Genomic DNA, 53,509 nt, shown 5'->3' on the forward strand with positions numbered 1-53,509 from the left:
GGGTCGACGCTGGCAACTGCTGCACAACTTCGTCTATCTTGTCGCGATCCTCGCCCCTATTCATTACCTGTGGTCGGTGAAGATTTTATCCCCTCAGCCGGTCATCTACGCCCTGCTGGCCCTGGCCCTTTTAGCGTGGCGTTACAAGAAGTTCCGCCAGTGGTTGCGATAGTTCACGAAACTGTGCGTTTTCCCGCAGATTATTTATCAACCGCGAATCTTTTTCGGATAGCGGTTGATAATCTTCCCTGATAAGACCAGTATTTAGCTGCCAAATGCTACGAAATCGTTATAATGTGCGACTTCGGTTTTCCGGACAGGGGTTTTAGGCCTCTGAAAGGGTGACAATTGCGCTTTGAGGGTATATGTTGTTTTTTACCCGAAAATCGCAGGAGATAGCGGCACAATGGCTGACAAATTCCAAATTTTAGTATTGAACGGTCCGAACCTGAACATGCTCGGCACCCGTGAGCCAGAGAAGTACGGCACGCTGACATTGAGCGAAATTGTTAACCGTCTGAGTACGGAAGCAGCCTCGCTGAATGTGGATTTGGACCATTTTCAGTCAAACGCGGAGTACGCAATCATCGACCGTATTCATCAGGCTAAAGACACTGTGGACTATATCCTGATCAATCCGGCCGCGTTTACGCACACCAGTGTTGCTATACGCGACGCACTGCTCGCGGTGAGTATCCCGTTTATCGAGATCCACCTGAGTAACGTGCACGCCCGAGAGCCGTTCCGCCACCATTCCTACCTGTCAGATATCGCCGCTGGCGTGATTTGTGGGCTGGGTGCAGACGGCTATTCATACGCTTTACAGACAGCGGTAAAACGCTTGTCACAATCACACTAAACAAGAGTACGGAACCCACTCATGGATATTCGTAAGATTAAAAAACTGATCGAGCTGGTTGAAGAATCAGGCATCTCCGAACTGGAAATTTCTGAAGGCGAAGAGTCTGTACGCATCAGCCGTGCAGCCCCGGCCGCTAGCTTCCCGGTAATGCAGCAAGCTTACGCTGCGCCAGTGCAGCAGCCTGCGCTCTCCGCAGCCGTTGCGCCAGTGGCAGCAGAAGCGGCACCTGCGGCTGCAACAGAAATCAGTGGTCACATCGTACGTTCCCCAATGGTTGGTACTTTCTACCGCACCCCGAGCCCGGACGCGAAGGCGTTCATCGAAGTGGGTCAGAAAGTCAACGTAGGCGATACCCTGTGCATCGTTGAAGCCATGAAAATGATGAACCAGATCGAAGCAGACAAATCAGGTACTGTGAAAGCGATCCTGGTCGAAAGTGGTCAGCCGGTAGAATTTGACGAGCCGCTGGTCGTCATCGAGTAACGAGGCGAACATGCTGGATAAAATTGTTATCGCCAACCGTGGCGAGATTGCACTGCGTATTCTTCGTGCCTGTAAAGAACTGGGCATCAAGACCGTGGCCGTGCACTCAAGCGCGGATCGCGATTTAAAACACGTATTGCTGGCGGATGAGACGGTCTGTATCGGTCCGGCTCCGTCCGTAAAAAGCTATCTGAACATCCCGGCGATCATCAGCGCCGCCGAAATCACTGGCGCGGTCGCGATTCACCCGGGTTATGGTTTCCTCTCTGAGAACGCCAACTTTGCTGAGCAGGTTGAACGCTCTGGCTTTATCTTCATTGGCCCGAAAGCCGACACCATTCGCCTGATGGGTGACAAAGTGTCTGCCATCACCGCGATGAAAAAAGCCGGCGTGCCAACCGTACCGGGCTCTGACGGCCCGCTGACCGACGATATGGATGCTAACCGCGCCCATGCTAAACGCATTGGTTACCCGGTGATCATCAAAGCGTCCGGCGGCGGCGGCGGTCGCGGTATGCGCGTTGTACGCAGCGATGCTGAACTGGCGCAGTCCATCTCCATGACCAAAGCGGAAGCGAAAGCGGCTTTCAGCAATGACATGGTGTACATGGAAAAATACCTGGAAAACCCACGCCACATCGAAATTCAGGTGCTGGCTGACGGTCAGGGTAACGCGATCTATCTGGCAGAACGTGACTGCTCCATGCAGCGTCGTCACCAGAAAGTGGTCGAAGAAGCGCCAGCGCCGGGCATTACGCCTGAACTGCGTCGCTACATCGGCGAGCGTTGCGCTAAAGCGTGTGTCGATATCGGCTATCGCGGGGCGGGTACCTTTGAGTTCCTGTTCGAAAACGGCGAGTTCTACTTCATCGAGATGAACACCCGTATTCAGGTTGAACACCCGGTTACCGAAATGATCACCGGCGTTGACCTGATCAAAGAACAGCTGCGTATCGCAGCCGGTCAGCCGCTGTCCATCAAACAGGAAGAAGTTGTGGTTAAAGGCCATGCGGTAGAGTGCCGTATCAACGCCGAAGACCCGAACACCTTCCTGCCAAGCCCGGGTAAAATCACGCGTTTCCACGCGCCGGGTGGCTTTGGTGTGCGCTGGGAGTCCCATATCTACGCCGGTTACACCGTACCGCCGTATTATGACTCAATGATCGGTAAGCTGATCTGCTACGGCGAAAACCGTGACGTGGCCATTGCCCGCATGAAGAACGCCCTTCAGGAGCTGATCATCGACGGGATCAAAACCAACGTTGATCTCCAGATGCGCATTATGAGCGACGAGCACTTCCAGAATGGTGGGACTAACATCCACTACCTGGAGAAAAAACTCGGTCTGAACGAGAAGTAAGAGACCAGTGTTGCTAAAAGGCCGGATTATCCGGCCTTTTTTATTTCTGGGGATCGCTAAGCCCCATCATGTACAATCCCCGCTTTCTTCATCCACAAGGGACAAAAAATGGACAAACGTTTTGTTCAGGCCCATAAAGAAGCGCGCTGGGCGCTGTGGCTGACCCTTCTCTATCTCGCCTCGTGGTTAGTAACTGCTTACTTACCTGATTCGGCGATTGGCATTACCGGCCTCCCGCACTGGTTTGAAATGGCCTGCCTGCTGCTGCCGCTGGTGTTTATCCTGCTGTGCTGGGCGATGGTGAAATTCATCTATCGCGATATTTCACTGGAGGACGATGATGCAGCTTGAAGTCATTCTGCCCCTTATCGCTTACCTGTTCCTGGTGTTTGGCCTGTCGGTTTATGCGATGCGTAAACGTTCGACCGGCACCTTTCTGAACGAGTATTTCCTCGGGAGCCGCTCAATGGGTGGCGTCGTGCTGGCCATGACGCTGACCGCCACGTACATCAGCGCCAGCTCGTTTATCGGTGGCCCCGGCGCCGCTTATAAGTACGGGCTGGGCTGGGTACTGCTGGCCATGATCCAGCTGCCTGCCATCTGGCTCTCTCTGGGCATACTGGGTAAAAAGTTTGCCATTCTGGCCCGTCGCTACAATGCCGTAACGCTGAACGATATGCTGTTTGCCCGCTATCAGAGTCGCTTGCTGGTATGGCTGGCAAGCCTGAGCCTGCTGGTGGCGTTTATTGGCGCAATGACGGTGCAGTTTATCGGCGGGGCGCGACTGCTGGAGACGGCAGCCGGGATCCCCTATGAGACGGGCCTGGTCATTTTCGGTGTGAGTATCGCGCTGTATACCGCATTTGGCGGGTTCCGCGCCAGCGTACTCAACGACACGATGCAGGGGATGGTGATGCTCATTGGCACCCTCGTTCTGCTGGTGGGTATCGTGCATGCCGCAGGGGGCCTGAGCCATGCGGTTGAAACCCTGGAAGCGATCGATCCGAAACTGGTCTCACCGCAGGGGGCGGATGACATCCTCTCTCCAACCTTTATGACCTCGTTCTGGGTACTGGTGTGCTTTGGCGTGATTGGCCTGCCGCATACCGCCGTGCGCTGCATCTCATATAAAGACAGCAAAGCGGTGCACCGCGGGATCATTATCGGGACAATTGTGGTGGCGATCCTGATGTTCGGTATGCACCTGGCGGGTGCGCTGGGACGCGCGGTGATCCCTGACCTTACCGTACCGGATCTGGTCATTCCAACCCTGATGGTGAAAGTGCTTCCGCCGTTTGCCGCCGGGATTTTCCTCGCCGCACCCATGGCGGCCATTATGTCGACCATCAACGCTCAGTTGCTGCAAAGTTCCGCTACGATCATTAAAGATCTCTATCTGAATTTGCGCCCTGAACAGGTCGAAAATGAGCGACGCCTCAAGCGCATGTCGGCGGTGATTACCCTGGTGCTGGGGGCGTTGCTGCTGCTGGCCGCGTGGCGTCCACCGGAGATGATCATCTGGTTGAACCTGCTCGCCTTTGGTGGGCTGGAGGCCGTTTTCCTGTGGCCGCTGGTGCTGGGGCTCTACTGGGAACGCGCGAATGCCGCGGGTGCATTAAGCGGCATGATTGTCGGGGGCGTCCTGTATGCTGTTCTCGCCACGTTTAAAATTCAGTATCTGGGCTTCCATCCGATCGTGCCTTCGTTACTGTTAAGTTTACTGGCGTTTGTGGTGGGAAACCGTTTTGGTCGACCGGTGCCACAAACTGTCCTGATTTCTACTGACAAATAAAGAGTTTTGCCATGCCGTGGATCCAATTAAAACTGAACACAACCGGCGCGAACGCCGAAGAACTGAGTGATGCGCTGATGGAGGCCGGTTCGGTCTCGATCACCTTCCAGGACACGCATGACACGCCGGTCTTTGAGCCGCTGCCGGGCGAAACGCGCCTGTGGGGCGATACGGACGTTATCGGCCTGTTCGATGCAGAAACCGACATGAAAGAGGTCGTGGCGATTCTGGAAAACCATCCGCTGCTGGGCGTAGGTTTCGCGCATAAAATTGAACAGCTGGAAGACAAAGACTGGGAACGCGAGTGGATGGACAACTTCCATCCGATGCAGTTTGGTCAGCGTCTGTGGATCTGCCCAAGCTGGCGTGAAGTTCCCGATAAAAACGCCGTCAACGTGATGCTGGATCCGGGTCTGGCGTTCGGCACCGGCACCCACCCGACAACCTCCCTGTGCCTGCAATGGCTGGATGGCCTGGATCTGGAAGGCAAAACCGTGATCGACTTCGGCTGCGGATCCGGGATCCTTGCTATCGCGGCGCTGAAACTGGGCGCCGCCAAAGCCATCGGGATCGACATCGATCCGCAGGCGATTCAGGCCAGCCGTGATAACGCCGAGCGTAATGGCGTTTCCGATCGCCTTGAACTGTATCTGCCCGATGCACAGCCAGAGGCGATGAAAGCCGATGTGGTGGTCGCGAATATCCTGGCTGGCCCGTTACGCGAGCTGTCGCCGTTAATCAGCGTGCTGCCGGTTGAAGGCGGTCTGCTGGGCCTGTCCGGTATCCTTGCCAGCCAGGCAGACAGCGTCTGTGAAGCCTACGCCGATCTCTTCGCGCTCGACCCGGTGGTCGAGAAAGAAGAGTGGTGTCGCATCACCGGTCGTAAAAAATAAGCGTTTGGCGTGGTCGTCTGACCACGCCTTTTCCCTTCGGTTTTTTCTCCCGCCTTCTTCCTTTCTTCGATAAAATAACCGCACAAATCATAATGTTACTCATTGATTTGGATAATAAAATTCACAGGAAGAATATGATGAAACACATTTCAGGCAAGGCAGCGCTGCTGGCGCTGAGCATGATTTCGGCTACGGCTTACGCATCACACTGGAGTTATCAGGGAGAAGGCGCACCGGAACACTGGGGCGAACTGGACGAGGCGTACAAGACGTGTAAAAGCGGAATGTATCAGTCGCCGGTCAACATAGATAACACGGTCAAAGCCCACATCTCTCCGCTGGAAACGCACTATATCGACGGCCCGGTCATTCTGACAAACAACGGCCATACTATCCAGGCAAGTGAAAATGCCGATACACGCGACAGCATCACGCTTGATAAACAGCGCTGGACGTTACAGCAGTTCCATTTCCATGCGCCATCCGAAAACACGGTGCACGGTAAAAAATACGCAATGGAAATGCATCTGGTCCATAAAAACGCTGACGGCGAACTGACGGTCGTTGCCGTTATGTTCGATCAGGGCGCGGCAAACACTGAACTGGATAAACTCTGGGGCGTGATGCCTGGACAGGTTGACCAGAACGTCACGATTAAGCCAACCCTCGATATGAATAAATTACTGCCCACGGATAAAACCTACTGGCGTTTTAGCGGCTCTCTGACCACGCCACCGTGTTCAGAAGGGGTGACATGGCTGGTGCTCAAGCACCCGCTGACCGTCTCTGCTGAACAGCTGCAAAAATTCACTCACACCATGCACCATGAAAACAGCCGCCCGGTTCAACCGCTTCATGGCCGTCTGGTTGTTGAATAAGTCGATTTTTTTACGCTGATATCCTGTGCTGAAATGCGACGCAGATCGCAAAGAAGCGCCATAATCTGCTGCTTATAGCAGCAGATTATCCCGGACAATTGATTCATTTATTCAGAAATGATGAGAAGTTACGGGAAATTGTAAGCGCCCACAAAATGTTCATTTATTCATAACACAATGATTTAAATAGCGAATAATCTTATCCAAAAAGAATGACTGGCGATTCCTTGATCTACAACAGAGGATTGTTCAAAGTTTGGCCTTTCATCTCGTGCAAAAAATGCGTAATATACGCCGCCTTGCAGTCACAGTATGGTCATTTCTTAACTCATGCGCATCGGACACCACCAGCTCAGAAATCGCCTGATCGCAGCCCCAATGGCAGGTATTACCGACCGGCCGTTCAGGACGCTGTGTTATGAGATGGGAGCAGGCCTGACCGTTTCCGAGATGATGTCGTCTAACCCGCAGGTTTGGGAAAGCGATAAGTCCCGCCTACGGATGGTGCACATTGATGAACCAGGTATCCGCACCGTGCAAATTGCCGGAAGCGTGCCTGAAGAGATGGCAGATGCCGCGCGTATTAACGTGGAAAGTGGCGCCCAGATTATTGATATCAATATGGGTTGCCCGGCCAAAAAGGTGAATCGCAAGCTTGCAGGTTCAGCCCTTCTGCAATACCCCGACCAGGTGAAGTCAATCCTGACGGCGGTTGTCAGCGCAGTGGACGTTCCTGTTACGTTGAAGATTCGCACGGGTTGGTCGCCGGAACACCGTAACTGCGTAGAGATTGCCCAACTGGCCGAAGACTGTGGCATTCAGGCCCTGACCATTCATGGACGCACTCGCGCCTGTTTGTTCAACGGTGAAGCTGAATACGACAGCATTCGGGCAGTTAAGCAGAAAGTTTCCATTCCGGTTATCGCGAATGGCGACATTACTGACCCGCTTAAAGCCAGAGCTGTGCTCGACTATACGGGAGCTGATGCTCTGATGATAGGACGTGCCGCTCAGGGAAGACCCTGGATCTTTCGGGAAATCCAGCATTATCTGGACACTGGGGAGCTGCTTGCCCCACTGCCTCTGGCAGAGGTCAAGCGCTTGCTTTGTTCGCATGTTCGGGAACTGCATGACCACTACGGCCAGGCAAAAGGGTACCGAATTGCGCGTAAACACGTCTCCTGGTATCTCCAGGAGCACGCTCCAAATGACCAGTTTCGGCGCACATTCAACGCCATTGAGGATGCCAGCGAACAGCTGGAGGCGTTGGAGGCATACTTCGAAAATCTTGCGTAATGAAATAAAGAGCTGACAGAACTATGTTCGAACAACGCGTAAATTCTGACGTACTGACCGTTTCTACCGTTAACTCTCAGGATCAGGTGACTCAAAAGCCCCTGCGTGACTCGGTTAAACAGGCACTGAAGAACTATTTTGCTCAACTGAACGGTCAGGATGTTAATGACCTGTATGAGCTGGTACTGGCTGAAGTTGAACAGCCACTGTTGGACATGGTGATGCAATACACCCGTGGTAATCAAACCCGCGCTGCCCTGATGATGGGCATCAACCGTGGTACCCTGCGTAAGAAACTGAAAAAATACGGCATGAACTAATTTCGATTAGCTAACTGCTTGTTTAAAAAGGCGCTCTTCGGCATGGGGAAGCGCCTTTTTTATCGTCCGGACGGGCAACCGTCAATGCTTTGTAAACCTTCTCTTTCCCCACTTTTCAACGCCCGCTTTTCGTGTATATTTCCAGCAACTTACAGGCTCTCTTTTCACGGAATGACACATGATTCGTAAATACTGGTGGCTGGTCGTTTTTGCTGTCTCTGTTTTCATTTTTGATGCGCTGCTGATGCAGTGGATTGAACTGATGAGCACCGAAACCGATAAATGTCGCAATATGAATTCCGTGAACCCGCTTAAACTGGTCAACTGCTCAGAGCTGGACTAACCGCTTCCATCCTGTCCCCCCCTGTTATCACTCAATAAAAACAGGGATTTAAATCACTTTTCGTCATTTCCTGACGATGATAATGTCTGTGCCCTTTCCAACCGCTCTTGCTTAACGTCTCACAACGAGTGAACAGACCATGCTGGTTAGCCAATACAACCAAATCCTCGTAGTCATCTCCTTTGTTGTTGCCATTCTTGCCGCCTATACCGCGCTGAATATGGCTGCGCGCGTTGCCGGAAGCCAGGGCGTCGCTGCACGCGTCTGGCTGACAGGTGGCGGTGTTTCGATAAGGATTGGCGTGTGGGCGATGCATTTCATCGGTATGCTGGCGATGGATCTTTCCATGAGCATGAGTTACAACGCGGCCCTGACCGTGCTTTCGATGGTTATCGCCATTAGCTCGTCAATGTTTGCCCTGTGGCTCGTTAGCGGCGAGCAGCTACGTTTGCGCCGGCTGCTGCCTGGCGCCGTCGTGATGGGAACGGGCATTGTTGCCATGCACTACACCGGTATGGCTGCCCTGGAGGTCACACCGGGTATTGTCTGGGATAAAACGTGGGTGGCTATCTCTGTGGTCATAGCCCTTGCCGCTTCACTGGCCGCCCTTTGGCTGACGTTCCGTTTACGTCAGGAAGCCGCACGAATGGCGTTGATGCGGCTGGGGGCGGCGATCACCATGGGCATCGCTATCGCTGGCATGCATTACGCCGGCATGGAAGCAGCACAATTTCCAATGTCGACGATGGTCCACCATCATGGCATTAACGGGAGCTGGCTGGCGATACTGGTTAGCGTGGTCGCGCTCGCTATTCTGGGGATTACGCTGCTGGTGTCGATGTTCGATGCCCGCCTTCAGGCTCGTACCTCGCTGCTGGCCTCATCACTGGCAGAAGCTAATCGTGAACTCGCACAGCTGGCGTTACATGATACGCTGACGCGATTACCCAATCGTATTCTGCTTGAGGATCGCCTCGATCAGGCCATCAGCAAGGCCGATCGCGAAGGAAGCCCTTTCGCGCTGATGTTTATGGATCTTGATGGCTTTAAAACCGTCAACGATGCCTATGGTCATGATGTCGGTGACAAGCTTCTGGTTGCGGTGACTCAGCGTTTGCTGTTGCAGTTGAAAGGTCAGTATACGCTGGCGCGTATCGGTGGGGATGAATTCGTCCTGCTGGCCGAAACCGCCACTCCGGATGATGCTGCCTCACTGGCAAATTCACTGGTGCGCGTCATTGATAGCCCGTTCCATCTCGATCCTTATGAACTGATGGTCACCCTGAGCATTGGCATTGCGCTCTATCCACACGATGGCAAAACCGATCGTGAACTGATGTTTAACGCTGATGCTGCGATGTACCACACGAAACATATGGGTCGTAACGGCTATCACTTCTTCCAGCCGTCAATGAATACGCTGGCGCAGACGCATCTTCATCTGATGAATGATCTGTGGCAAGCCATCGACCGTAATGAGTTACGCCTGCTTTATCAACCTAAATTCCACGCTCCTGCCGGGCCAGTCCTCGGGTTCGAAGCGCTGTTACGCTGGCAGCATCCCAAACAGGGGTTACTCTCCCCTGACCTGTTTCTACCGCTGGCAGAGAAAACGGGGCTGATTATTCCGATTGGAAACTGGGTAATCGACGAGGCCTGCCGCCAGCTGCATGAATGGCATCTTCAGGGCCACACGGACTGGTCAATGGCGGTGAATCTTTCTACATTGCAGTTCGAACAGCCGTCGGTGGTTAAAACAGTTCTCGATTGTCTGACGCGCCATAGCGTACCGCCCGGCATGTTGATCCTGGAGGTGACCGAAACCACGGCAATGAACAATCCGGACGAAAGCGTTCGTGTCCTGACAGCGCTGACGGATGCGGGAGTAAAAGCCTCGATAGACGATTTTGGCACCGGTTACTCAAGCCTTCTGTATCTTAAGCGACTCCCCGCCTGCGAGTTGAAAATCGATCGTGCTTTTGTGAAAGAGTTAAGTGGTGAGAGCGAAGATGCGACGATTGTCTCGGCGATTGTCGCCCTGGCAAAAACGCTGAATCTGAAGGTCGTGGCGGAAGGGGTCGAAACCGCAGCGCAGCAAACCTTTCTGACAGAACTGGGATGCAATACGCTACAGGGTTACCTGCTGGGCAAACCGATTACCGCGCAAGCTATTATGGAACAGTGCCAGCACGGGGAGATGTCGCCACCCCGGACGCGGTCATGAGGCTGTATCGTAAACCACTGGTGCCACTCGGGTGATATTTAGTGTCGCCAGAATATTATCCACCAGCGCCGGTGCTTGTTTGTACAGATTAAAATTGTTGCTATCCATTAACCAGTTTTTAATGACACCGCTAAAAAAGGCGTGGAAAACAATCAGCGCCAGTTCAATATTGGTTTGCGAAGAGATAACGTTACGAGCAATGCATCGCTTTAGCGTCTTGCGAAGATAATCATCGTTTAAACCGATCCGCTTGCGTATTTCACATTCTGAAATCACATCGTCATGAAATTCACACTTATGATACAAAATTTGTAAAAGCGCATATTGCCGCGGCTCGCTCGCAATATATTGTAGTGCGACAATAAATTGTTCACGAAGCATTAACAAAGGGTCGTCATTTTCGGAAAGTATTAACCTGTCACGAATCATCTCACGCATCGGCAATTGCTGATCCCATATTGCATTAAATATTTCCGCTTTACTCGAGAAATGCCAGTAAACCGCCCCGCGAGTGAGTTGAGCAGCATCGGCGATGTCGGTAAGCGTGGTGCTGGACACGCCACGCGTCGCGAATAGCCCGATAGCGGCTTCAATCAGCTGCTGGCGGGTCTTTTGAGCCTCTTCTTTTTTTTTGCGCACCATAACCTGCTACTCATTACTCATAAAATTGATACGTTATCAAAGGATATTGCCGTGGTCGTGTAGTCAAAGTATTAACCAAAACCCGTGTTAATTTTGCACAAAAAAAGTCAATTCATTTAATTTATAATTCACGTGAATAAATCGAATACATAAAATTCATAAAATATATGAATAGCATTCACCGAAAACATTTCGTTGATTATCCTGACAGAAAAAGAATACCGAATGCACTGTGTCAGATTCCGATTTTTACTTTTAAAAGCTCCATCAGCACTTATAAATTAAAAAACATTAAACACCCTCATTATTATACGCGGCTACATTTCTATTTTTGCCTCACACCCTTTCACCGATTCATGGCAAATATCGGCTCAAGGGTAGTTTAAGGAACAGTAATGACGAATCACTTCAGATGCTTACCCTTATCCGGTTTCATTGTCTGTGCCGCGCTGCTCACCGGGTGCGATGGGCAAGAAAACCCACAGCAGCATGCGCAAGCTCCTCAGGTCAGTGTTCATATTGTTAAAAGCGCGCCACTGGCCGTAACGACAGAATTGCCCGGCAGAACTGACGCGTATCGTGTTGCGGAGGTTCGTCCTCAGGTAAGTGGTATCATTCTGCACCGTAATTTTACCGAAGGCAGCGACGTTAAAGCGGGTGAATCCCTTTATCAAATCGATCCGGCCACCTATCAGGCAGCCTACGACAATGCGAAAGGTGAACTGGTAAAAGCACAGGCGGCGGCGAATATCGCCCATCTGACGGTGAAACGTTACGTTCCGCTGGTTGGTACGCAATATGTGAGCAAGCAGGAGTACGATCAGGCGGTGGCAACTGCCCAGCAGGCGGATGCGAGCGTGGTTGCCGCGAAGGCTGGCGTTGAAAGCGCGCGGATCAACCTGGCCTATACGAAAGTCACATCCCCAATCAACGGGCGTATAGGTAAATCCAGCGTCACCGAAGGGGCGTTAGTCACTAATGGCCAGGCAACTGCACTGGCGACGGTTCAGCAACTCGATCCCATTTATGTCGATGTGACGCAATCCAGCAGCGATTTTATGCGCCTGAAGCAGCAGACGAGCCTGCAAAAGGGAGACACCAGCAGCGTCGAGTTGCTGATGGAAAATGGCCAGCCTTATCCGCTGAAAGGAACGCTCCAGTTCTCTGATGTCACGGTAGATGAAAGTACCGGCTCAATCACCCTTCGCGCCCTCTTCCCTAACCCACAGCATATGCTGTTACCGGGTATGTTTGTCCGTGCGCGCATCGATGAAGGTACGCAACCTGATGCCATACTGGTTCCCCAGCAGGGGGTAACCCGTACACCACGCGGAGATGCCACCGTGCTTGTGGTAAATGAGAAAAACCAGGTGGAATCACGCACTGTCGTTGCACCGCAGGCGATTGGCGATCGCTGGCTGATCACGGAAGGCCTCAAAAACGGCGACCGCGTCATTATCAGCGGCCTGCAAAAAGTTCGCCCTGGCGTCACCGTCGTGGCTATTCCTGATACCGCAGCGACTCCAGCCAGTTAAGGAATAACGACATGGCTAATTTCTTTATTCAACGGCCTGTTTTCGCCTGGGTACTCGCCATCATTCTGATGATTGCGGGCGGGCTGGCCATTTTAAAACTACCGGTCGCGCAATATCCGACCATTGCGCCGCCGGCGGTTGCGGTGACAGCAACCTACCCGGGCGCTGATGCCCAGACGGTACAGGACACCGTCACTCAGGTTATCGAACAGAACATGAACGGTATCGATAATTTGATGTACATGTCGTCCACCAGTGATTCCGCTGGTAACGTCACCATTACGCTGACGTTCGAGTCGGGTACAGATCCTGATATTGCGCAGGTGCAGGTTCAGAACAAACTCCAGCTCGCCATGCCGCTGCTGCCACAAGAAGTGCAGCAGCAGGGGATCGGCGTGGAGAAATCCAGCAGCAGCTTCCTGCTGGTTGCAGGCTTTGTGTCGGACAATAAAAACCTCACGCAGGATGATATCTCCGACTATGTCGCTTCTAACGTAAAAGATGCGATCAGCCGTACTTCCGGCGTCGGTGACGTGCAGCTGTTCGGTGCCCAGTATGCAATGCGCATCTGGCTGGACAGCAACGCGATGAACAAATATCAGCTCACGCCGCTGGATATCATTAACCAGCTAAAAACGCAGAACGACCAGATTGCTGCGGGCCAGTTGGGCGGTACACCGTCCGTACCTGGGCAGCAACTGAACGCCTCAATTATTGCTCAAACGCGTCTGAAATCGCCGGAGGAGTTTGGTCGTGTGACGCTGAAGGTGAACCAGGACGGTTCGATGGTCCAGCTGAAAGATGTGGCCCGCATTGAGCTGGGTGGCGAAAACTACAATATGGTCACCAAAATCAATGGCCAGGCAGCAACGGGGCTGGGGATCAAGCTGGCGACTGGCGCAAACGCGCTGGATACCGCTGCCGCCATCAAGAGTAAACTGGCGCAGTTGCAGCCCTTCTTCCCTCAGGGCCTGAAAGTCGTGTATCCGTACGACACCACACCTTTCGTGAAGATCTCAATCCATGAAGTGGTGAAGACGCTGTTTGAAGCGATTGTCCTCGTGTTCCTGGTGATGTACCTGTTCCTGCAAAACCTGCGGGCAACGCTTATTCCCACTATCGCCGTGCCAGTGGTATTACTGGGCACCTTTGCGGTACTGGCTGCGTTCGGGTTCTCCATTAACACCCTGACGATGTTCGGGATGGTATTGGCGATAGGTCTGCTCGTCGATGACGCCATCGTTGTGGTCGAGAACGTAGAACGCGTCATGGTTGAGGACAAGCTGCCGCCAAAAGAGGCAACGCAGAAGTCGATGGAGCAAATCCAGGGCGCCCTGGTGGGCATTGCCATGGTGCTTTCGGCGGTATTTATCCCGATGGCATTCTTTGGTGGTTCAACCGGGGCTATCTATCGCCAGTTCTCGCTGACCATTGTCTCCGCGATGGCCTTGTCGGTACTGGTGGCGTTGATATTAACGCCTGCTCTTTGTGCAACGCTGCTCAAACCGGTTTCCAGCGAACATCATGAAAAGAAAGGTGGTTTCTTCGGCTGGTTTAACGCGCTCTTTGATAAAAGTGTGGAGCATTACAGCAACAGCGTGAGCGGCATTTTACGTAAGACCGGCCGCTATCTGCTGGTTTACGTCATCATCGTCGGCGGCATGGCAGTTCTGTTCCTGCGCCTGCCTTCCTCCTTCCTGCCGGAAGAGGATCAGGGGGTATTTATGACGATGGTTCAGTTGCCGGCAGGGGCGACGCAGATGCGTACCCAGCAGGTACTCGATCAGGTTCAGGATTATTACCTGACGAAAGAGAAAGCGAACGTTGAATCGGTCTTTACCGTAAACGGGTTTAGCTTTAGCGGACAGGGGCAGAACTCCGGTATCGCTTTCGTCAGCCTGAAGCCATGGGAAGAACGTCCGGGCAAGGAAAACGGCGTTGAGGCGATTGTCAGCCGCGCGACGAAAGCGTTCAGCCAGATCAAAGACGGTCTTGTATTTCCGTTTAACCTGCCTGCCATTATTGAACTGGGTACCGCAACAGGCTTTGACTTTGAATTGATTGACCAGGCAAACCTGGGGCATACGCAGTTAACCCAGGCGCGTAACCAGCTGCTAGGCATGGTGAGAGAACATCCTGACTTACTGGTTCGCGTGCGTCCTAATGGACTGGAAGATACGCCACAGTTCAAGCTGGACGTCGATCAGGAGAAGGCACAGGCGCTGGGTGTGAGCGTGTCTGACGTCAATCAGACGATTTCAACAGCGCTGGGTGGCACCTATGTGAACGACTTTATCGATCACGGACGGGTGAAAAAAGTTTATGTCCAGGCTGATGCTCGCTTCCGTATGCTACCAGGAGACATTAACGGCCTGTATGTGCGTAGCGCTAACGGCGAAATGGTGCCTTTCTCTGCCTTTAGCAGCTCTCACTGGGTGTACGGTTCACCGCGTCTGGAACGTTACAATGGGATGCCGTCAATGGAGATCCTCGGTGAGTCTGCCCCTGGCAAAAGTACCGGTGAGGCAATGGCGTTGATGGAAAGCCTTGCGTCAAAACTGCCTTCCGGCATCGGCTACGACTGGACGGGGATGTCTTATCAGGAACGACTTTCCGGGAATCAGGCTCCGGCGCTGTACGCCATCTCACTGATTGTGGTGTTCCTGTGTCTGGCGGCCCTCTATGAAAGTTGGTCAATTCCCTTCTCGGTCATGCTGGTTGTGCCGCTGGGGGTGATCGGCGCGCTTCTGGCTGCATCAATGCGAGGGCTGAACAATGACGTTTACTTCCAGGTTGGTCTGCTTACGACAATTGGTTTATCAGCCAAGAACGCCATACTGATCGTTGAGTTCGCCAAGGATCTCATGGATAAAGAAGGCAAAGGGATTATCGAAGCCACGCTTGAAGCCTCGCGTATGCGTCTGCGTCCTATCCTGATGACTTCTCTGGCATTCATCCTTGGTGTTATGCCTCTGGTCATCAGCAGCGGTGCTGGTAGTGGGGCACAAAATGCGGTCGGGACGGGCGTGATGGGCGGGATGCTGTCAGCCACCCTGTTGGCCATTTTCTTTGTTCCTGTTTTCTTTGTGGTTGTCCGGAGACGGTTTACAAAGCACAAGGATTAATGAAAATCATAAAGGCACCTCTGGTGCCTTTTTTATTTCCTGAAAACAATGTAAAAACACATCCCCTCTTCACATTTCCTCCATTAATAATCAGTGCCCGCGCTTTTTTCTTCATAATTTTTACAATCCACACAAATTGAGATTATTCCCCGTGCTGCATGGTATTAGTGCGGTGGTAAAATAATCATCAGTTCGTTAATTGCTGTATCGGCTCTTTAGCGAATAAGCGATCATATTGAGGTAACATCATGAAAAGATTCCTTTCCGTTGCACTTCTCGCTGCGCTGCTTGCTGGTTGCGCGCACGACTCTCCATGTGTACCGGTATACGACGATCAGGGGCGACTGGTTCACACCAATACCTGTATGAAGGGCACTACCCAGGATAACTGGGAAACAGCAGGTGCGATTGCTGGTGGCGCCGCGGCAATCGCTGGCCTGACACTCGGTATTGTCGCCCTGACTAAATAAGGCTTCTAAAAGCGCGGCCATCGCCGCGCTTTTATTTTTCCCTGATATAAGGAACATATATTCCTCATCACGAATAGCATCAGATATTAATTAAATTCAATACGCTACCTTACTCCCCGCTATACCCCATACCTGTACATAACATTTAATTGATTTAACGCTGCTGCGAGCCAGCATAATGCATTCCACAACTTCAGTTTCAGTAGGGTAAAACGCTTTAATACGTCCGTAAGGTATTAATGGCGACAGCAGGAATATCGAATGAGCGAATTGGTTTGGCTGGAGCGATAACGCAAAAAGGCCATCCTTTCGGATGGCCTTTCTACTTGTTTGATGTCTGGCAGTTCCCTACTCTCACATGGGGAGACCCCACACTACCATCGGCGCTACGGCGTTTCACTTCTGAGTTCGGCATGGGGTCAGGTGGGACCACCGCGCTAAAGCCGCCAGACAAATTCTTTTACTTCTTGCCGAACTTTAACCTAAGTATAAAGTGGTGCTGATACCCAGAGTCGAACTGGGGACCTCACCCTTACCAAGGGTGCGCTCTACCAACTGAGCCATATCAGCACGCTAAATTTGATGCCTGGCAGTTCCCTACTCTCACATGGGGAGACCCCACACTACCATCGGCGCTACGGCGTTTCACTTCTGAGTTCGGCATGGGGTCAGGTGGGACCACCGCGCTACAGCCGCCAGGCAAATTCTGTTAATCTGTATCAGGCTGAAAATCTTCTGTCTCTTCGCCAAAACACCTTCGGCGTTGTAAGGTTAAGCCTCACGGTTCATTAGTATCGGTTAGCTCAACGCATCGCTGCGCTTACACACCCGACCTATCAACGTCGTCGTCTTCAACGTTCCTTCAGGAGACTTAAAGTCTCAGGGAGAACTCATCTCGGGGCAAGTTTCGTGCTTAGATGCTTTCAGCACTTATCTCTTCCGCATTTAGCTACCGGGCAGTGCCATTGGCATGACAACCCGAACACCAGTGATGCGTCCACTCCGGTCCTCTCGTACTAGGAGCAGCCCCCCTCAATTCTCCAGCGCCCACGGCAGATAGGGACCGAACTGTCTCACGACGTTCTAAACCCAGCTCGCGTACCACTTTAAATGGCGAACAGCCATACCCTTGGGACCTACTTCAGCCCCAGGATGTGATGAGCCGACATCGAGGTGCCAAACACCGCCGTCGATATGAACTCTTGGGCGGTATCAGCCTGTTATCCCCGGAGTACCTTTTATCCGTTGAGCGATGGCCCTTCCATTCAGAACCACCGGATCACTATGACCTGCTTTCGCACCTGCTCGCGCCGTCACGCTCGCAGTCAAGCTGGCTTATGCCATTGCACTAACCTCCTGATGTCCGACCAGGATTAGCCAACCTTCGTGCTCCTCCGTTACTCTTTGGGAGGAGACCGCCCCAGTCAAACTACCCACCAGACACTGTCCGCAACCCGGATTACGGGTCCACGTTAGAACACCAGCCATTAAAGGGTGGTATTTCAAGGTTGGCTCCACGCAGACTGGCGTCCACGCTTCAAAGCCTCCCACCTATCCTACACATCAAGGACCAGTGTTCAGTGTCAAGCTATAGTAAAGGTTCACGGGGTCTTTCCGTCTTGCCGCGGGTACACTGCATCTTCACAGCGAGTTCAATTTCACTGAGTCTCGGGTGGAGACAGCCTGGCCATCATTACGCCATTCGTGCAGGTCGGAACTTACCCGACAAGGAATTTCGCTACCTTAGGACCGTTATAGTTACGGCCGCCGTTTACCGGGGCTTCGATCAAGAGCTTCGCGTTGCCGCTAACCCCATCAATTAACCTTCCGGCACCGGGCAGGCGTCACACCGTATACGTCCACTTTCGTGTTTGCACAGTGCTGTGTTTTTAATAAACAGTTGCAGCCAGCTGGTATCTTCGACTGATTTCAGCTCCGCCCGCAGGGGCTTCACCTACATATCAGCGTGCCTTCTCCCGAAGTTACGGCACCATTTTGCCTAGTTCCTTCACCCGAGTTCTCTCAAGCGCCTTGGTATTCTCTACCTGACCACCTGTGTCGGTTTGGGGTACGATTTCGTGTTACCTGATGCTTAGAGGCTTTTCCTGGAAGCAGGGCATTTATCACTTCAGCACCGTAGTGCCTCGTCATCACACCTCAGCGTTAACAAGGAACCGGATTTACCTGGAACCTCCGCCTACATGCTTAAACCGGGACAACCGTCGCCCGGCTGACATAGCCTTCTCCGTCCCCCCTTCGCAGTAACACCAAGTACAGGAATATTAACCTGTTTCCCATCGACTACGCCTTTCGGCCTCGCCTTAGGGGTCGACTCACCCTGCCCCGATTAACGTTGGACAGGAACCCTTGGTCTTCCGGCGAGCGGGCTTTTCACCCGCTTTATCGTTACTTATGTCAGCATTCGCACTTCTGATACCTCCAGCATGCCTCACAGCACACCTTCAACGGCTTACAGAACGCTCCCCTACCCAACAACGCATAAGCGTCGCTGCCGCAGCTTCGGTGCATGGTTTAGCCCCGTTACATCTTCCGCGCAGGCCGACTCGACCAGTGAGCTATTACGCTTTCTTTAAATGATGGCTGCTTCTAAGCCAACATCCTGGCTGTCTGTGCCTTCCCACATCGTTTCCCACTTAACCATGACTTTGGGACCTTAGCTGGCGGTCTGGGTTGTTTCCCTCTTCACGACGGACGTTAGCACCCGCCGTGTGTCTCCCGTGATAACATTCTTCGGTATTCGTAGTTTGCATCGGGTTGGTAAGCCGGGATGGCCCCCTAGCCGAAACAGTGCTCTACCCCCGAAGATGAGTTCACGAGGCGCTACCTAAATAGCTTTCGGGGAGAACCAGCTATCTCCCGGTTTGATTGGCCTTTCACCCCCAGCCACAGGTCATCCGCTAATTTTTCAACATTAGTCGGTTCGGTCCTCCAGTTAGTGTTACCCAACCTTCAACCTGCCCATGGCTAGATCACCGGGTTTCGGGTCTATACCCTGCAACTTAACGCCCAGTTAAGACTCGGTTTCCCTTCGGCTCCCCTATACGGTTAACCTTGCTACAGAATATAAGTCGCTGACCCATTATACAAAAGGTACGCAGTCACCCCATAAAGAGGCTCCCACTGCTTGTACGTACACGGTTTCAGGTTCTTTTTCACTCCCCTCGCCGGGGTTCTTTTCGCCTTTCCCTCACGGTACTGGTTCACTATCGGTCAGTCAGGAGTATTTAGCCTTGGAGGATGGTCCCCCCATATTCAGACAGGATACCACGTGTCCCGCCCTACTCTTCGAGTTCACAGCAAGTGTGCTTTCGTGTACGGGACTATCACCCTGTACCGTCGGACTTTCCAGACCGTTCCACTAACACACAAGCTGATTCAGACTCCGGGCTGCTCCCCGTTCGCTCGCCGCTACTGGGGGAATCTCGGTTGATTTCTTTTCCTCGGGGTACTTAGATGTTTCAGTTCCCCCGGTTCGCCTCGTTAACCTATGTATTCAGTTAACGATAGTGCAACGGATTGCACTGGGTTTCCCCATTCGGACATCGCCGGGTCAAGGGTTCATATCACCTCGCCGGCGCTTTTCGCAGATTAGCACGTCCTTCATCGCCTCTGACTGCCAGGGCATCCACCGTGTACGCTTAGTCGCTTAACCTCACAACCCGAAGATGTTTCACTTCTGATTGCGAAAATTTGAGAGACTCGAACACACATGAGCTGTGTGTCGTTTCAATTTTCAGCTTGATCCAGATTTTTAAAGAGCAAATATCTCAAACATGACTCGCAAGTCAGTTTTGAGATATTAAGGCAGGTGACTTTCACTCACGAACCAGCAAGTGGCGTCCCCTAGGGGATTCGAACCCCTGTTACCGCCGTGAAAGGGCGGTGTCCTGGGCCTCTAGACGAAGGGGACGTACAGTCTCAATCGCAAGACGCCTTGCTATTTACTTTTCATCAGACAATCTGTGTGGACACTACAAAGGCAGGTTCTTTAAGGTAAGGAGGTGATCCAACCGCAGGTTCCCCTACGGTTACCTTGTTACGACTTCACCCCAGTCATGAATCACAAAGTGGTAAGCGCCCTCCCGAAGGTTAAGCTACCTACTTCTTTTGCAACCCACTCCCATGGTGTGACGGGCGGTGTGTACAAGGCCCGGGAACGTATTCACCGTGGCATTCTGATCCACGATTACTAGCGATTCCGACTTCATGGAGTCGAGTTGCAGACTCCAATCCGGACTACGACGCACTTTATGAGGTCCGCTTGCTCTCGCGAGGTCGCTTCTCTTTGTATGCGCCATTGTAGCACGTGTGTAGCCCTACTCGTAAGGGCCATGATGACTTGACGTCATCCCCACCTTCCTCCAGTTTATCACTGGCAGTCTCCTTTGAGTTCCCGGCCGGACCGCTGGCAACAAAGGATAAGGGTTGCGCTCGTTGCGGGACTTAACCCAACATTTCACAACACGAGCTGACGACAGCCATGCAGCACCTGTCTCAGAGTTCCCGAAGGCACCAAAGCATCTCTGCTAAGTTCTCTGGATGTCAAGAGTAGGTAAGGTTCTTCGCGTTGCATCGAATTAAACCACATGCTCCACCGCTTGTGCGGGCCCCCGTCAATTCATTTGAGTTTTAACCTTGCGGCCGTACTCCCCAGGCGGTCGACTTAACGCGTTAGCTCCGGAAGCCACGCCTCAAGGGCACAACCTCCAAGTCGACATCGTTTACGGCGTGGACTACCAGGGTATCTAATCCTGTTTGCTCCCCACGCTTTCGCACCTGAGCGTCAGTCTTTGTCCAGGGGGCCGCCTTCGCCACCGGTATTCCTCCAGATCTCTACGCATTTCACCGCTACACCTGGAATTCTACCCCCCTCTACAAGACTCTAGCCTGCCAGTTTCGAATGCAGTTCCCAGGTTGAGCCCGGGGATTTCACATCCGACTTGACAGACCGCCTGCGTGCGCTTTACGCCCAGTAATTCCGATTAACGCTTGCACCCTCCGTATTACCGCGGCTGCTGGCACGGAGTTAGCCGGTGCTTCTTCTGCGGGTAACGTCAATCGACAAGGTTATTAACCTTATCGCCTTCCTCCCCGCTGAAAGTACTTTACAACCCGAAGGCCTTCTTCATACACGCGGCATGGCTGCATCAGGCTTGCGCCCATTGTGCAATATTCCCCACTGCTGCCTCCCGTAGGAGTCTGGACCGTGTCTCAGTTCCAGTGTGGCTGGTCATCCTCTCAGACCAGCTAGGGATCGTCGCCTAGGTGAGCCGTTACCCCACCTACTAGCTAATCCCATCTGGGCACATCCGATGGCAAGAGGCCCGAAGGTCCCCCTCTTTGGTCTTGCGACGTTATGCGGTATTAGCTACCGTTTCCAGTAGTTATCCCCCTCCATCAGGCAGTTTCCCAGACATTACTCACCCGTCCGCCACTCGTCAGCAAAGCAGCAAGCTGCTTCCTGTTACCGTTCGACTTGCATGTGTTAGGCCTGCCGCCAGCGTTCAATCTGAGCCATGATCAAACTCTTCAATTTAAGTTTGATGCTCGTGAATTAAACTTCGTAATGAATTACGTATGTTCACTCAGAGACTTGGTATTCATTTAGTGTCCGAAGACATTAAGAATCCATGTCACTTTGAGTGCCCACACAGATTGTCTGATAAATTGTTAAAGAGCAGTGCAACGCGGCTTTCGCTCACCGTTGCGAGGTGGCGTATATTACGCTTTCCTCTTTCAGAGTCAACCCGTTATTTCAGGATTTTTTCTCTTCAACCGACCGGGTTATCTGTGAAGTGATTCACATCTGCCGTGTCGATGGAGGCGCATTATAGGGATCCCAGTTTTTAGCACAAGTATTTTTTAGATCTTTTTTTCCAACTGATGATTTTCCGTGCTTTTCGCTGAAAACCCAGCCGATCCGCTTAAAAATTGACGCATTTTGCCTTGCCTCGATCCAGGAATACGATCAAAGTCTTCTTTAATAGCGCTCATCTGTATCGAGGTAGATATGTTTGCAGTATTACGTCCTTATAAAGATCTGTTCCCCCAAAAAGGCGATCGCGTGATGATCGATGCCAGCAGCGTGGTCATTGGTGATGTTCGCATGGCCGATGATGTCAGCATCTGGCCACTCGTCGCGATCCGGGGCGATGTTAACTACGTTGCAATCGGTGCACGCACCAATATTCAGGACGGCAGCGTGCTGCATGTGACTCATAAGTCATCTTATAACCCTGAGGGCAATCCGCTCATCATTGGGGAAGATGTTACCGTCGGTCATAAAGTGATGCTCCACGGCTGCACAATCGGTAACAGGGTTCTCGTTGGGATGGGATCGATCTTGCTGGATGGCGTCATAGTAGAAGATGACGTAATGATTGGCGCAGGAAGCCTTGTTCCGCAAAACAAACGCCTGGAAAGTGGCTATCTCTATCTAGGCAGTCCGGTTAAACAGATCCGCCCCCTAAAAGAAGCGGAGATCGAAGGATTGAAATACTCAGCGAACAATTACGTTAAATGGAAGAATGACTATCTGGATCAGGATAACCAGACCCAGCCCTGATCGTCTTCCTGCTGATCGCGGATCAAATCGCTGGCTTCCTCTTCCAGATCCCAGCGATTTTCGCAAAAGACCGTTAACGGATCTGAACCACCAAAGCGTTGAAGCAACGTCTCCCCTTTAATCGCACAGGTGAGCTGCATTCCATGCACCAACACCGGGGAACAAACCGCTTGCTTATTTTCATCCCAGATTTCTCTGTCGGGAAAATGAATCGCCTGATTCATGCCATCAGTTCCTGTTTCAGCTTTTCGATCACCGGTTCTACAGCAGGTAACACGCCATGCCAGAGTAGCACCGCATGAGCCGCCTGCCCCACCAGCATGCCCAGACCATCAGCCACGTGTTTTGCCCCCTGTTGTTCGCACCAGGTCAGAAATGGTGTTTTCCCTTTTTGATAAAACATGTCATAGGCGTAGATGTGGGAATGAACCAGGGATGCAGGAATCGCCGGGATCTCTCCATTAATACCGCTTGAGGTGGCATTAATCACAAGATCAAATTCGTGACCCGCGAGATCGTCAAGTGCTACCGCAGTCACGCTGCCTGTGTGTGCGAACAACGCCGCCAGCTCTTCTGCTCTGGAGAAAGTACGGTTGGTGATTGTCACCGCACAATCCAGCGAAAGAAGAGGAAGCAATACGCCGCGCGACGCGCCACCCGCGCCGATCAGCAGGATCCGAAAGCCTGGTTTAATAAACGACAGTCGCTCCAGATCGCTGAGTAAACCTATGCCATCGGTGTTATCGCCAAGAAGGCGACCATCTTCAAGCCGCTTAAGGGTATTGACGGCGCCAGCGAGCGAGGCACGCTCGGTCAGCTCATCCGCGCGCCCGAAAGCCTCTTCTTTAAAAGGCACCGTGACGTTCGCACCTTTACCACCCGCATCAAAAAAGCTATTCAGCGTCGGTATAAATGCATCAACAGGCGCAAGAACCCGACCATACGGGTGATCTATCTGCAATTGCTCTGCAAACAGCTGATGGATCAGAGGCGACTTGCTGTGCGCGATCGGGTTACCAAAAACAGCATAGGTTTCCATAACATTATCCCTGGCGAAAACGTTCGCCGGTCAAGGCATCGCGAATTTCTGACGGGTTAAGACGACCCCCGGTTTCACCCACAGCTACAGGGAAATCATTCCCGAACTGCGCCAGAACTTCTTCTGTTGTCCGACAAGGGGGAAGCCCGGTCAGGTTGGCGCTGGTTGAAACCAGGGGTTTACCAAATGCCTGGCATAACTCCACCACCAAGGGATGGTCGGTAACGCGTACCGCGAGTGAATCGAAACGCCCGGTTAACCAGCGCGGCGTTGTCGGTTGTGCAGGGAAAACAAACGTCACGGGACCAGGCCACGCAGAGAAAATGGTTTCCCGCTGTGCAGGCGTCAGCATGGAATCATCAATATAAGGCTTAAGCTGCTCATAGTTCGCAGCGATCAAAATCAATCCTTTTTCGACAGGCCGCTGTTTTAGCGCCAGCAGACGGTTAACGGCGACTTCGCTGTCAGGATCGCACCCGACCCCGAAAACGGCTTCTGTTGGATAGGCGATGACTTCTTCTTTTTTCAGGATGTCCACCGCCTGCGCGATGGAGCCTGATGGCAGGTTATTATTCACTGATTTGATCCGCCGAAACCGGCTTTCCACATTGTTTACTGGCGCAAAAGCGTTTCAAGCCTTGCGCGGTTTTCTTTTCTATAAGTAACGGATAATCGCAATGAGGGCAGACGCCCGCTACTGGTTTGAAATTGATAACGAACTGGCATTCAGGATAGCGATCGCACGAATGGAAGGTCTTGCCATAACGAGAGCGGCGCTGCACCAATTGACCACGCTGGCACTGAGGGCAGGCAATTGCCGTTTCATCTGGTTTATCAATTTGTTCCGTATGTTCACATTCCGGATAGCGGCTGCATCCGATAAACATCCCGAACCGCCCCTGCCGCAGCGCCAGTTCGCCGCCACAGAGTGGACAAAGCTGTCCCTCCAGAATTTTGACGATATGTCCGTCCGCCTGGCTTTTCAGGGGACGGACATAATCACATTCCGGATAGTGTGAACAACCGAGAAACGGACCGTGTTTCCCGGACCGAATAACAAGTTCAGCCCCACACTGTGGGCAGGGCTCGTTTTTATGCACCGTGAAGAGTGCTGATTTGGCCATAACAACTCTTGTTGCTGCACATAGAATTAATGCAGCATACCTTCATTCACTTCAAAGAGTAATTCTTCCATTTGCTGATAGGCATTTTCACAGCCTGGGATGTTGAACAGAACCATCAGGATCACCCATTTGAGATCTTCCAGTTCAAACTCAGCAGTATCCAACGCCATGACGCGCTCTATCACCATCTCTCTCGTTTCGAGGTTTAGCACCTGAATCTGCTCGAGGAATAAAATGAATCCCCGGCAGCTGGCATCCAGCCTTTCACACTCTTCAGCTGTATAGATGCGCACAGACAATGGGTCAGAAGCAAGCTGCATCGGTTCGGCGAGGCCGTCCTGATAATCAGCCAACTTATCCAGCCACATCAACGCATTATAAATATCTTCCCGCTCAAAACCTGCGTCGGTCAGATCCCGTGTTAATTTGTCCTGATCCACCTGCATTTCTGCTTCGTTGTGGATGTAAGTCTCAAACAAATACATCAGTACGTCGAACATGGCATGCCCTCCTTAATCGGACATAGCCGCCGGGTACAGCTGCGATCCACCCTGCTAACTCCAGTTCGAGTAGCTGTGCTACCGTTACTGGCACAGGTTGGCCGGCACGTTCAGCGACAACGTCAACAGGTGTTACCTCATCTCCTACGTTAGCCAGGAGCTTGGGAAATGGCAATGCTACTGCCTCCTGATCCGATGAAATATGTCGCTTTTGGAGATCATCCTGCAACCAATGCAATCCATACTGCAAATTTTCCAGGATATCCTCTTTACAGGTCACCAGCGTCGCCCCCTGTTTTATCAGCCAGTGAGGGCCTTCGCAGCCAGGGTTCCCCAACGGGCCGGGTAGCGCAAAAACTTCACGCCCCTGCTCCAGTGCGCACCTTGCGGTAACCAGCGATCCACTCCGAATCGCAGCTTCGACCACCAGCACGCCCTGGCTTAACCCGCTGATGATCCGGTTACGCCGGGGAAAGTTACCCGGTCTGGGCGATGTCGAAAGTGAAAACTCAGACACTATCGCCCCCTCTGAAGCGATAAGTTGCTCAGCCAGAATGTGATGACGACGCGGATAGAAACTAAAAAGACCATTGCCAAGCACGGCGACACTTCGCCCTTTTGCTGACAACGCCGCATGATGTGCCACACCATCGATGCCGCAAGCCAGGCCACTGGTGATCGTAAAGCCACACTGGGACAGCTGTTCACTCAGCATTTTCCCCCAACGCTCGCCATACCACGAGGGCGCACGGCTGCCCACAACCGCAAGCTGCATGCTATTAAGCACGTCAACGCGGCCTCGCACAAATAGCGCCCCGGGAAAATCAGGTATAGAACGTAACAATGGCGGAAAGCGAGGATCATCCGCTGTGAGAAGGTGGTTGTCGGTGTGTTCCAGCCATTCCAGACTACGTTCAAGCTCACTCTCACTGAACGAAAAAAACTTTACGGCATGTTTGGGCGAAAGCCCTGACGCGTTGACAGCTTCAGCATCGACGGTTGCCTGGCGAAGCAGCCTCTGCGCAATCTCCAGCATCGCGTCACCGTATAACGACCCGATGTTTATAAGCCGTAACCATATCTCTGTGGACGTCATCCTTTTCCCTGCCATAAGCAGCCTCAGCAATCTTTGCGATTGGTCACTGATGCTGTCAATCGACCGGGGATTTGTCTAGAATAGAAGTAATATTCTTATCAACTCCTGAACACGACTCTGGAAATTTATGGCAGTTTTGCAAGTGTTACATATTCCTGACGAGCGCCTTCGCATCGTCGCGGAACCGGTTAAAGAAGTGAATGCAGAAATTCAGCGTATCGTCGATGATATGTTCGATACCATGTACGCTGAAGAAGGCATTGGCCTTGCCGCGACCCAGGTAGACATTCACAAACGTATTATTGTGATCGACGTTTCTGAAAATCGTGATGAGCGCCTGGTGCTGATCAACCCTGAGATGCTGGAAAAAAGCGGCGAAACAGGTATTGAGGAAGGCTGTCTGTCTATCCCTGAACAGCGCGCTTTGGTGCCACGTGCCGAAAAAGTTAAAATCCGCGCACTGGATCGTGACGGCAATCCGTTTGAGCTGGAAGCCGACGATCTGCTGGCGATTTGCATTCAGCATGAGATGGATCACCTGGTCGGTAAGCTGTTTATCGATTACCTCTCACCGCTGAAGCAACAGCGTATTCGTCAGAAAGTTGAGAAACTGGATCGTTTACGTTCTCGCGCTTAACGCCCCCCGGATACAAGGAATAACGTGTCTACATCACTACGTATAATCTTCGCGGGTACCCCTGATTTTGCGGCGCGTCATCTCGACGCGCTGCTATCGTCTGGTCATCAGATTGTTGGCGTATTTACTCAGCCTGATCGTCCGGCTGGCCGCGGTAAAAAATTGATGCCTGGCCCGGTTAAAGTGCTGGCAGAAACGCATGGTTTGCCGGTTTTCCAGCCTGCATCATTACGACCTCAGGAAAACCAGCAGTTAGTGGCAGACCTGAACGCTGACGTGATGGTAGTTGTGGCTTACGGCCTCATTCTGCCGAAAGCGGTACTCGATATGCCCCGCCTGGGCTGTGTTAACGTTCATGGTTCCTTGCTCCCACGCTGGCGTGGTGCAGCCCCTATTCAGCGCGCTCTGTGGGCAGGCGATGCTGAAACTGGCGTGACAATCATGAAGATGGACGTAGGTTTAGACACGGGCGACATGCTGTATAAACTGGCGTGTCCCATTACCGCAGAAGATACCAGCGCCACGCTGTATGACAAGCTGGCGGATCTCGGTCCGCAGGGGCTGATTGAGACGTTGCAACAGCTTGCTGACAATACAGCGATACCTGAAGTGCAGGATGAGGCACAGGTGACCTATGCTGAAAAACTGAGTAAAGAAGAAGCCCGGATCGACTGGTCCCTGTCAGCAGCTCAACTCGAACGCTGTATCCGCGCCTTTAATCCATGGCCGATGAGCTGGTTGATGCTTGATGAGCAGCCAGTGAAAGTCTGGAAAGCTTCAGTTATTAACGGCAATACTTCGGCAGAGCCCGGTACGATTATCGACGCCAGCAAAAACGGTATCCAGGTTGCGACCGGAGAAGGGATCCTGAATCTTGAATCGCTGCAACCGGCCGGTAAAAAGGCAATGAGCGCGCAGGATCTATTAAATTCCCGTCGTGAATGGTTCATCCCTGGCAATCGCCTTGCCTGAACAAATTTACTCTTAAGGCCCGGTGTTTCCGGGCATTTTTATTTTTACGGTTATGAAAAGACAAAATCTACGCACTATGGCGGCTCAGGCCGTTGAGCAGGTTATCGAGCAGAGCCAGTCACTGAGTAATGTCCTGCCTCCACTGCAACAAAAGGTTTCCGATAAAGACAAAGCACTGCTTCAGGAGCTGTGCTTTGGCGTGCTGCGCACCCTCTCTCAGCTTGAATGGTTAATTAATAAGCTGATGTCACGCCCGATGAGCGGCAAGCAGCGTACCGTGCATTATTTGATCATGGTCGGTTTCTACCAGCTTCTTCATACCCGCATTCCACCTCATGCTGCGCTGGCTGAGACAGTGGAGGGTGCCGTTGCGATTAAACGTCCTCAACTGAAAGGGTTGATTAACGGCGTGCTGCGTCAGTTCCAGCGTCAGCAGGACGAACTGCTGGCAGAATTTGCGCAAAGCGAAGCGCGCTTCCTGCACCCTGAATGGCTGCTGAATCGCCTTAAAAAAGCCTATCCACAGCAATGGCAAGACATTGCTGATGCCAATAACCAACGTCCGCCGATGTGGTTACGCGTCAATCGTAACCATCATACCCGCGACGCATGGCTGGCCCTGCTGGAAGAGGCCGGAATGAGCGGCTTCACACACGCTGCTTATCCTGATGCGGTTCGTTTAGCCTCCCCTGCACCGGTACATGCATTACCCGGTTTTGAAGAGGGCTGGGTAACGGTACAGGACGCATCCGCTCAGGGCTGCATGACCTGGCTTGAACCGAAAGACGGGGAGCAGATCCTTGATCTCTGTGCCGCGCCAGGGGGGAAAACAACGCATATTCTGGAAGTGGCGCCGCAGGCCAGCGTGATGGCCGTGGATGTTGATGAGCAGCGTCTTTCACGCGTCTATGACAACCTCAAGCGTCTGGGTATGAAAGCACAGGTTAAGCAAGGCGATGGACGTAAACCCGCAGACTGGTGTGGTGATACCCGGTTCGATCGCATTTTGCTGGACGCCCCCTGCTCAGCAACCGGCGTGATTCGTCGTCATCCCGATATCAAATGGCTGCGTCGCGATCGTGATATTAAGGAGCTTGCCCAGTTGCAATCCGAAATTCTGGATGCCATCTGGCCGCATCTCAAACCCGGCGGAACCCTGGTGTATGCAACCTGCTCTGTTCTCCCGGAAGAGAACAGTCAGCAAATTGCGGCTTTCCTGAAACGCACCCCGGACGCTACGCTGCATGATACGGGAACACCTGAGCACCCGGGTCTGCAAAACCTGCCGGGCACAGAAGAGGGTGATGGTTTCTTTTACGCTAAGCTAATCAAAGAGTGATGTTGAGAACAGGTCACGAAAGATGAAAATTATCATTCTGGGCGCAGGGCAAGTTGGCGGAACGCTGGCGGAAAATCTCGTGGGCGAAAACAACGATATCACCATTGTGGATACCAATGGCGATCGCCTGCGCGTTTTGCAGGACAAGTTTGATCTTCGTGTTGTACAGGGGCACGGCTCTCACCCACGTGTGCTTCGGGAGGCGGGCGCGGACGATGCCGACATGCTGGTTGCAGTAACCAGTTCTGATGAAACCAACATGGTTGCATGTCAGGTGGCCTACTCGCTTTTCAACACACCGAACCGCATCGCCCGCATTCGCTCCCCGGACTATGTCCGGGATGCGGAAAAGCTGTTTAATTCCGAAGCAGTACCTATCGACCATCTTATTGCCCCTGAACAGCTGGTTATCGACAGTATTTATCGTCTGATTGAGTACCCGGGCGCGTTGCAGGTTGTGAACTTTGCGGAAGGAAAAGTAAGCCTGGCGGTCGTGAAGGCGTACTACGGCGGCCCGCTGATCGGTAATGCCCTGTCGACAATGCGCGAGCATATGCCACATATCGATACGCGTGTTGCGGCGATTTTCCGTCACGACAGACCTATTCGTCCGCAAGGGTCCACCATTGTCGAAGCCGGGGATGAAGTCTTCTTTATTGCGGCTTCTCAGCATATCCGTGCGGTGATGAGTGAACTTCAGCGTCTCGAAAAACCATATAAACGTATTATGCTGGTTGGCGGTGGTAATATTGGCGCAGGTCTGGCGAGACGGCTGGAAAAAGACTACAGCGTGAAGCTGATCGAACGAGATCAACAGCGCGCGTCGGAGCTGGCTGAAAAGCTTCAGAATACTATCGTGTTTTATGGCGATGCTTCGGATCAGGAATTGCTGGCCGAAGAGCATATCGATCAGGTTGATCTTTTTATTGCCGTCACCAACGACGACGAAGCGAATATTATGTCCGCCATGCTCGCTAAACGTATGGGGGCGAAAAAAGTAATGGTGCTTATCCAGCGTAAGGCTTATGTCGACCTGGTACAGGGTAGCGTAATTGATATTGCTATTTCGCCTCAGCAAGCCACCATTTCTGCCCTGCTAAGCCATGTACGTAAAGCGGATATTGTCGGCGTGTCGTCTCTTCGTCGTGGTGTTGCTGAAGCCATTGAAGCCGTCGCTCATGGGGATGAAACGACGTCGCGCGTTGTTGGTCGCGCGATCGACGAAATTAAACTTCCACCAGGCACCATTATCGGCGCCGTAGTGCGAGGTAACGATGTCATGATCGCCAATGATAATTTACGTATTGAGCAGGGTGACCACGTTATTATGTTCCTGACCGATAAAAAATTTATTACCGACGTCGAGCGTTTATTCCAGCCAAGCCCGTTCTTCCTGTAATGATTTGGGTGCTCAGACGAGAGCACCCAAATATTAACCTTCTAATTTTCATGCCTTTTATTTTTCATAACGATTATTTATCCCCAATGGCAATTAGCTAATCATTTGTTAAACTTATAGGCGTCAGCTGGCACAAGGAGAACATAATGAGTTTTATTAAAGAGTTTCGCGAATTTGCGATGCGCGGGAATGTGGTGGATTTGGCTGTGGGTGTCATTATTGGTGCGGCGTTCGGTAAGATCGTTTCATCATTAGTCGCCGACATTATTATGCCGCCGTTAGGACTGTTGATTGGAGGCATTGATTTCAAACAGTTCGCCTTCACCCTTCGGGAGGCTCAGGGCGATATCCCTGCGGTTGTAATGCACTATGGCGTATTCATTCAGAACGTATTTGATTTCGTGATCGTGGCATTTGCCATTTTCATGGCGATCAAACTTATCAACAGACTTAACCGTAAAAAAGAAGAACCGGCTGCTGCCCCGCCAGCACCAACTAAAGAAGAAGTCTTACTGACTGAAATTCGCGATCTGTTAAAAGAGCAGAATAACCGCGTTTAATCAGGCAACAGAAAGGCCAGTGGTAAAAAAGCGATTAGCTTGCTTGCCACTGGCCTCCCAGTTACCCCGTTGTGCATGTTTACCTTTACGTAAATAACTCCCTTTTCCTTTCTTGTTCTTCTCAACTCGCTGTCTGAAAAGCGGGTCGTGAAGCAATGCCTCAATGGCGTTATCCTTAATTTGTCCCTTCGTATGCTGATAGCGGCTCATCATTTCTCCTGAGCATAGTTAATGTCGGCGGGAGTCTAGTCCTTGGCTGATAGAAAATCAACAACCCTGAGTTTCACTACTGGCGCCCTGTTCAAGAGCTTCCAGTATTGAGCAATAAACACTGCTATGAGCGGTACCGCAGCACGCGTCATTTAACCTTTGCAGAGATCGCTGCATGGCTTGCAGCTCCTGAATGCGTCCTTCAACTTCATCCAGCCGGGCCTGAACGATGCTTTTAGATTCCTGACACGTATGATGTTCAGGATCGATACGGATCGACAGCAGTTCACGGATCGACTCCAGCGTGAAGCCGAGTTGCCGTGCATAGCGGATAAAACGAAGGCGTTGCAGGTCGTTATCCGTATAAAGGCGAAATCCACCTTCCGTTCTGACCTCATGATCGATCATCTGCTGCTTTTCGTAGTAGCGGATAGTATCCGGCGTTACGTTAGCAAGCTTTGCAAGTTCACCTATGCGGTACATGGCTACTCCTCGTTTATTTTTTGCATTAACCTTTCACTGAACTCACCATGCAAAAAGTCAGTATTCATTCCCGTCTGGCGCAGTTTTAGCTCAATGAGCGCCAACCGACGACTGATTTCTGAGTACCGCGGGTCATTCTTATGAATGCCTTTAAGCAGATCGGCAAGCTCGACGGCTTCATTGCGATGCTGAAGTTCAGGAGGTAAACAACCTGCGTTTTTCAGTAAGCGATAACCGGCCCGTAATTCAGGGGGAATGTGTGAATCATCGTCCAGCACCAGTGGCTCACCGCTACCCGGAAGATTTTCGAACTCGCCTTTGTTTTGGGCATCGCAAATATGGCGTTCAGCCCACTGATCGAGCAACCACATAATGAACTCCAGGGGATGAGCAGAAAAGATACAGACATTGTAGATAAGTGGAGATTTTGCGGATATAAAAAAACCCGCCGAGGCGGGTTTTTTTACGTTACTACAGATTACTCTGCAGCAGCTTCTGCTTTCTCTGAACGATCAACCAGCTCGATGTAAGCCATCGGCGCGTTGTCGCCTGCACGGAAGCCACACTTCAGAATGCGAGTGTAACCACCGGCACGGCTCGCGAAACGCGGGCCCAGTTCGTTAAACAGTTTTGCCACGATCTCGTTATCACGAGTACGGGCGAATGCCAGACGACGATTAGCAACGCTGTCAGTCTTGGCAAGAGTAATCAGCGGCTCAACTACGCGACGCAGCTCTTTCGCTTTAGGCAGGGTCGTCTTGATGATTTCATGACGAACCAGTGAACCTGCCATGTTGCGGAACATAGCCTGGCGATGGCTGCTGTTGCGGTTCAGTTGACGACCACTCTTACGATGGCGCATGACCTTATCCTTCTCAGTAAAACCTTAACCTGTGATCCGGTTACTCGTCAGCAATGCTTGCCGGTGGCCAGTTTTCCAGGCGCATGCCCAGAGACAGACCACGTGAAGCCAGCACGTCTTTAATCTCGGTAAGAGATTTTTTACCCAGGTTCGGCGTTTTCAGCAACTCAACCTCGGTACGCTGTACCAGATCACCGATATAGTGGATAGCTTCTGCCTTGAGGCAGTTAGCAGAGCGGACAGTCAATTCCAGATCGTCAACAGGGCGCAGCAGGATCGGATCGAATTCTGGTTTCTCTTCTTTCACTTCCGGCTGACGTACATCACGTAAGTCAACGAAAGCTTCCAGTTGTTCTGCCAGGATGGTTGCCGCACGACGAATCGCCTCTTCAGGATCGATTGTGCCATTGGTTTCCATTTCGATGACCAGCTTGTCCAGGTCGGTACGCTGTTCTACACGCGCTGCTTCAACATTGTAGGCAATACGCTCTACAGGGCTGTAGCATGCGTCGACCAGCAGACGGCCGATTGGGCGCTCATCTTCTTCCGAATGAATTCGGGCAGAAGCCGGCACATAACCACGACCGCGCTGAACTTTGATACGCATGCTAATCGCTGCGTTCTCATCGGTCAGGTGGCAGATCACGTGCTGCGGCTTGACGATTTCAACATCACCGTCGTGGGTGATGTCGGCTGCAGTCACAGGGCCAATGCCAGATTTATTCAGAGTAAGAATAACTTCATCTTTACCCTGAACTCTCACCGCCAGCCCTTTCAGGTTGAGCAGGATTTCAAGGATATCTTCCTGAACGCCTTCTTTGGTGCTGTACTCATGAAGTACACCATCAATCTCAACCTCGGTCACCGCGCAACCCGGCATCGATGAGAGCAGAATACGGCGCAGTGCGTTACCCAGAGTATGGCCAAAGCCACGCTCTAAAGGCTCAAGGGTCACCTTGGCGTGCGTCGAACTCACTTGCTCGATATCTACCAGGCGCGGTTTTAGAAACTCTGTCACAGAACCCTGCATTGTGTCCTCTCTTTGGTACTAAGCTTTACTTGGAGTAAAGCTCGACGATCAGGTGTTCGTTAATGTCCGCAGACAGATCAGAACGTTCTGGCTGACGCTTGAACGTACCTTCCATCTTGCCAGCATCAACTTCCAGCCAGGTTGGCTTTTCACGCTGCTCAGCCAGCTCCAGAGCGGCTTTCACGCGAGATTGCTTTTTCGCTTTCTCACGGATGCTAACAACGTCATTCGCTTTAACCTGATAAGAAGCGATGTTAACAACACGACCGTTTACCATGATTGCTTTATGGCTAACCAGCTGGCGTGATTCAGCACGAGTCGCGCCGAAGCCCATACGGTATACAACGTTGTCCAGACGACCTTCCAGCAGAGCCAGCAGGTTTTCACCTGTGTTGCCTTTCAGACGTGCTGCTTCTTTATAGTAGTTACGGAACTGACGCTCCAGCACACCGTAGATACGGCGAACTTTTTGCTTTTCACGCAACTGCACACCATAGTCAGACAGACGCGGTTTACGCGCACCGTGCTGGCCAGGAGCTTGTTCAATTTTACACTTGGTATCGATCGCGCGAACGCCAGACTTAAGGAATAAGTCGGTGCCCTCACGACGGCTCAGCTTGAGCTTAGGACCCAAATATCTTGCCATTTTCTATCTCCAACTAACCTAAAAAACGAGCGTTATACGCGACGTTTTTTCGGCGGACGACAACCGTTATGAGGGATCGGAGTCACATCAGTAATATTCGTGATGCGGAAACCAGCGGCGTTCAGAGCGCGAACAGTAGATTCACGACCCGGACCCGGACCTTTAACCATAACTTCCAGATTCTTGATGCCGTATTCTTTTACGGCTTCAGCGCAACGCTCTGCTGCAACCTGAGCTGCGAACGGAGTGGATTTGCGAGAACCACGGAAACCGGAACCACCGGCTGTTGCCCAACCCAATGCGTTACCCTGACGATCAGTAATAGTAACGATGGTGTTGTTGAAAGAAGCATGGATATGAGCCACGCCGTCAGAGACTTGTTTTCTTACACGTTTACGTGCACGAACTGGTGCCTTTGCCATTATTCAATCACCCCGATTATTTCTTGATCGGTTTGCGCGGACCCTTACGGGTACGTGCGTTGGTCTTAGTACGCTGACCGCGCACTGGCAGACCACGACGATGACGCAAACCGCGATAGCAACCAAGATCCATCAGGCGCTTGATGCTCATGCTGATTTCACGGCGCAGATCACCTTCAACGACAAATTTGGCAACTTCGTCACGCAGCGTGTCGATTTGTTCTTCAGACAGCTCACTGATCTTAACATCTTCAGCGATACCCGCTGCAGCCAGAATGGCTTTAGAACGGGTCTTGCCGACGCCATAGATCGAAGTTAATGCGATCACAGCATGTTTCTGATCAGGAATGTTAATGCCTGCTATACGGGCCACTATGCACTCCTACTATTTAATATGTACGCACCATGCTGAAAAGCCCGTTTTCAGGATACTCAAATGGAAACGTACAGACATACAAAAGATTGGCTGGCTAATCTAGCCAGCTCAACCCAACTTTGCAAGAAAAATATGCGAAATAATCAGCCTTGGCGCTGTTTATGCTTCGGCTCGGCACTGCAAATCACACGGATGACACCATCACGCTTAACGATTTTGCAGTTACGGCATAATTTCTTGACGGAAGCACGAACTTTCATTTTTACTCTCCGTAACTTCTCAGGCGACCAGTTAGCGGCCGTAGCCTTTCAGGTTCGCCTTCTTCAATGCAGACTCATACTGACTGGACATCATCAGAGTTTGCACTTGAGCCATAAAGTCCATAATCACGACAACAACGATAAGCAGTGAGGTCCCACCGAAGTAGAACGGTACTTTCATTGCATCACGCATGAACTCCGGGATCAGGCAGATAAAAGTAATATAAAGCGCACCAACCAAAGTCAGGCGAGTCATTACTTTATCGATATACTTCGCCGTTTGCTCTCCCGGACGAATTCCTGGTACAAATGCACCGGACTTCTTCAGGTTATCTGCTGTTTCACGCGGGTTGAAGACCAACGCCGTGTAGAAGAAACAGAAGAAGATGATCGCAGACGCATAGAGTAACACATAAAGTGGTTGCCCAGGCTGCAAATACAGCGAAATTGTTGTCAGCCAGTTCCAACCAGTACCGCCCCCGAACCATGACGCGATGGTTGCCGGGAACAGAATAATACTGGAAGCGAAGATAGCCGGGATAACCCCCGCCATATTCACTTTCAGCGGTAAATGTGTGCTCTGTGCAGCATAGACACGACGACCCTGCTGACGTTTAGCGTAGTTCACCACAATGCGGCGTTGACCACGTTCAACGAAGACAACAAAGAACGTCACTGCAAATACTAATACTGCAACCAACAGCAACAGGAGGAAGTGCAGGTCGCCTTGACGCGCTTGCTCGATAGTATGGGCGATGGCCGGCGGGAGACCCGCAACGATACCGGCGAAGATAATGATTGAGATACCGTTACCGATACCTCGTTCAGTAATCTGTTCGCCGAGCCACATCAGGAACATGGTCCCTGTGACCAGACTTACAACAGCGGTGAAATAGAATGCAAAGCCTGGGTTTAATACCAGGCCCTGCATACCAGGCATATTCGGAAGACCGGTAGCAATACCGATCGACTGGAATATTGCCAGCACCAGAGTGCCGTAACGGGTGTACTGGCTAATCTTACGACGTCCAGACTCCCCTTCTTTCTTCAACTCTGCCAGGGCCGGATGAACGACCGTCAGCAGCTGGATAATAATCGATGCCGAAATATACGGCATAATACCCAGTGCGAAAATAGAAGCACGGCTGAGAGCACCACCAGAGAACATGTTGAACATTTCAATGATGGTGCCTCGCTGTTGCTCAAGCAGTTTGGCAAGTACAGCGGCATCAATACCAGGGATCGGAATAAAAGAGCCAATACGGAACACAATCAGCGCGCCGATTACAAACAGCAGTCTGCGTTTCAGCTCGCCAAATCCACCTTTGGCACTTTGAAAATCTAATCCCGGTTGCTTAGCCATCTGCTACTTATTCCTCAATTTTACCGCCAGCAGCTTCGATAGCAGCACGAGCACCTTTAGTAACACGCAGGCCACGAACAGTTACCGGAGTAGAGACTTCACCAGCCAGGATCACTTTCGCGAACTCGATCTGGATACCGATAATGTTAGCCGCTTTCAGCGTGTTCAGGTCTACAACGCCGCCTTCAACTTTCGCCAGGTCAGACAGACGGATTTCCGCTGTGATCGCTGCTTTGCGAGAGGTGAAGCCGAACTTCGGCAGACGACGGTACAGTGGCATCTGGCCACCCTCGAAACCGCGACGTACGCCACCGCCAGAACGAGAGTTCTGACCTTTGTGACCACGACCACCGGTTTTGCCGAGGCCAGAACCGATACCACGACCCAGGCGTTTACCCGCCTTTTTAGAGCCTTCGGCCGGAGACAGAGTATTTAAACGCATCTCTTACTCCTCAACTTTAACCATGAAGTAAACCGCGTTGACCATACCACGAACAGCAGGAGTATCCTCGCGCTCAACGGTATGACCAATACGACGCAGACCCAGGCCAAGCAGCGTTGCCTTGTGTTTCGGCAGACGACCGATTGCACTGCGGGTTTGAGTGATTTTAATAGTCTTTGCCATGGTCAATTACCCCAGAATTTCTTCAACGGATTTACCACGCTTGGCAGCGACCATTTCTGGAGAATTCATATTTTCCAGGCCATCAATAGTTGCACGAACCACGTTGATCGGGTTGGTGGAACCATATGCTTTAGCCAGAACGTTATGAACTCCAGCAACTTCCAGAACGGCGCGCATTGCACCACCGGCGATGATACCGGTACCTTCGGAAGCTGGCTGCATGAATACACGAGAACCCGTGTGAACACCTTTAACTGGGTGTTGCAGGGTACCGTTGTTCAGCGCGACGTTAATCATATTGCGACGGGCTTTTTCCATCGCTTTCTGGATCGCTGCTGGAACTTCACGCGCTTTACCGTAACCAAAACCAACGCGACCGTTACCATCACCCACTACAGTCAGAGCTGTGAAGGAGAAAATACGACCACCTTTAACGGTTTTAGATACGCGGTTTACCGCGATCAGCTTTTCCTGCAGTTCGCCAGCCTGTTTTTCGATGTGAGCCATCTTACACCTCTACCTTAGAACTGAAGGCCAGCTTCACGGGCAGCATCTGCCAGTGCCTGGACACGACCATGATATTGGAACCCGGAACGGTCAAAGGAAACATTGCTGATGCCTTTTTCCAGAGCGCGTTCAGCGACAGCTTTACCTACAGCTGCTGCGGCGTCTTTGTTACCGGTATACTTCAATTGTTCTGAGATAGCTTTTTCTACAGTAGAAGCAGCTACCAGAACTTCAGAACCGTTCGGTGCAATTACCTGTGCGTAAATATGACGCGGGGTACGATGTACCACCAGGCGAGTTGCACCCAGCTCTTTGAGCTTGCGGCGTGCGCGGGTCGCACGACGGATACGAGCAGATTTCTTATCCATAGTGTTACCTTACTTCTTCTTAGCCTCTTTGGTACGCACGACTTCGTCGGCGTAACGAACACCCTTGCCTTTATAAGGCTCAGGACGACGGTAGGCGCGCAGATCTGCTGCAACCTGACCGATCAGCTGTTTATCAGCGCCTTTCAGCACGATTTCAGTCTGAGTCGGGCATTCTGCAGTGATACCGGCCGGCAGCGGATGCTCAACAGGGTGTGAGAAGCCCAGAGACAGGCCTACTGCATTCCCTTTGATAGCTGCACGATAACCTACACCAACCAGCTGAAGCTTTTTAGTGAAGCCTTCGGTAACACCAACAACCATTGAGTTCAGCAGGGCACGCGCGGTACCAGCCTGAGCCCATCCATCCACGAAACCATCACGTGGACCGAAGGTCAGAGCGTTATCTGCATGTTTAACTTCAACAGCATTGTTGAGGGTACGAGTCAGCTCGCCGTTTTTACCTTTGATCGTAATAACCTGACCGTCGATTTTTACATCAACGCCGGCAGGAATAACGACCGGTGCTTTAGCAACACGAGACATTCTTTCCTCCGATTAGGCTACGTAGCAGATAATTTCGCCACCAAGACCAGCCTGGCGCGCTGCACGATCAGTCATAACACCTTTAGAGGTAGAAACAACTGCGATACCAAGACCAGCCATTACTTTTGGCAGCTCATCTTTTTTCTTATAGATGCGCAGGCCTGGGCGGCTGACACGCTGAATGCTTTCTACAACAGCTTTACCCTGGAAATACTTGAGAGTAAGTTCCAGTTCCGGCTTGGTGTCGCCTTCAACTTTAAAATCTTCGATAAAACCTTCTTCCTTCAGCACGTTGGCAATTGCCACTTTCAGCTTGGCGGAAGGCATGGTGACCGCAACTTTGTTCGCGGCCTGACCGTTACGGATACGGGTCAGCATATCCGCGATCGGATCTTGCATGCTCATCTGTCTTTACTCCCGTGATTCAATTGGTAATTACCAGCTAGCCTTTTTCAAGCCTGGCACTTCACCGCGCATGGCGGCTTCACGCAGTTTGATACGGCTCAACCCAAACTTGCCCACATAACCATGTGGACGACCTGTTTGACGACAGCGGTTACGCTGACGAGACGGGCTGGAATCACGCGGCAGAGACTGCAGCTTGAGAACCGCATTCCAACGATCTTCGTCGGAAGCGTTCACATCAGAAATGATCGCTTTCAGTTCAGCGCGTTTAGCGAAGAATTTATCAGCTAAAGCTACGCGCTTTACTTCGCGTGCTTTCATTGATTGCTTAGCCATTCAGTAACCCTACCTTACTTGCGGAACGGGAAGTCAAAGGCAGCCAGCAGAGCACGGCCTTCTTCATCAGATTTCGCAGTAGTGGTAATGGTAATATCCAAACCACGCACGCGGTCGACTTTATCGTAGTCGATTTCTGGGAAGATGATCTGCTCACGGACACCCATGCTGTAGTTACCACGACCGTCGAAAGACTTAGCGGACAAGCCACGGAAGTCACGGATACGTGGAACAGCAATAGTGATCAGGCGCTCAAGGAACTCCCACATGCGTTCGCCACGCAGAGTTACTTTACAGCCGATCGGATAGCCCTGACGGATTTTGAAGCCTGCAACAGATTTGCGTGCTTTGGTGATCAGCGGTTTTTGACCGGAGATTGCTGTCAGGTCAGCTGCTGCGTTATCCAGCAGTTTCTTGTCAGCGATCGCTTCACCAACACCCATGTTCAGGGTGATCTTCTCGACCCGAGGGACTTGCATGACAGAATTGTAGTTAAACTCAGTCATGAGTTTGTTAACTACTTCGTCTTTGTAGTAATCATGCAGTTTCGCCATCGTACTACTCCAAATTACTTGATAGTTTCGCTGTTAGATTTGAAGAAACGGACTTTTTTACCGTCTTCGAATCTAAAGCCTACACGGTCAGCCTTACCGGTAGCCGCATTGAAGATTGCAACGTTAGAAACCTGAATAGCAGCTTCTTTTTCAACGATGCCGCCTGGTTGGTTCAGGGCCGGAACCGGCTTCTGATGTTTCTTAACCAGGTTAATACCTTCAACGACAAGTTTGCCGGAAGACAGAACATTTTTTACTTTACCGCGTTTACCTTTATCTTTACCGGTTAACACGATAACTTCGTCATCACGACGGATTTTCGCTGCCATGATTCGCTCCTTAGAGTACTTCTGGTGCCAGAGAGATAATTTTCATGAACTTCTCAGTACGAAGTTCACGAGTTACCGGCCCAAAGATACGCGTGCCGATAGGCTGCTCGCTGTTATTGTTTAAAATAACGCATGCATTACCATCGAAGCGAATGACAGAACCGTCAGGGCGACGAACACCCTTCTTGGTGCGCACCACTACCGCCTTCAGCACATCACCTTTTTTGACCTTACCACGTGGAATTGCTTCCTTGATGGTGATCTTGATGATGTCGCCTACGCCTGCGTAGCGACGGTGCGAGCCACCCAGAACCTTGATACACATTACGCGACGTGCACCGGAGTTGTCGGCGACGTTCAGCATAGTCTGTTCTTGGATCATTTTAGTGCTCCGCTAATGTCAACTACTACCTGAGACTCTAAAATCAGAGCCGTTAAAAAGCCCCATATCGAGGGCGCGGCATTATAACACCGCTTCTGCAATATGGGTAGAAAAAATAAACGGCTCATCGCTGAGCCGTTTATTCGTATTGAGAATGCGTACTCTATTACAGAACCGCTTTCTCTACAACGCGAACCAGCGTCCAGGACTTAGTCTTGGACAGTGGACGGCATTCACGGATTTCCACCTTGTCGCCGATACCACATTCGTTGTTCTCGTCATGTACGTGCAGTTTGGTCGTACGCTTGATGAATTTACCGTAGATCGGGTGTTTCACAAAACGTTCGATAGCTACAACAATGGATTTCTCCATTTTATCGCTAACAACGCGACCTTGCAGAGTACGGATTTTATCGGTCATTACGCACCCGCCTTCTGAGTCAGTAAAGTCTTAACGCGCGCAACATTGCGACGCACTTGCTTCAGCAGGTGAGTCTGTTGCAGCTGGCCACTTGCAGCCTGCATACGCAGGTTGAACTGCTCACGCAGCAGGTTCAGCAGCTCAGCGTTCAGCTCTTCAACGCTTTTTTCACGCAGCTCTTTTGCTTTCATTACATCACCGTCTTAGTTACAAAGGTGGTTTTGATAGGCAGTTTCGCTGCTGCCAGGCCGAAGGCTTCACGGGCCAGCTCTTCCGGAACACCGTCCATTTCATAAAGGACTTTGCCCGGTTGGATCAAGGCAACCCAGTACTCCACGTTACCTTTACCTTTACCCATACGAACTTCCAGTGGCTTCTCGGTGATCGGTTTGTCCGGGAATACACGGATCCAGATCTTACCTTGACGCTTAACTGCACGGGTCATTGCACGACGTGCTGCTTCGATCTGACGTGCAGTCAGACGACCACGGCCAACAGCTTTCAGACCGAAAGTGCCGAAGCTAACATCCGTACCCTGCGCCAGACCACGGTTGCGGCCTTTGTGCACTTTACGGAATTTTGTACGCTTTGGTTGTAACATCAGCGACGCTCCTTATTTACGGCCTTTACGCTGCTGCTTTTTAGGTTGAGCAGCCGGTTTTTCCGGTTGTTCAACAGCAGCCATACCACCCAGGATCTCACCTTTGAAGATCCATACCTTAACGCCGATTACACCGTAAGTGGTGTGCGCTTCAGAGGTGTTGTAGTCGATGTCAGCACGCAGAGTGTGCAGCGGTACGCGACCTTCGCGGTACCATTCGGTACGTGCGATTTCCGCGCCGCCCAGACGGCCGCTAACTTCAACTTTGATACCTTTAGCGCCCAGACGCATTGCGTTCTGTACAGCACGCTTCATAGCACGACGGAACATAACACGACGTTCCAGCTGAGAAGTGATGCTGTCAGCAACCAATTTAGCGTCCAGTTCAGGCTTACGAACTTCAGCGATATTGATCTGTGCAGGAACGCCAGCGATATCCGCTACGACCTTGCGCAGTTTTTCTACGTCTTCGCCTTTCTTACCGATAACGATGCCAGGGCGAGCAGTGTGAATAGTCACACGGATGCTCTTAGCTGGACGCTCGATAACGATACGAGATACAGACGCTTTAGCCAGTTCCTTAGTCAGGTACTGACGTACTTTAAAATCGCTGTCCAGGTTGTCAGCGAATTCTTTGGTGTTCGCAAACCAGGTAGAGTTCCATGGTTTTACAATACCCAGGCGAATACCATTAGGATGTACTTTCTGACCCATTGCTAGTCTCCAGAGTCTCAGCGATCGGACACAACCACAGTAATGTGGCTGGTGCGCTTCAGGATGCGATCTGCACGACCTTTCGCACGCGGCATAATGCGCTTCATGCTTGGGCCTTCATCTACGAAAATTTTCGCGACTTTCAGATCGTCGATGTCAGCGCCATCGTTGTGTTCAGCGTTAGCAATGGCAGATTCCAGTACTTTCTTGACCAATACCGCAGCTTTCTTGTTGGTATAGGTCAGGATGTCCAGGGCCTGCGACACTTTCTTACCGCGAATCAGGTCAGCAACAAGGCGAACCTTCTGTGCAGAAGAACGAGCATGGCGATGTTGAGCTAAAGTTTCCATCTCTTCCTCCTACCTTATTTCTTCTTCGCTTTTTTATCAGCAGCGTGGCCGCGATAAGTACGAGTCGGTGCGAATTCACCCAGTTTGTGACCAACCATTTCGTCGGTAACAAAGACTGGAACGTGCTGACGACCATTATGGACAGCGATGGTCAAACCGATCATGTTAGGAAAGATCGTTGAACGACGGGACCAAGTGCGCAGGGGCTTCTTGTCTCCGCTTTCCACCGCTTTCTCTACCTTCTTCAGCAAGTGCAGGTCAATAAAAGGACCTTTCTTGAGAGAACGTGGCATGGCTTATCCTCTAAAATTATTTGCTACGGCGACGTACGATAAATTTATCAGTACGCTTGTTGCTGCGGGTCTTCTTACCTTTGGTCTGAACGCCCCACGGAGTTACCGGGTGCTTACCAAAGTTACGACCTTCACCACCACCATGTGGGTGGTCGACTGGGTTCATCGCAGTACCGCGAACGGTAGGACGAACACCACGCCAGCGTGCAGCACCAGCTTTACCCAGAACGCGCAGCATATGCTCAGCATTGCCAACTTCGCCCAGAGTAGCGCGGCAGTCTGCTTCGACTTTACGCATTTCACCAGAACGCAGACGCAGGGTGACATAAGCACCGTCACGCGCAACGATCTGAACGTAAGTACCCGCGGAACGCGCCAGCTGACCGCCTTTACCTGGTTTCATTTCTACGTTATGAACGGTAGAACCAACCGGGATATTGCGCATCGGCAGGGTGTTGCCTGCTTTGATTGCAGCATCAACGCCAGACTGAATCTGGTCGCCAGCTTTCAGGCCTTTAGGGGCCAGGATGTAACGGCGTTCGCCATCTTTGTACAGAACCAGCGCGATGTTCGCGGAACGGTTCGGATCGTACTCAAGACGCTCAACAACTGCTGGGATACCGTCTTTGTTGCGTTTGAAGTCAACAATACGATAAGCCTGCTTGTGGCCACCACCGATGTGACGAGTGGTGATACGGCCATTGTTGTTACGACCACCGGATTTGCTGTTTTTTTCCAGCAACGGAGCAAAAGGTTTGCCCTTGTGCAGCTCAGGGTTAACCACTTTAACTACGTGGCGACGACCCGGAGATGTCGGTTTACATTTAACAACTGCCATTGTATTACTCCTCCGACTTACTCAGCGCCGCCAACGAAGTCCAGGTTCTGGCCTTCTTTCAGGGTGACGTAAGCTTTTTTCCAGTCGCTACGACGACCGATACGCTGTCCGTGACGTTTAACTTTCCCTTTAACTACCAGGGTGTTAACGACTTCGACTTCGACTTCAAACAGTTTCTGCACAGCAGCTTTGATCTCTGCTTTGGTCGCGTCTTTAGCAACTTTGAGAACGATGGTGTTTGTTTTTTCCATCGCAGTAGACGCTTTTTCAGAAACGTGCGGTGCGCGCAGCACCTTCAGCAGACGTTCTTCACGAATCATGCCAGCATCTCCTCAACTTGCTTAACAGCATCAGCAGTCATTACGACTTTGTCGAAGGCGATCAGGCTAACCGGGTCGATACCAGTCGCGTCGCGTACGTCAACCTTGTGCAGGTTACGCGCGGCCAGGAACAGGTTCTCGTCCAGCTCACCGGTGATGATCAGCACATCTTCCAGAGCCATGTCTTTCAGTTTCTGTGCCAGCAGCTTAGTTTTAGGCGCTTCAACAGAGAACTTCTCGACAACGATCAGACGATCCTGACGTACCAGTTCGGACAGAATGCTTTTCAGCGCGCCGCGGTACATCTTTTTGTTAACTTTTTGACTGTGGTCCTGTGGACGCGCAGCGAAGGTCACGCCACCTGAACGCCAGATCGGGCTCTTGATAGAACCTGAACGCGCACGGCCGGTACCTTTCTGGCGCCATGGCTTTTTGCCTGAACCAGTTACTTCAGCACGAGTCTTCTGAGCACGAGTACCCTGACGAGCACCAGCTGCATAAGCAACAACAACCTGGTGAACCAGCGCTTCGTTGAAATCACGACCGAAGGTAGTTTCGGAAACAGTCAGCGCGCTCTGCGCGTCTTTCAATACTAATTCCATTGCTATCCCCTTACGCCTTCACAGCTGGTTTAACGATCAGGTCGCTACCGGTTGCACCCGGGACCGCACCTTTAACCAGCAGCAGGTTGCGCTCAGCGTCAACACGTACTACGTCCAGGCTCTGAACGGTTACACGTTCGTTGCCCAGCTGACCTGCCATTTTCTTGCCTTTGAACACTTTGCCCGGAGTCTGGTTCTGACCGATAGAACCCGGAACGCGGTGAGACAAGGAGTTACCGTGAGTAGCGTCCTGGGTACGGAAGTTCCAGCGCTTAACGGTACCAGCAAAACCTTTACCTTTAGAGGTACCGGTTACGTCAACTTTTTTAACGTCAGCAAACAGCTCAACGCTAATGTCCTGACCTACGGTGAACTCTTCGCCTTCAGCAAGACGGAATTCCCACAGACCACGGCCAGCTTCAACGCCAGCTTTAGCGAAGTGACCCGCTTCTGGTTTGGTTACACGGTTAGCTTTTTTAGCACCAGTGGTAACCTGAATAGCGCGGTAGCCATCGTTAGCCAGATCTTTAACCTGAGTAACGCGGTTTGCTTCAACTTCGATTACGGTTACTGGGATAGAAACGCCATCTTCAGTGAAGATGCGGGTCATACCCACTTTTTTACCGACTAAACCAATCATTGTTTCAACCTCTCAATCGCTCGATGACCTGATTAACCCAGGCTGATCTGCACGTCTACACCGGCAGCCAGATCCAGACGCATCAGAGCATCAACGGTTTTCTCAGTTGGCTCAACGATGTCAACCAGACGCTTGTGAGTGCGGATTTCGTACTGATCACGCGCATCTTTGTTAACGTGCGGAGAGATCAGAACGGTAAAGCGCTCTTTGCGGGTCGGCAGCGGGATCGGACCACGGACTTGCGCACCAGTGCGCTTAGCAGTCTCGACGATTTCCGCGGTTGATTGATCGATCAGACGATGATCAAACGCTTTAAGGCGGATACGGATTCTTTGGTTCTGCATGAGACCAGAGCTCCAATTATTTTATAAACGAAAATGATTACTCCTCAAACCCATTACGATTGATGGGAGAGTGTAACCGTTCTTACGTAGCTCCCCAATTGGGAGCATTGTTGAGTAACAAAGTGAGCTACTCTGGTTCAGATTGAACCCGCCGTCAATTACGACAAGCCCGCGCATTATACGTAAATCAGAGAAAGACGCAAGTGCCGTTTAGAAATTAAGCGCCAAAGACGTACTATACGTAAGGCCGCGCAATTTTTTATGCAAAGTATCCCTTCTCAAATCTTTGTATGAAGCCGCTACGCAATTGCTGTTTTTACACATTGCCGGGCATGCAGATTATTACGAGTATGCGCTCAAACCATTTTGAGGCTCTCGCTATGCTACTGTCCCTCCCCTTTCTGTTGATCTATTTTGCGTTATCGGCCTTGCTTGTTCGCACCGATATCCGCACGGGGCTTCTTCCCGATAAATTTCTTTGCCCGCTGCTATGGACGGGCCTGCTCTACCAGCTTTGTCTCCATCCTGATTTTTTGCCGAGCGCGGTAGTGGGTGCGATGACAGGATATGCCGGATTCGCCATTATCTATTGGGGATACCGGCTCATCTGCCGACGTGAAGGGATGGGATATGGCGACATAAAATATCTGGCGGCGCTGGGGGCATGGCATGGCTGGTGTGTACTACCAATACTGGCATTAGTGGCCGCGTTAATGGCTCTGCTGTATCTGGTTGCTTTCTCGTTGTTTACCCCTGATAAGCAGGCATTAAAAAACCCACTGCCTTTTGGGCCATTTCTGGCGGCAGCGGGTTTATGCGTTGGCTGGGAAAGCCTGATTAACTTTCCACTTTGATCTGAGACTGAAGGTAGTTCTGTAGGCCAATTTTGCTAATGAGATCCAGTTCGGTCTCAAGCCAGTCGATGTGCCCTTCTTCATCGGCCAGGATCTGGATCATCATATCGCGGCTGACGTAGTCATGTACGCTGTCCGCATAGGCAATGGCTTCACGCAGATCTTTTGCACCCTCCAGCTCCAGCCGGAGATCAGAACGCAGCATCTCTTCGACATCTTCTCCGATGCCCAGTTTTCCGAGATCCTGTAGGTTAGGAATGCCTTCGAGGAATAAAATACGCTCAATGTATTTATCGGCGTGTTTCATTTCATCAATGGACTCATGGTATTCAACATCGTTGAGGCGAGTCAGTCCCCAGTTTTTAAACATTCTTGCATGGAGAAAATACTGATTGATTGCGACAAGCTCATTTCCCAATAATTTATTGAGATAACTTATGATTTTAACATCACCTTTCATTATATAGTCCCTCCGCTTCCACTCATTGAAGCGTAGATCGGGCTACGGGGATGTCAAAAAAAAGATAGAGGCTTACGCGATCTCTTTGAATTCCGGGATCTGCATCAGTTCGTCCTGCATGATCTCACGCGCTGCGCGAACGCATTTACCGCATTGATTTCCCACCGGAACAAACTTGCGAAGCTGCTGGAAAGATTGTGGTTGAAACTGGCGAACGGCCTGACGAATTTTTTTGTCGCTTACACCATTACATAAACAAACGTACATAAAGACTCCCGTTCAAAATATGCGCAAAGTGTAAGTGAGAATGGTTATGATTACAATAGCGCGGGCGTCGGAATACGTGGCGGGAGAAAGCAAAAAATGCGAATTTTTATGACAATGCCCCAACGGCAGAAAACAAAAAAGGACGCCGGAGCGTCCTTTTTATTTCAGGGATAATTAATTAGCCCAGAACTTTAGCAACAACGCCCGCGCCAACGGTACGGCCGCCTTCACGGATTGCGAAACGCAGACCGTCGTCCATCGCGATTGGGTGGATCAGCGTCACAACCATCTTGATGTTGTCGCCTGGCATTACCATCTCTACGCCTTCTGGCAGTTCGATGGTACCGGTCACGTCAGTTGTACGGAAGTAGAACTGTGGACGGTAGCCTTTGAAGAACGGAGTATGACGGCCGCCTTCGTCTTTGGACAGAATGTACACTTCAGATTCGAACTTGGTGTGTGGCTTGATTGAGCCTGGCTTCGCCAGAACCTGACCACGTTCGATTTCTTCACGTTTGATACCACGCAGCAGAACACCAACGTTCTCACCAGCACGGCCTTCGTCCAGCAGTTTGCGGAACATTTCAACGCCAGTACAGGTAGACTTCGCAGTCTCTTTGATACCAACGATTTCAACTTCTTCACCAACTTTGATGATACCGCGCTCTACACGACCGGTAACAACGGTACCACGACCGGAGATGGAGAATACGTCTTCGATTGGCAGCAGGAATGGCTTGTCAATCGCACGCTCTGGTTCTGGGATGTAAGAATCCAGGTAGCCAGCCAGTTCGATGATTTTCTCTTCCCACTCTGCTTCGCCTTCCAGCGCTTTCAGCGCGGAACCACGAACGATTGGAGTGTCGTCGCCTGGGAAATCGTACTGAGACAGCAGTTCACGAACTTCCATCTCTACCAGTTCCAGCAGCTCTTCGTCATCAACCATGTCACATTTGTTCAGGAACACGATGATGAAAGGAACGCCTACCTGACGACCCAGCAGGATGTGCTCACGAGTCTGAGGCATAGGGCCGTCAGTCGCAGCAACAACCAGGATCGCGCCGTCCATCTGCGCAGCACCGGTGATCATGTTTTTAACATAGTCGGCGTGGCCTGGGCAGTCTACGTGTGCGTAGTGGCGAGTCGGGGTGTCATACTCAACGTGAGAGGTGTTGATGGTGATACCACGAGCTTTTTCTTCTGGTGCGTTATCGATCTGGTCGAAAGCACGAGCAGCACCGCCGTAGGTTTTAGCCAGTACGGTGGTGATTGCAGCAGTCAGGGTAGTTTTACCATGGTCAACGTGGCCGATAGTACCAACGTTGACGTGCGGTTTTGTACGTTCAAATTTTTCTTTAGACACGGCTATATTCCTTACTATAGTGCTCTCCCCTTCGGAGAGAGCACGGGACTTAGGTTTTAATCCTGTGGATTACTTACCACGGGCTTCGATAACGGCCTGAGCAACGTTGTTCGGCGCATCATCATACTTCAGGAATTCCATAGTGTATGATGCACGACCTTTGGTCAGAGAACGCAGCTGAGTTGCATATCCGAACATTTCAGACAGCGGAACTTCAGCGTGGATCTTAACGCCAGTTACTTCGGATTCCTGACCACGCAGCATACCGCGACGACGGCTCAAGTCACCGATAACGTCACCGGTGTTCTCTTCAGGAGTTTCTACTTCAACCTTCATGATCGGCTCAAGCAGAACTGGTTTTGCTTTCTTAAAGCCTTCTTTAAAGGCAATAGACGCAGCCAGTTTAAACGCCAGTTCAGAGGAGTCAACGTCGTGGTAAGAACCGAAGTGCAGACGAACACCCATGTCTACAACCGGGTAACCAGCCAGAGGACCAGCTTTCAGCTGCTCCTGGATGCCTTTATCAACGGCAGGGATGTATTCGCCAGGAATTACACCACCTTTGATGTCGTTGATGAACTCGTAACCTTTAGGGTTAGAGCCCGGCTCCAGTGGGTACATGTCGATCACAACGTGACCGTACTGACCGCGACCACCAGACTGCTTAGCGTGTTTACCTTCAACATCGGTAACTTTCGCGCGAATCGCTTCGCGGTAAGCAACCTGAGGTTTACCCACGTTCGCTTCAACGTTGAATTCACGCTTCATACGGTCAACGATGATGTCCAGGTGCAGTTCACCCATACCAGCGATGATGGTCTGGTTAGATTCTTCATCAGTCCATACGCGGAATGATGGGTCTTCTTTCGCCAGACGGCCCAGAGCCAGACCCATTTTTTCCTGGTCAGCTTTGGTTTTTGGTTCAACTGCGATGGAGATTACCGGCTCAGGGAATTCCATACGCTCCAGAATGATCGGGTGATCCGGGTCACACAGGGTGTCACCAGTGGTCACGTCTTTCAGACCGATAGCAGCAGCGATGTCGCCCGCACGAACTTCTTTGATCTCTTCACGTTTGTTAGCGTGCATCTGTACGATACGGCCAAAACGTTCACGCGCCGCTTTCACGGAGTTCAGGATGGTGTCACCGGAGTTAACCACACCAGAGTAAACGCGGAAGAAGGTCAGGTTACCCACGAATGGGTCGGTAGCAATTTTGAACGCCAGTGCAGAGAACGGCTCGTCATCACTTGCGTGACGCTCAGCCGGAGTATCTTTACCGTCGTCCAGGATGCCGTTGATCGCAGGAACGTCAACCGGGGATGGCAGGTAGTCAACTACCGCATCCAGCATCGCCTGAACACCTTTGTTCTTGAACGCAGAACCACAGGTTACCAGGATGATTTCGTTGTTCAGAACGCGCTGACGCAGAGCAGATTTGATCTCTTGCTCAGACAGTTCTTCACCACCCAGGTATTTCTCCATCAGCTCTTCAGAAGCTTCTGCTGCGGATTCGATCAGGTTCTGGTGCCATTCGTCAGCCAGGTCCTGCATCTCTGCCGGGATATCTTCGTATTCGAAGGTAACGCCCGCATCTGCTTCGTTCCAGTTGATGGCTTTCATTTTCACCAGGTCGATAACGCCGGTGAAACCTTCTTCAGCACCAATTGCCAGCTGAAGCGGAACAGGGTTCGCGCCCAGACGGGTTTTGATCTGGCCAACAACTTTCAGGAAGTTAGCACCCATACGGTCCATTTTGTTAACGAACGCGATGCGTGGAACTTTATATTTGTTTGCCTGACGCCATACGGTTTCAGACTGTGGCTGAACACCACCAACTGCGCAATAAACCATTACCGCGCCGTCAAGAACACGCATGGAACGTTCTACTTCGATGGTGAAGTCAACGTGCCCTGGGGTGTCGATGATGTTTACGCGATGCGGTTCGTACTGCTTAGCCATACCTGACCAGAATGCAGTAGTCGCTGCGGAGGTGATAGTAATACCACGCTCCTGCTCCTGTTCCATCCAGTCCATGGTGGCTGCGCCGTCATGAACTTCACCGATTTTATGGTTTACACCGGTGTAGAACAGAATACGTTCGGTAGTAGTGGTTTTACCGGCGTCGATGTGCGCACTGATACCGATGTTACGGTAGCGTGCGATGGGTGTTGTACGAGCCATTTGATTCCTCGTTTATATCTTTAGGCGTTCAGTTAAGTTACCCAGAGCGGGCGGCTTCTCTGAAGCGCCCGCCTGGTGACTACGACTCCGAAGGGATTACCAACGGTAGTGTGCGAACGCCTTGTTGGCTTCTGCCATACGGTGAACGTCTTCACGTTTCTTAACTGCGGTACCTTTGTTTTCCGCAGCATCAGAAAGTTCGTTCGCCAGACGCAGAGCCATGGATTTATCACCGCGTTTACGAGCAGCTTCAACGATCCAACGCATTGCCAGAGCATTACGACGAACCGGACGAACTTCAACTGGAACCTGATAAGTAGAACCACCAACGCGGCGAGACTTAACTTCTACAGTCGGGCGCACGTTGTCGAGAGCGACTTCGAAGGCTTCCAGTTCATTTTTACCAGAACGCTGAGCCAGGGTCTCCAGCGCGCTGTATACGATTGCTTCTGCGGTAGATTTTTTACCATCTACCATCAGGATATTTACAAATTTTGCCAGCAGTTCTGATCCGAATTTCGGATCTGGAAGAATTTTACGCTGACCAATGACGCGACGACGTGGCATGGGATTACTCCGTTGTTAATTCAGGATTGTCCAAAACTCTACGAGTTTAGTTTGACATTAAGATAAATCAGTTTGGCCTTACTTAACGGAGAACCATTAAGCCTTAGGACGCTTCACGCCGTACTTGGAGCGAGCCTGCTTACGGTCTTTAACACCTGAGCAGTCCAGCGCACCACGAACGGTGTGGTAACGAACACCCGGAAGGTCTTTAACACGACCGCCACGGATCAGGATCACGGAGTGCTCCTGAAGGTTGTGACCTTCACCACCGATGTAGGAAGTCACTTCGAAACCGTTAGTCAAACGCACACGGCATACTTTACGCAGTGCGGAGTTTGGTTTTTTAGGAGTGGTGGTATATACACGAGTACATACGCCACGTTTCTGCGGGCAGGCTTCCAGCGCAGGCACGTTGCTTTTTGCAACTTTGCGTGCACGTGGTTTGCGTACCAGCTGGTTAACTGTTGCCATTAAATAGCTCCTGGTTTTAGCTTTTGCTTCGTAAACACGTAATAAAACGACCTCATACAATATGAGGACGCGAAATTTTAGGGCTACGTCGAAAAGGTGTCAAGAAATATACAGCGATCTCAAATCACCAGTTCATTTGACTGGCGTGCGTCACAGTAAGATTGACGAAATCAGTATAGCCAACCACGTCAATTTTGGCTGAAATTTGACCAGAAAGACCCCGCGCATCCAGATCCTCTTTCAGCGCAGAGACTGTTATGGGGGCATTAGCGAGGATTTCAACAAAACGGCTGCCTTCAAGCGCCGCAAGCACGCCATCCTGAATCAGCAGCAGATCATCACCTTCGCGCAGCATGCTCAGTAACGTGTCGATATCGCATTGCCACGGTGAACGGCTCAGGGTATGGAGCATGACAGCCTCAGAAAGTCAGAACGGTATCGTAGTGAGAGAGTTGTTCGCGCAGCGCAGCAGATGTCAGGATCGTCACGTCCAGCACGAACGGTGTTTTCTCGTTTAACCCACGCGCGGCCAGCGAGTCGGCGCACACATAGAAGGTTTCAATGTCATAGAGCGGCAGAACTTTGAAGGTCGCAATGTAGTCGCGCGCAAGAATGGCCTGCGGTTGTTGGCCTGCCAGAAGCTGGAATACGCCATCGCCTAAAAAGAAGACGCCGATATCTTCGGTTAAAGCCGATGTCGCGAGCAATGCATCCAGCCCTTCCCGGCCTGAAGCGCTGCCATGCGGCGCAGAAGTAAAAACAAACGCTACGCGCTTCATCAAAATTGCACCACTCTGTCGCAGGTCAACGCCGCCTGTGCCAGGGCACCCAGTCCGCTGAGCGAAAAGCCCGGTTGCAGGTTAGCCCCCGCCAGACCAAGGCGTTCGGCTTCGGTCGCATTCGTCACGCCGCGACGCAGTGCCGCCGCGACGCAGATATGCAGGTCAACGCCCTGCGTTTCGTTTAATTTTTGCCAGGCGCGCACGAGGTCAAACTCATCGCTCGCCGGAGACGTAAACTGGTTCGCGTTATATACGCCTTCGC

At 51.5% G+C, this 53,509-nt stretch carries 69 protein-coding genes, 2 tRNA genes and 4 rRNA genes (2 of these 75 cut by a window edge); 22 read left to right on the forward strand and 53 right to left on the reverse strand.

Annotated features, from left to right (window positions below; all coding sequences use genetic code 11):
• From msrQ to RS584_RS20920, 12 genes are all read left to right on the forward strand, one after another.
• Positions 1–172, forward strand: the end of a protein-coding gene (gene msrQ, locus RS584_RS20865; RefSeq protein WP_315748581.1) for a protein-methionine-sulfoxide reductase heme-binding subunit MsrQ. The gene continues 428 nt to the left of window position 1, outside the view; 172 of the gene's 600 nt are visible here — the last part of the coding sequence; the start codon falls outside the window, past its left edge; its stop codon occupies positions 170–172.
• A 234-nt stretch (positions 173–406) separates the two neighbouring features.
• Positions 407–859 (forward strand): type II 3-dehydroquinate dehydratase, encoded by a 453-nt coding sequence (aroQ, locus tag RS584_RS20870; protein WP_003860391.1) that lies wholly within the window; start codon positions 407–409, stop codon positions 857–859.
• A 21-nt stretch (positions 860–880) separates the two neighbouring features.
• Positions 881–1,345 carry an acetyl-CoA carboxylase biotin carboxyl carrier protein gene (gene accB / locus RS584_RS20875; RefSeq protein WP_015572018.1) on the forward strand — a complete coding sequence of 155 codons (465 nt, stop codon included), beginning with the start codon at positions 881–883 and terminating at the stop codon, positions 1,343–1,345.
• Positions 1,346–1,355: 10 nt separating this feature from the next.
• On the forward strand, positions 1,356–2,705 hold the full coding sequence (accC, locus tag RS584_RS20880; protein ID WP_003860388.1) for an acetyl-CoA carboxylase biotin carboxylase subunit: 1,350 nt from the start codon (positions 1,356–1,358) through the stop codon (positions 2,703–2,705).
• 108 nt (positions 2,706–2,813) lie between these two features.
• Positions 2,814–3,056, forward strand: a complete 243-nt coding sequence (locus RS584_RS20885; protein WP_163313122.1) for a YhdT family protein — start codon at positions 2,814–2,816, stop codon at positions 3,054–3,056.
• Positions 3,046–4,497 carry a sodium/pantothenate symporter gene (gene panF, locus RS584_RS20890; protein ID WP_032669089.1) on the forward strand — a complete coding sequence of 484 codons (1,452 nt, stop codon included), beginning with the start codon at positions 3,046–3,048 and terminating at the stop codon, positions 4,495–4,497. Before RS584_RS20885 ends, panF begins: the two co-directional genes overlap by 11 nt.
• Positions 4,498–4,508: 11 nt before the next feature.
• Positions 4,509–5,390 carry a 50S ribosomal protein L11 methyltransferase gene (prmA, locus tag RS584_RS20895; protein ID WP_133983269.1) on the forward strand — a complete coding sequence of 294 codons (882 nt, stop codon included), beginning with the start codon at positions 4,509–4,511 and terminating at the stop codon, positions 5,388–5,390.
• Positions 5,391–5,527: 137 nt separating this feature from the next.
• Positions 5,528–6,268 carry a carbonic anhydrase gene (locus tag RS584_RS20900; RefSeq protein ID WP_017382702.1) on the forward strand — a complete coding sequence of 247 codons (741 nt, stop codon included), beginning with the start codon at positions 5,528–5,530 and terminating at the stop codon, positions 6,266–6,268.
• A 330-nt stretch (positions 6,269–6,598) separates the two neighbouring features.
• The gene (gene dusB / locus RS584_RS20905) at positions 6,599–7,564 is read left to right on the forward strand and encodes a tRNA dihydrouridine synthase DusB (RefSeq protein ID WP_015572023.1); all 966 of its coding nucleotides are present in this window, start codon (positions 6,599–6,601) and stop codon (positions 7,562–7,564) included.
• 23 nt (positions 7,565–7,587) lie between these two features.
• Positions 7,588–7,884 (forward strand): DNA-binding transcriptional regulator Fis, encoded by a 297-nt coding sequence (fis, locus tag RS584_RS20910; RefSeq protein WP_000462905.1) that lies wholly within the window; start codon positions 7,588–7,590, stop codon positions 7,882–7,884.
• Between the two features lie 178 nt (positions 7,885–8,062).
• Positions 8,063–8,227, forward strand: coding sequence for a DUF2556 family protein (locus RS584_RS20915; RefSeq protein ID WP_003860373.1), 165 nt, complete (start codon positions 8,063–8,065; stop codon positions 8,225–8,227).
• 139 nt (positions 8,228–8,366) lie between these two features.
• Entirely contained in the window at positions 8,367–10,451 is a 2,085-nt protein-coding gene (locus RS584_RS20920; protein WP_315748582.1) for a putative bifunctional diguanylate cyclase/phosphodiesterase, read from the forward strand.
• Here the strand turns inward: RS584_RS20920 and envR are convergent.
• On the reverse strand, positions 10,446–11,093 hold the full coding sequence (gene envR, locus RS584_RS20925; protein WP_023295515.1) for an acrEF/envCD operon transcriptional regulator: 648 nt from the start codon (positions 11,091–11,093) through the stop codon (positions 10,446–10,448). The genes RS584_RS20920 and envR overlap by 6 nt on opposite strands.
• A gap of 395 nt (positions 11,094–11,488) precedes the next feature.
• Here envR and RS584_RS20930 point away from each other — a divergent pair, with 395 nt between their 5' ends.
• The 3 genes from RS584_RS20930 to RS584_RS20940 all read left to right on the forward strand — a co-directional run bounded on the left by RS584_RS20930 (position 11,489) and on the right by RS584_RS20940 (position 16,223).
• Complete coding sequence (locus tag RS584_RS20930; protein ID WP_015572026.1) at positions 11,489–12,628, forward strand: efflux RND transporter periplasmic adaptor subunit; 1,140 nt, start codon at positions 11,489–11,491, stop codon at positions 12,626–12,628.
• A gap of 11 nt (positions 12,629–12,639) precedes the next feature.
• Entirely contained in the window at positions 12,640–15,753 is a 3,114-nt protein-coding gene (locus RS584_RS20935) for an efflux RND transporter permease subunit (protein WP_193042653.1), read from the forward strand.
• Between the two features lie 248 nt (positions 15,754–16,001).
• On the forward strand, positions 16,002–16,223 hold the full coding sequence (locus RS584_RS20940; RefSeq protein ID WP_003860364.1) for a lipoprotein: 222 nt from the start codon (positions 16,002–16,004) through the stop codon (positions 16,221–16,223).
• Between the two features lie 335 nt (positions 16,224–16,558).
• Here the strand turns inward: RS584_RS20940 and rrf (RS584_RS20945) are convergent.
• From rrf (RS584_RS20945) to RS584_RS20970, 6 genes are all read right to left on the reverse strand, one after another.
• A 5S ribosomal RNA gene (gene rrf, locus RS584_RS20945) occupies positions 16,559–16,674 on the reverse strand.
• Between the two features lie 43 nt (positions 16,675–16,717).
• Positions 16,718–16,793 (reverse strand) — tRNA-Thr (locus RS584_RS20950).
• A 14-nt stretch (positions 16,794–16,807) separates the two neighbouring features.
• Positions 16,808–16,923: ribosomal RNA gene (gene rrf / locus RS584_RS20955) — 5S ribosomal RNA — on the reverse strand.
• A gap of 67 nt (positions 16,924–16,990) precedes the next feature.
• Positions 16,991–19,896, reverse strand: a 23S ribosomal RNA gene (locus RS584_RS20960).
• Between the two features lie 182 nt (positions 19,897–20,078).
• Positions 20,079–20,154: transfer RNA gene (locus RS584_RS20965), tRNA-Glu, on the reverse strand.
• 84 nt (positions 20,155–20,238) lie between these two features.
• Positions 20,239–21,780: ribosomal RNA gene (locus RS584_RS20970) — 16S ribosomal RNA — on the reverse strand.
• Together the 16S, 23S and 5S rRNA genes with 2 tRNA genes alongside form the textbook arrangement of a ribosomal RNA operon.
• 474 nt (positions 21,781–22,254) lie before the next feature.
• Here RS584_RS20970 and RS584_RS20975 point away from each other — a divergent pair.
• Positions 22,255–22,809 (forward strand): gamma carbonic anhydrase family protein, encoded by a 555-nt coding sequence (locus RS584_RS20975; protein ID WP_003863357.1) that lies wholly within the window; start codon positions 22,255–22,257, stop codon positions 22,807–22,809.
• Here the strand turns inward: RS584_RS20975 and RS584_RS20980 are convergent.
• The 6 genes from RS584_RS20980 to dprA are packed head-to-tail and all read right to left on the reverse strand — an operon-like array spanning position 22,785 to position 26,568.
• Positions 22,785–23,033 carry a DUF1488 domain-containing protein gene (locus RS584_RS20980; RefSeq protein ID WP_315748583.1) on the reverse strand — a complete coding sequence of 83 codons (249 nt, stop codon included), beginning with the start codon at positions 23,031–23,033 and terminating at the stop codon, positions 22,785–22,787. The genes RS584_RS20975 and RS584_RS20980 overlap by 25 nt on opposite strands.
• Entirely contained in the window at positions 23,030–23,848 is an 819-nt protein-coding gene (gene aroE, locus RS584_RS20985) for a shikimate dehydrogenase (protein WP_015571399.1), read from the reverse strand. The genes RS584_RS20980 and aroE overlap by 4 nt, the downstream gene beginning before the upstream one ends.
• Positions 23,849–23,852: 4 nt before the next feature.
• Positions 23,853–24,425, reverse strand: coding sequence for an L-threonylcarbamoyladenylate synthase type 1 TsaC (tsaC, locus tag RS584_RS20990; protein WP_017383724.1), 573 nt, complete (start codon positions 24,423–24,425; stop codon positions 23,853–23,855).
• A complete protein-coding gene (locus RS584_RS20995) occupies positions 24,418–24,972 on the reverse strand; it encodes a type I DNA topoisomerase (RefSeq protein ID WP_017383725.1) in 555 nt (184 codons plus the stop codon). The genes tsaC and RS584_RS20995 overlap by 8 nt, the downstream gene beginning before the upstream one ends.
• A 26-nt stretch (positions 24,973–24,998) precedes the next feature.
• Positions 24,999–25,472 carry a DUF494 family protein Smg gene (gene smg / locus RS584_RS21000; protein ID WP_000460665.1) on the reverse strand — a complete coding sequence of 158 codons (474 nt, stop codon included), beginning with the start codon at positions 25,470–25,472 and terminating at the stop codon, positions 24,999–25,001.
• Positions 25,444–26,568 carry a DNA-protecting protein DprA gene (gene dprA, locus RS584_RS21005; protein WP_032669060.1) on the reverse strand — a complete coding sequence of 375 codons (1,125 nt, stop codon included), beginning with the start codon at positions 26,566–26,568 and terminating at the stop codon, positions 25,444–25,446. Before dprA ends, smg begins: the two co-directional genes overlap by 29 nt.
• Positions 26,569–26,695: 127 nt before the next feature.
• On the opposite strand from dprA, the gene def reads away from it, so the two are divergent.
• The 5 genes from def (at position 26,696) to mscL (ending at position 31,475) form a co-directional block, all read left to right on the forward strand.
• Positions 26,696–27,205, forward strand: a complete 510-nt coding sequence (def, locus tag RS584_RS21010) for a peptide deformylase (protein ID WP_015571402.1) — start codon at positions 26,696–26,698, stop codon at positions 27,203–27,205.
• Between the two features lie 24 nt (positions 27,206–27,229).
• Positions 27,230–28,177: a methionyl-tRNA formyltransferase gene (gene fmt, locus RS584_RS21015; protein WP_315748584.1), complete on the forward strand. Its 948-nt coding sequence runs from the start codon at positions 27,230–27,232 to the stop codon at positions 28,175–28,177.
• A 52-nt stretch (positions 28,178–28,229) separates the two neighbouring features.
• Positions 28,230–29,516: a 16S rRNA (cytosine(967)-C(5))-methyltransferase RsmB gene (gene rsmB / locus RS584_RS21020; protein ID WP_315748585.1), complete on the forward strand. Its 1,287-nt coding sequence runs from the start codon at positions 28,230–28,232 to the stop codon at positions 29,514–29,516.
• A 22-nt stretch (positions 29,517–29,538) separates the two neighbouring features.
• Positions 29,539–30,915, forward strand: a complete 1,377-nt coding sequence (trkA, locus tag RS584_RS21025; RefSeq protein WP_003863337.1) for a Trk system potassium transporter TrkA — start codon at positions 29,539–29,541, stop codon at positions 30,913–30,915.
• Between the two features lie 146 nt (positions 30,916–31,061).
• Positions 31,062–31,475 (forward strand): large-conductance mechanosensitive channel protein MscL, encoded by a 414-nt coding sequence (gene mscL / locus RS584_RS21030; protein ID WP_003863335.1) that lies wholly within the window; start codon positions 31,062–31,064, stop codon positions 31,473–31,475.
• On the opposite strand, the gene RS584_RS21035 is transcribed toward mscL, so the two are convergent.
• The 31 genes from RS584_RS21035 to rpsJ all read right to left on the reverse strand — a co-directional run bounded on the left by RS584_RS21035 (position 31,476) and on the right by rpsJ (position 46,299).
• Positions 31,476–31,685: an alternative ribosome-rescue factor A gene (locus tag RS584_RS21035; RefSeq protein ID WP_315750027.1), complete on the reverse strand. Its 210-nt coding sequence runs from the start codon at positions 31,683–31,685 to the stop codon at positions 31,476–31,478.
• 57 nt (positions 31,686–31,742) lie between these two features.
• The gene (gene zntR, locus RS584_RS21040; RefSeq protein WP_003863328.1) at positions 31,743–32,168 is read right to left on the reverse strand and encodes a Zn(2+)-responsive transcriptional regulator; all 426 of its coding nucleotides are present in this window, start codon (positions 32,166–32,168) and stop codon (positions 31,743–31,745) included.
• A 2-nt stretch (positions 32,169–32,170) separates the two neighbouring features.
• Positions 32,171–32,539 (reverse strand): DUF1992 domain-containing protein, encoded by a 369-nt coding sequence (locus RS584_RS21045; protein ID WP_315748586.1) that lies wholly within the window; start codon positions 32,537–32,539, stop codon positions 32,171–32,173.
• A gap of 107 nt (positions 32,540–32,646) precedes the next feature.
• Positions 32,647–33,030 carry a 50S ribosomal protein L17 gene (gene rplQ, locus RS584_RS21050; RefSeq protein ID WP_001216368.1) on the reverse strand — a complete coding sequence of 128 codons (384 nt, stop codon included), beginning with the start codon at positions 33,028–33,030 and terminating at the stop codon, positions 32,647–32,649.
• Between the two features lie 40 nt (positions 33,031–33,070).
• Positions 33,071–34,060 (reverse strand): DNA-directed RNA polymerase subunit alpha, encoded by a 990-nt coding sequence (locus RS584_RS21055; RefSeq protein WP_002919219.1) that lies wholly within the window; start codon positions 34,058–34,060, stop codon positions 33,071–33,073.
• Between the two features lie 25 nt (positions 34,061–34,085).
• Positions 34,086–34,706, reverse strand: a complete 621-nt coding sequence (gene rpsD, locus RS584_RS21060; RefSeq protein WP_003863314.1) for a 30S ribosomal protein S4 — start codon at positions 34,704–34,706, stop codon at positions 34,086–34,088.
• A gap of 32 nt (positions 34,707–34,738) precedes the next feature.
• The gene (gene rpsK / locus RS584_RS21065; protein ID WP_003863312.1) at positions 34,739–35,128 is read right to left on the reverse strand and encodes a 30S ribosomal protein S11; all 390 of its coding nucleotides are present in this window, start codon (positions 35,126–35,128) and stop codon (positions 34,739–34,741) included.
• A gap of 16 nt (positions 35,129–35,144) precedes the next feature.
• The gene (rpsM, locus tag RS584_RS21070) at positions 35,145–35,501 is read right to left on the reverse strand and encodes a 30S ribosomal protein S13 (RefSeq protein ID WP_003863308.1); all 357 of its coding nucleotides are present in this window, start codon (positions 35,499–35,501) and stop codon (positions 35,145–35,147) included.
• Between the two features lie 146 nt (positions 35,502–35,647).
• Positions 35,648–35,764, reverse strand: a complete 117-nt coding sequence (gene rpmJ, locus RS584_RS21075) for a 50S ribosomal protein L36 (RefSeq protein ID WP_000868187.1) — start codon at positions 35,762–35,764, stop codon at positions 35,648–35,650.
• A gap of 31 nt (positions 35,765–35,795) precedes the next feature.
• Positions 35,796–37,127 carry a preprotein translocase subunit SecY gene (gene secY / locus RS584_RS21080; RefSeq protein ID WP_003863305.1) on the reverse strand — a complete coding sequence of 444 codons (1,332 nt, stop codon included), beginning with the start codon at positions 37,125–37,127 and terminating at the stop codon, positions 35,796–35,798.
• 7 nt (positions 37,128–37,134) lie between these two features.
• A complete protein-coding gene (gene rplO / locus RS584_RS21085) occupies positions 37,135–37,569 on the reverse strand; it encodes a 50S ribosomal protein L15 (protein ID WP_003863304.1) in 435 nt (144 codons plus the stop codon).
• 3 nt (positions 37,570–37,572) lie between these two features.
• Entirely contained in the window at positions 37,573–37,752 is a 180-nt protein-coding gene (rpmD, locus tag RS584_RS21090) for a 50S ribosomal protein L30 (RefSeq protein ID WP_003863301.1), read from the reverse strand.
• A 6-nt stretch (positions 37,753–37,758) separates the two neighbouring features.
• Positions 37,759–38,259, reverse strand: coding sequence for a 30S ribosomal protein S5 (gene rpsE / locus RS584_RS21095; protein ID WP_003863299.1), 501 nt, complete (start codon positions 38,257–38,259; stop codon positions 37,759–37,761).
• A gap of 14 nt (positions 38,260–38,273) precedes the next feature.
• A complete protein-coding gene (gene rplR, locus RS584_RS21100) occupies positions 38,274–38,627 on the reverse strand; it encodes a 50S ribosomal protein L18 (RefSeq protein WP_003863297.1) in 354 nt (117 codons plus the stop codon).
• Between the two features lie 9 nt (positions 38,628–38,636).
• Positions 38,637–39,170: a 50S ribosomal protein L6 gene (rplF, locus tag RS584_RS21105; protein ID WP_006178917.1), complete on the reverse strand. Its 534-nt coding sequence runs from the start codon at positions 39,168–39,170 to the stop codon at positions 38,637–38,639.
• Between the two features lie 12 nt (positions 39,171–39,182).
• Positions 39,183–39,575, reverse strand: coding sequence for a 30S ribosomal protein S8 (rpsH, locus tag RS584_RS21110; RefSeq protein WP_006178918.1), 393 nt, complete (start codon positions 39,573–39,575; stop codon positions 39,183–39,185).
• 30 nt (positions 39,576–39,605) lie between these two features.
• Positions 39,606–39,911 carry a 30S ribosomal protein S14 gene (rpsN, locus tag RS584_RS21115; RefSeq protein WP_003863291.1) on the reverse strand — a complete coding sequence of 102 codons (306 nt, stop codon included), beginning with the start codon at positions 39,909–39,911 and terminating at the stop codon, positions 39,606–39,608.
• A gap of 14 nt (positions 39,912–39,925) precedes the next feature.
• A complete protein-coding gene (rplE, locus tag RS584_RS21120; RefSeq protein WP_003863290.1) occupies positions 39,926–40,465 on the reverse strand; it encodes a 50S ribosomal protein L5 in 540 nt (179 codons plus the stop codon).
• Positions 40,466–40,479: 14 nt separating this feature from the next.
• Positions 40,480–40,794, reverse strand: coding sequence for a 50S ribosomal protein L24 (gene rplX / locus RS584_RS21125; RefSeq protein WP_003863287.1), 315 nt, complete (start codon positions 40,792–40,794; stop codon positions 40,480–40,482).
• 10 nt (positions 40,795–40,804) lie between these two features.
• Positions 40,805–41,176, reverse strand: a complete 372-nt coding sequence (rplN, locus tag RS584_RS21130) for a 50S ribosomal protein L14 (protein ID WP_002919748.1) — start codon at positions 41,174–41,176, stop codon at positions 40,805–40,807.
• Positions 41,177–41,342: 166 nt separating this feature from the next.
• Complete coding sequence (gene rpsQ / locus RS584_RS21135) at positions 41,343–41,597, reverse strand: 30S ribosomal protein S17 (RefSeq protein ID WP_002438707.1); 255 nt, start codon at positions 41,595–41,597, stop codon at positions 41,343–41,345.
• Positions 41,597–41,788 carry a 50S ribosomal protein L29 gene (gene rpmC / locus RS584_RS21140; RefSeq protein WP_003863282.1) on the reverse strand — a complete coding sequence of 64 codons (192 nt, stop codon included), beginning with the start codon at positions 41,786–41,788 and terminating at the stop codon, positions 41,597–41,599. The genes rpsQ and rpmC overlap by 1 nt, the downstream gene beginning before the upstream one ends.
• Complete coding sequence (gene rplP, locus RS584_RS21145) at positions 41,788–42,198, reverse strand: 50S ribosomal protein L16 (protein WP_002919759.1); 411 nt, start codon at positions 42,196–42,198, stop codon at positions 41,788–41,790. Before rplP ends, rpmC begins: the two co-directional genes overlap by 1 nt.
• Before the next feature lie 12 nt (positions 42,199–42,210).
• Positions 42,211–42,912, reverse strand: a complete 702-nt coding sequence (gene rpsC, locus RS584_RS21150) for a 30S ribosomal protein S3 (RefSeq protein WP_000529945.1) — start codon at positions 42,910–42,912, stop codon at positions 42,211–42,213.
• Between the two features lie 17 nt (positions 42,913–42,929).
• Positions 42,930–43,262 (reverse strand): 50S ribosomal protein L22, encoded by a 333-nt coding sequence (gene rplV / locus RS584_RS21155; RefSeq protein WP_002919773.1) that lies wholly within the window; start codon positions 43,260–43,262, stop codon positions 42,930–42,932.
• A 14-nt stretch (positions 43,263–43,276) separates the two neighbouring features.
• The gene (gene rpsS / locus RS584_RS21160) at positions 43,277–43,555 is read right to left on the reverse strand and encodes a 30S ribosomal protein S19 (protein WP_001138117.1); all 279 of its coding nucleotides are present in this window, start codon (positions 43,553–43,555) and stop codon (positions 43,277–43,279) included.
• A 16-nt stretch (positions 43,556–43,571) separates the two neighbouring features.
• Positions 43,572–44,393, reverse strand: coding sequence for a 50S ribosomal protein L2 (gene rplB, locus RS584_RS21165; protein ID WP_000301859.1), 822 nt, complete (start codon positions 44,391–44,393; stop codon positions 43,572–43,574).
• Between the two features lie 17 nt (positions 44,394–44,410).
• On the reverse strand, positions 44,411–44,713 hold the full coding sequence (rplW, locus tag RS584_RS21170) for a 50S ribosomal protein L23 (protein WP_000617546.1): 303 nt from the start codon (positions 44,711–44,713) through the stop codon (positions 44,411–44,413).
• On the reverse strand, positions 44,710–45,315 hold the full coding sequence (gene rplD, locus RS584_RS21175) for a 50S ribosomal protein L4 (protein ID WP_000424395.1): 606 nt from the start codon (positions 45,313–45,315) through the stop codon (positions 44,710–44,712). Before rplD ends, rplW begins: the two co-directional genes overlap by 4 nt.
• 10 nt (positions 45,316–45,325) lie before the next feature.
• A complete protein-coding gene (gene rplC / locus RS584_RS21180) occupies positions 45,326–45,955 on the reverse strand; it encodes a 50S ribosomal protein L3 (protein WP_003863274.1) in 630 nt (209 codons plus the stop codon).
• Positions 45,956–45,987: 32 nt separating this feature from the next.
• On the reverse strand, positions 45,988–46,299 hold the full coding sequence (gene rpsJ / locus RS584_RS21185) for a 30S ribosomal protein S10 (protein WP_001181005.1): 312 nt from the start codon (positions 46,297–46,299) through the stop codon (positions 45,988–45,990).
• Between the two features lie 380 nt (positions 46,300–46,679).
• Between rpsJ and RS584_RS21190 the strand changes: the two genes are divergently transcribed.
• On the forward strand, positions 46,680–47,153 hold the full coding sequence (locus tag RS584_RS21190; RefSeq protein ID WP_017383731.1) for a prepilin peptidase: 474 nt from the start codon (positions 46,680–46,682) through the stop codon (positions 47,151–47,153).
• Here the strand turns inward: RS584_RS21190 and bfr are convergent.
• From bfr to tusD, 9 genes are all read right to left on the reverse strand, one after another.
• A complete protein-coding gene (gene bfr, locus RS584_RS21195; RefSeq protein ID WP_003863270.1) occupies positions 47,137–47,613 on the reverse strand; it encodes a bacterioferritin in 477 nt (158 codons plus the stop codon). The genes RS584_RS21190 and bfr overlap by 17 nt on opposite strands.
• Before the next feature lie 72 nt (positions 47,614–47,685).
• On the reverse strand, positions 47,686–47,880 hold the full coding sequence (gene bfd / locus RS584_RS21200) for a bacterioferritin-associated ferredoxin (RefSeq protein WP_003863268.1): 195 nt from the start codon (positions 47,878–47,880) through the stop codon (positions 47,686–47,688).
• Positions 47,881–48,058: 178 nt separating this feature from the next.
• Positions 48,059–49,243: an elongation factor Tu gene (gene tuf / locus RS584_RS21205; RefSeq protein WP_017693880.1), complete on the reverse strand. Its 1,185-nt coding sequence runs from the start codon at positions 49,241–49,243 to the stop codon at positions 48,059–48,061.
• Positions 49,244–49,312: 69 nt separating this feature from the next.
• Positions 49,313–51,427 (reverse strand): elongation factor G, encoded by a 2,115-nt coding sequence (gene fusA / locus RS584_RS21210; RefSeq protein WP_006812195.1) that lies wholly within the window; start codon positions 51,425–51,427, stop codon positions 49,313–49,315.
• A 96-nt stretch (positions 51,428–51,523) separates the two neighbouring features.
• Complete coding sequence (gene rpsG / locus RS584_RS21215) at positions 51,524–51,994, reverse strand: 30S ribosomal protein S7 (protein WP_003861706.1); 471 nt, start codon at positions 51,992–51,994, stop codon at positions 51,524–51,526.
• Positions 51,995–52,090: 96 nt separating this feature from the next.
• Positions 52,091–52,465 carry a 30S ribosomal protein S12 gene (rpsL, locus tag RS584_RS21220; RefSeq protein WP_000246815.1) on the reverse strand — a complete coding sequence of 125 codons (375 nt, stop codon included), beginning with the start codon at positions 52,463–52,465 and terminating at the stop codon, positions 52,091–52,093.
• A 124-nt stretch (positions 52,466–52,589) separates the two neighbouring features.
• Complete coding sequence (tusB, locus tag RS584_RS21225; RefSeq protein WP_015571409.1) at positions 52,590–52,877, reverse strand: sulfurtransferase complex subunit TusB; 288 nt, start codon at positions 52,875–52,877, stop codon at positions 52,590–52,592.
• Between the two features lie 7 nt (positions 52,878–52,884).
• Positions 52,885–53,244 (reverse strand): sulfurtransferase complex subunit TusC, encoded by a 360-nt coding sequence (tusC, locus tag RS584_RS21230; protein WP_003861700.1) that lies wholly within the window; start codon positions 53,242–53,244, stop codon positions 52,885–52,887.
• A protein-coding gene (gene tusD, locus RS584_RS21235; RefSeq protein WP_315748587.1) for a sulfurtransferase complex subunit TusD crosses the window boundary here: on the reverse strand, positions 53,244–53,509 show its 3' portion. 121 nt of this gene lie beyond the right edge of the window; only the last 266 of its 387 coding nucleotides appear in the window; its start codon lies beyond the right edge, outside the window — the gene reads right to left on this strand; its stop codon occupies positions 53,244–53,246. Before tusD ends, tusC begins: the two co-directional genes overlap by 1 nt.

Source organism: Enterobacter sp. DTU_2021_1002640_1_SI_PRY_ASU_LCPMC_013, assembly GCF_032389435.1.
Lineage (GTDB): Bacteria > Pseudomonadota > Gammaproteobacteria > Enterobacterales > Enterobacteriaceae > Enterobacter > Enterobacter hormaechei_C.

What these genes read in the sequence shown, in the direction of transcription:
- rpsG (WP_003861706.1), bottom strand. Translation starts at nt 51,994, where the DNA reads ATGCCACGTCGTCGCGTCATTGGTCAGCGTAAAATTCTTCCAGATCCG.
- bfd (WP_003863268.1), bottom strand. Translation starts at nt 47,880, where the DNA reads ATGTACGTTTGTTTATGTAATGGTGTAAGCGACAAAAAAATTCGTCAG.
- rpsS (WP_001138117.1), bottom strand. Translation starts at nt 43,555, where the DNA reads ATGCCACGTTCTCTCAAGAAAGGTCCTTTTATTGACCTGCACTTGCTG.
- RS584_RS20885 (WP_163313122.1), top strand. Translation starts at nt 2,814, where the DNA reads ATGGACAAACGTTTTGTTCAGGCCCATAAAGAAGCGCGCTGGGCGCTG.
- rplV (WP_002919773.1), bottom strand. Translation starts at nt 43,262, where the DNA reads ATGGAAACTTTAGCTCAACATCGCCATGCTCGTTCTTCTGCACAGAAG.
- tusB (WP_015571409.1), bottom strand. Translation starts at nt 52,877, where the DNA reads ATGCTCCATACCCTGAGCCGTTCACCGTGGCAATGCGATATCGACACG.
- rpsL (WP_000246815.1), bottom strand. Translation starts at nt 52,465, where the DNA reads ATGGCAACAGTTAACCAGCTGGTACGCAAACCACGTGCACGCAAAGTT.
- RS584_RS20940 (WP_003860364.1), top strand. Translation starts at nt 16,002, where the DNA reads ATGAAAAGATTCCTTTCCGTTGCACTTCTCGCTGCGCTGCTTGCTGGT.
- RS584_RS20920 (WP_315748582.1), top strand. Translation starts at nt 8,367, where the DNA reads ATGCTGGTTAGCCAATACAACCAAATCCTCGTAGTCATCTCCTTTGTT.
- RS584_RS20995 (WP_017383725.1), bottom strand. Translation starts at nt 24,972, where the DNA reads ATGGCCAAATCAGCACTCTTCACGGTGCATAAAAACGAGCCCTGCCCA.
- RS584_RS20980 (WP_315748583.1), bottom strand. Translation starts at nt 23,033, where the DNA reads ATGAATCAGGCGATTCATTTTCCCGACAGAGAAATCTGGGATGAAAAT.
- def (WP_015571402.1), top strand. Translation starts at nt 26,696, where the DNA reads ATGGCAGTTTTGCAAGTGTTACATATTCCTGACGAGCGCCTTCGCATC.
- RS584_RS20900 (WP_017382702.1), top strand. Translation starts at nt 5,528, where the DNA reads ATGAAACACATTTCAGGCAAGGCAGCGCTGCTGGCGCTGAGCATGATT.
- panF (WP_032669089.1), top strand. Translation starts at nt 3,046, where the DNA reads ATGCAGCTTGAAGTCATTCTGCCCCTTATCGCTTACCTGTTCCTGGTG.
- rplQ (WP_001216368.1), bottom strand. Translation starts at nt 33,030, where the DNA reads ATGCGCCATCGTAAGAGTGGTCGTCAACTGAACCGCAACAGCAGCCAT.
- rpsD (WP_003863314.1), bottom strand. Translation starts at nt 34,706, where the DNA reads ATGGCAAGATATTTGGGTCCTAAGCTCAAGCTGAGCCGTCGTGAGGGC.
- rpmJ (WP_000868187.1), bottom strand. Translation starts at nt 35,764, where the DNA reads ATGAAAGTTCGTGCTTCCGTCAAGAAATTATGCCGTAACTGCAAAATC.
- rplX (WP_003863287.1), bottom strand. Translation starts at nt 40,794, where the DNA reads ATGGCAGCGAAAATCCGTCGTGATGACGAAGTTATCGTGTTAACCGGT.
- rpsK (WP_003863312.1), bottom strand. Translation starts at nt 35,128, where the DNA reads ATGGCAAAGGCACCAGTTCGTGCACGTAAACGTGTAAGAAAACAAGTC.
- envR (WP_023295515.1), bottom strand. Translation starts at nt 11,093, where the DNA reads ATGGTGCGCAAAAAAAAAGAAGAGGCTCAAAAGACCCGCCAGCAGCTG.
- aroQ (WP_003860391.1), top strand. Translation starts at nt 407, where the DNA reads ATGGCTGACAAATTCCAAATTTTAGTATTGAACGGTCCGAACCTGAAC.
- rpsN (WP_003863291.1), bottom strand. Translation starts at nt 39,911, where the DNA reads ATGGCTAAGCAATCAATGAAAGCACGCGAAGTAAAGCGCGTAGCTTTA.
- rplW (WP_000617546.1), bottom strand. Translation starts at nt 44,713, where the DNA reads ATGATTCGTGAAGAACGTCTGCTGAAGGTGCTGCGCGCACCGCACGTT.
- fis (WP_000462905.1), top strand. Translation starts at nt 7,588, where the DNA reads ATGTTCGAACAACGCGTAAATTCTGACGTACTGACCGTTTCTACCGTT.
- dprA (WP_032669060.1), bottom strand. Translation starts at nt 26,568, where the DNA reads ATGACGTCCACAGAGATATGGTTACGGCTTATAAACATCGGGTCGTTA.
- rplN (WP_002919748.1), bottom strand. Translation starts at nt 41,176, where the DNA reads ATGATCCAAGAACAGACTATGCTGAACGTCGCCGACAACTCCGGTGCA.
- smg (WP_000460665.1), bottom strand. Translation starts at nt 25,472, where the DNA reads ATGTTCGACGTACTGATGTATTTGTTTGAGACTTACATCCACAACGAA.
- RS584_RS20975 (WP_003863357.1), top strand. Translation starts at nt 22,255, where the DNA reads ATGTTTGCAGTATTACGTCCTTATAAAGATCTGTTCCCCCAAAAAGGC.
- prmA (WP_133983269.1), top strand. Translation starts at nt 4,509, where the DNA reads ATGCCGTGGATCCAATTAAAACTGAACACAACCGGCGCGAACGCCGAA.
- rplE (WP_003863290.1), bottom strand. Translation starts at nt 40,465, where the DNA reads ATGGCGAAACTGCATGATTACTACAAAGACGAAGTAGTTAACAAACTC.
- accC (WP_003860388.1), top strand. Translation starts at nt 1,356, where the DNA reads ATGCTGGATAAAATTGTTATCGCCAACCGTGGCGAGATTGCACTGCGT.
- accB (WP_015572018.1), top strand. Translation starts at nt 881, where the DNA reads ATGGATATTCGTAAGATTAAAAAACTGATCGAGCTGGTTGAAGAATCA.
- secY (WP_003863305.1), bottom strand. Translation starts at nt 37,127, where the DNA reads ATGGCTAAGCAACCGGGATTAGATTTTCAAAGTGCCAAAGGTGGATTT.
- RS584_RS21035 (WP_315750027.1), bottom strand. Translation starts at nt 31,685, where the DNA reads ATGAGCCGCTATCAGCATACGAAGGGACAAATTAAGGATAACGCCATT.
- rplB (WP_000301859.1), bottom strand. Translation starts at nt 44,393, where the DNA reads ATGGCAGTTGTTAAATGTAAACCGACATCTCCGGGTCGTCGCCACGTA.
- rpsC (WP_000529945.1), bottom strand. Translation starts at nt 42,912, where the DNA reads ATGGGTCAGAAAGTACATCCTAATGGTATTCGCCTGGGTATTGTAAAA.
- RS584_RS20930 (WP_015572026.1), top strand. Translation starts at nt 11,489, where the DNA reads ATGACGAATCACTTCAGATGCTTACCCTTATCCGGTTTCATTGTCTGT.
- bfr (WP_003863270.1), bottom strand. Translation starts at nt 47,613, where the DNA reads ATGAAAGGTGATGTTAAAATCATAAGTTATCTCAATAAATTATTGGGA.
- tusC (WP_003861700.1), bottom strand. Translation starts at nt 53,244, where the DNA reads ATGAAGCGCGTAGCGTTTGTTTTTACTTCTGCGCCGCATGGCAGCGCT.
- rpsE (WP_003863299.1), bottom strand. Translation starts at nt 38,259, where the DNA reads ATGGCTCACATCGAAAAACAGGCTGGCGAACTGCAGGAAAAGCTGATC.
- trkA (WP_003863337.1), top strand. Translation starts at nt 29,539, where the DNA reads ATGAAAATTATCATTCTGGGCGCAGGGCAAGTTGGCGGAACGCTGGCG.
- rpsQ (WP_002438707.1), bottom strand. Translation starts at nt 41,597, where the DNA reads ATGACCGATAAAATCCGTACTCTGCAAGGTCGCGTTGTTAGCGATAAA.
- rpsJ (WP_001181005.1), bottom strand. Translation starts at nt 46,299, where the DNA reads ATGCAGAACCAAAGAATCCGTATCCGCCTTAAAGCGTTTGATCATCGT.
- mscL (WP_003863335.1), top strand. Translation starts at nt 31,062, where the DNA reads ATGAGTTTTATTAAAGAGTTTCGCGAATTTGCGATGCGCGGGAATGTG.
- rplP (WP_002919759.1), bottom strand. Translation starts at nt 42,198, where the DNA reads ATGTTACAACCAAAGCGTACAAAATTCCGTAAAGTGCACAAAGGCCGC.
- rplF (WP_006178917.1), bottom strand. Translation starts at nt 39,170, where the DNA reads ATGTCTCGTGTTGCTAAAGCACCGGTCGTTATTCCTGCCGGCGTTGAT.
- rplC (WP_003863274.1), bottom strand. Translation starts at nt 45,955, where the DNA reads ATGATTGGTTTAGTCGGTAAAAAAGTGGGTATGACCCGCATCTTCACT.
- RS584_RS21045 (WP_315748586.1), bottom strand. Translation starts at nt 32,539, where the DNA reads ATGTGGTTGCTCGATCAGTGGGCTGAACGCCATATTTGCGATGCCCAA.
- RS584_RS21190 (WP_017383731.1), top strand. Translation starts at nt 46,680, where the DNA reads ATGCTACTGTCCCTCCCCTTTCTGTTGATCTATTTTGCGTTATCGGCC.
- dusB (WP_015572023.1), top strand. Translation starts at nt 6,599, where the DNA reads ATGCGCATCGGACACCACCAGCTCAGAAATCGCCTGATCGCAGCCCCA.
- fusA (WP_006812195.1), bottom strand. Translation starts at nt 51,427, where the DNA reads ATGGCTCGTACAACACCCATCGCACGCTACCGTAACATCGGTATCAGT.
- RS584_RS20915 (WP_003860373.1), top strand. Translation starts at nt 8,063, where the DNA reads ATGATTCGTAAATACTGGTGGCTGGTCGTTTTTGCTGTCTCTGTTTTC.
- rpsH (WP_006178918.1), bottom strand. Translation starts at nt 39,575, where the DNA reads ATGAGCATGCAAGATCCGATCGCGGATATGCTGACCCGTATCCGTAAC.
- rplR (WP_003863297.1), bottom strand. Translation starts at nt 38,627, where the DNA reads ATGGATAAGAAATCTGCTCGTATCCGTCGTGCGACCCGCGCACGCCGC.
- aroE (WP_015571399.1), bottom strand. Translation starts at nt 23,848, where the DNA reads ATGGAAACCTATGCTGTTTTTGGTAACCCGATCGCGCACAGCAAGTCG.
- zntR (WP_003863328.1), bottom strand. Translation starts at nt 32,168, where the DNA reads ATGTACCGCATAGGTGAACTTGCAAAGCTTGCTAACGTAACGCCGGAT.
- RS584_RS21055 (WP_002919219.1), bottom strand. Translation starts at nt 34,060, where the DNA reads ATGCAGGGTTCTGTGACAGAGTTTCTAAAACCGCGCCTGGTAGATATC.
- rplO (WP_003863304.1), bottom strand. Translation starts at nt 37,569, where the DNA reads ATGCGTTTAAATACTCTGTCTCCGGCCGAAGGCTCTAAAAAGGCGGGT.
- rplD (WP_000424395.1), bottom strand. Translation starts at nt 45,315, where the DNA reads ATGGAATTAGTATTGAAAGACGCGCAGAGCGCGCTGACTGTTTCCGAA.
- rpmD (WP_003863301.1), bottom strand. Translation starts at nt 37,752, where the DNA reads ATGGCAAAGACTATTAAAATCACTCAAACCCGCAGTGCAATCGGTCGT.
- RS584_RS20935 (WP_193042653.1), top strand. Translation starts at nt 12,640, where the DNA reads ATGGCTAATTTCTTTATTCAACGGCCTGTTTTCGCCTGGGTACTCGCC.
- rpmC (WP_003863282.1), bottom strand. Translation starts at nt 41,788, where the DNA reads ATGAAAGCAAAAGAGCTGCGTGAAAAAAGCGTTGAAGAGCTGAACGCT.
- rsmB (WP_315748585.1), top strand. Translation starts at nt 28,230, where the DNA reads ATGAAAAGACAAAATCTACGCACTATGGCGGCTCAGGCCGTTGAGCAG.